Origin of the sequence: Gordonia tangerina, from assembly GCF_021556435.1 — a bacterium.
In the GTDB taxonomy this organism is placed as follows: domain Bacteria; phylum Actinomycetota; class Actinomycetes; order Mycobacteriales; family Mycobacteriaceae; genus Gordonia; species Gordonia tangerina.
In genome coordinates this window covers 1-57,671 of the sequence record NZ_JAKGCU010000007.1, presented here as the reverse complement: position 1 = coordinate 57,671, position 57,671 = coordinate 1, and the positions used below count along the sequence as shown (strand labels likewise).

Annotated in this window: 53 protein-coding genes and 4 tRNA genes; 16 read left to right on the top strand and 41 right to left on the bottom strand. The window is 66.2% G+C overall.

The window, feature by feature from the left end:
- Positions 1–272: 272 nt before the first annotated feature.
- Both L1892_RS10210 and L1892_RS10205 read right to left on the bottom strand, forming a co-directional pair.
- On the bottom strand, positions 273–1,070 hold the full coding sequence (locus L1892_RS10210; RefSeq protein ID WP_235723482.1) for a carbon-nitrogen hydrolase family protein: 798 nt from the start codon (positions 1,068–1,070) through the stop codon (positions 273–275).
- A 5-nt stretch (positions 1,071–1,075) separates the two neighbouring features.
- Positions 1,076–2,737, bottom strand: a complete 1,662-nt coding sequence (locus L1892_RS10205; protein WP_235723591.1) for a flavin monoamine oxidase family protein — start codon at positions 2,735–2,737, stop codon at positions 1,076–1,078.
- A gap of 163 nt (positions 2,738–2,900) precedes the next feature.
- On the opposite strand from L1892_RS10205, the gene L1892_RS10200 reads away from it, so the two are divergent.
- From L1892_RS10200 to L1892_RS10185, 4 genes are all read left to right on the top strand, one after another.
- Complete coding sequence (locus tag L1892_RS10200) at positions 2,901–3,275, top strand: VOC family protein (protein ID WP_235723481.1); 375 nt, start codon at positions 2,901–2,903, stop codon at positions 3,273–3,275.
- A gap of 64 nt (positions 3,276–3,339) precedes the next feature.
- Positions 3,340–4,677 (top strand): type I glutamate--ammonia ligase, encoded by a 1,338-nt coding sequence (locus L1892_RS10195; protein ID WP_235723480.1) that lies wholly within the window; start codon positions 3,340–3,342, stop codon positions 4,675–4,677.
- A gap of 4 nt (positions 4,678–4,681) precedes the next feature.
- Positions 4,682–5,824, top strand: a complete 1,143-nt coding sequence (locus L1892_RS10190) for an amidohydrolase family protein (RefSeq protein ID WP_235723479.1) — start codon at positions 4,682–4,684, stop codon at positions 5,822–5,824.
- Positions 5,825–5,850: 26 nt separating this feature from the next.
- Positions 5,851–6,741 (top strand): ATP-binding protein, encoded by an 891-nt coding sequence (locus tag L1892_RS10185; RefSeq protein ID WP_235723478.1) that lies wholly within the window; start codon positions 5,851–5,853, stop codon positions 6,739–6,741.
- Between the two features lie 55 nt (positions 6,742–6,796).
- Here the strand turns inward: L1892_RS10185 and L1892_RS10180 are convergent, their stop codons facing one another.
- Positions 6,797–8,260 carry an MFS transporter gene (locus L1892_RS10180; protein WP_235723477.1) on the bottom strand — a complete coding sequence of 488 codons (1,464 nt, stop codon included), beginning with the start codon at positions 8,258–8,260 and terminating at the stop codon, positions 6,797–6,799.
- A 110-nt stretch (positions 8,261–8,370) separates the two neighbouring features.
- On the opposite strand from L1892_RS10180, the gene L1892_RS10175 reads away from it, so the two are divergent.
- Positions 8,371–9,063, top strand: a complete 693-nt coding sequence (locus L1892_RS10175) for a TetR/AcrR family transcriptional regulator (RefSeq protein WP_235723476.1) — start codon at positions 8,371–8,373, stop codon at positions 9,061–9,063.
- Between the two features lie 438 nt (positions 9,064–9,501).
- On the opposite strand, the gene L1892_RS10170 is transcribed toward L1892_RS10175, so the two are convergent.
- From L1892_RS10170 to rplJ, 15 genes are all read right to left on the bottom strand, one after another.
- A complete protein-coding gene (locus L1892_RS10170; protein ID WP_235723475.1) occupies positions 9,502–13,458 on the bottom strand; it encodes a DNA-directed RNA polymerase subunit beta' in 3,957 nt (1,318 codons plus the stop codon).
- 43 nt (positions 13,459–13,501) lie between these two features.
- Positions 13,502–16,990, bottom strand: a complete 3,489-nt coding sequence (gene rpoB, locus L1892_RS10165) for a DNA-directed RNA polymerase subunit beta (protein ID WP_235723474.1) — start codon at positions 16,988–16,990, stop codon at positions 13,502–13,504.
- A gap of 473 nt (positions 16,991–17,463) precedes the next feature.
- Positions 17,464–18,438: a hypothetical protein gene (locus L1892_RS10160; RefSeq protein ID WP_235723473.1), complete on the bottom strand. Its 975-nt coding sequence runs from the start codon at positions 18,436–18,438 to the stop codon at positions 17,464–17,466.
- On the bottom strand, positions 18,438–19,106 hold the full coding sequence (locus tag L1892_RS10155) for a conjugal transfer protein (protein WP_235723472.1): 669 nt from the start codon (positions 19,104–19,106) through the stop codon (positions 18,438–18,440). Before L1892_RS10155 ends, L1892_RS10160 begins: the two co-directional genes overlap by 1 nt.
- Before the next feature lie 43 nt (positions 19,107–19,149).
- Positions 19,150–20,391, bottom strand: coding sequence for an MCE family protein (locus L1892_RS10150; protein ID WP_235723471.1), 1,242 nt, complete (start codon positions 20,389–20,391; stop codon positions 19,150–19,152).
- A gap of 67 nt (positions 20,392–20,458) precedes the next feature.
- The gene (locus tag L1892_RS10145) at positions 20,459–21,814 is read right to left on the bottom strand and encodes an MCE family protein (protein ID WP_372474994.1); all 1,356 of its coding nucleotides are present in this window, start codon (positions 21,812–21,814) and stop codon (positions 20,459–20,461) included.
- Positions 21,815–21,864: 50 nt separating this feature from the next.
- Positions 21,865–23,196 carry an MCE family protein gene (locus tag L1892_RS10140; RefSeq protein WP_235723469.1) on the bottom strand — a complete coding sequence of 444 codons (1,332 nt, stop codon included), beginning with the start codon at positions 23,194–23,196 and terminating at the stop codon, positions 21,865–21,867.
- Positions 23,196–24,356: an MCE family protein gene (locus L1892_RS10135; protein ID WP_235723468.1), complete on the bottom strand. Its 1,161-nt coding sequence runs from the start codon at positions 24,354–24,356 to the stop codon at positions 23,196–23,198. The genes L1892_RS10140 and L1892_RS10135 overlap by 1 nt, the downstream gene beginning before the upstream one ends.
- A 3-nt stretch (positions 24,357–24,359) precedes the next feature.
- Entirely contained in the window at positions 24,360–25,439 is a 1,080-nt protein-coding gene (locus tag L1892_RS10130; protein ID WP_235723467.1) for an MCE family protein, read from the bottom strand.
- Positions 25,436–26,767, bottom strand: a complete 1,332-nt coding sequence (locus L1892_RS10125; protein WP_235723466.1) for an MCE family protein — start codon at positions 26,765–26,767, stop codon at positions 25,436–25,438. Before L1892_RS10125 ends, L1892_RS10130 begins: the two co-directional genes overlap by 4 nt.
- 3 nt (positions 26,768–26,770) lie before the next feature.
- Positions 26,771–27,652: an MlaE family ABC transporter permease gene (locus L1892_RS10120; RefSeq protein ID WP_235723465.1), complete on the bottom strand. Its 882-nt coding sequence runs from the start codon at positions 27,650–27,652 to the stop codon at positions 26,771–26,773.
- Between the two features lie 3 nt (positions 27,653–27,655).
- On the bottom strand, positions 27,656–28,462 hold the full coding sequence (locus L1892_RS10115) for an MlaE family ABC transporter permease (protein ID WP_235723464.1): 807 nt from the start codon (positions 28,460–28,462) through the stop codon (positions 27,656–27,658).
- 2 nt (positions 28,463–28,464) lie between these two features.
- Positions 28,465–29,670 carry an ABC transporter ATP-binding protein gene (locus tag L1892_RS10110; protein ID WP_235723463.1) on the bottom strand — a complete coding sequence of 402 codons (1,206 nt, stop codon included), beginning with the start codon at positions 29,668–29,670 and terminating at the stop codon, positions 28,465–28,467.
- Positions 29,671–30,035: 365 nt separating this feature from the next.
- On the bottom strand, positions 30,036–30,428 hold the full coding sequence (gene rplL / locus L1892_RS10105) for a 50S ribosomal protein L7/L12 (protein WP_235723462.1): 393 nt from the start codon (positions 30,426–30,428) through the stop codon (positions 30,036–30,038).
- An 85-nt stretch (positions 30,429–30,513) separates the two neighbouring features.
- Complete coding sequence (gene rplJ / locus L1892_RS10100) at positions 30,514–31,044, bottom strand: 50S ribosomal protein L10 (protein ID WP_235723461.1); 531 nt, start codon at positions 31,042–31,044, stop codon at positions 30,514–30,516.
- Between the two features lie 295 nt (positions 31,045–31,339).
- Between rplJ and L1892_RS10095 the strand changes: the two genes are divergently transcribed.
- Both L1892_RS10095 and L1892_RS10090 read left to right on the top strand, forming a co-directional pair.
- A complete protein-coding gene (locus L1892_RS10095; RefSeq protein WP_372474993.1) occupies positions 31,340–32,530 on the top strand; it encodes a glycoside hydrolase family 76 protein in 1,191 nt (396 codons plus the stop codon).
- A gap of 173 nt (positions 32,531–32,703) precedes the next feature.
- Positions 32,704–34,722, top strand: a complete 2,019-nt coding sequence (locus L1892_RS10090; RefSeq protein WP_235723460.1) for a CocE/NonD family hydrolase — start codon at positions 32,704–32,706, stop codon at positions 34,720–34,722.
- Positions 34,723–34,758: 36 nt separating this feature from the next.
- Here the strand turns inward: L1892_RS10090 and L1892_RS10085 are convergent, their stop codons facing one another.
- Together L1892_RS10085 and L1892_RS10080 are read right to left on the bottom strand one after the other, a co-directional pair.
- Complete coding sequence (locus tag L1892_RS10085) at positions 34,759–36,393, bottom strand: ABC transporter permease (protein ID WP_235723459.1); 1,635 nt, start codon at positions 36,391–36,393, stop codon at positions 34,759–34,761.
- Positions 36,390–37,325 (bottom strand): ABC transporter ATP-binding protein, encoded by a 936-nt coding sequence (locus tag L1892_RS10080; RefSeq protein WP_235723458.1) that lies wholly within the window; start codon positions 37,323–37,325, stop codon positions 36,390–36,392. Before L1892_RS10080 ends, L1892_RS10085 begins: the two co-directional genes overlap by 4 nt.
- 72 nt (positions 37,326–37,397) lie before the next feature.
- Here L1892_RS10080 and L1892_RS10075 point away from each other — a divergent pair, with 72 nt between their 5' ends.
- Positions 37,398–38,021, top strand: coding sequence for a TetR/AcrR family transcriptional regulator (locus L1892_RS10075; protein ID WP_235723457.1), 624 nt, complete (start codon positions 37,398–37,400; stop codon positions 38,019–38,021).
- Here the strand turns inward: L1892_RS10075 and L1892_RS10070 are convergent.
- Positions 37,985–38,425, bottom strand: coding sequence for a TIGR04338 family metallohydrolase (locus tag L1892_RS10070; RefSeq protein ID WP_235723589.1), 441 nt, complete (start codon positions 38,423–38,425; stop codon positions 37,985–37,987). The genes L1892_RS10075 and L1892_RS10070 overlap by 37 nt on opposite strands.
- Positions 38,426–38,604: 179 nt before the next feature.
- On the opposite strand from L1892_RS10070, the gene L1892_RS10065 reads away from it, so the two are divergent.
- A complete protein-coding gene (locus L1892_RS10065; RefSeq protein ID WP_235723456.1) occupies positions 38,605–39,555 on the top strand; it encodes a YhjD/YihY/BrkB family envelope integrity protein in 951 nt (316 codons plus the stop codon).
- Between the two features lie 5 nt (positions 39,556–39,560).
- On the opposite strand, the gene L1892_RS10060 is transcribed toward L1892_RS10065, so the two are convergent.
- The 10 genes from L1892_RS10060 to L1892_RS10015 form a co-directional block, all read right to left on the bottom strand.
- On the bottom strand, positions 39,561–40,388 hold the full coding sequence (locus L1892_RS10060; RefSeq protein ID WP_235723455.1) for a DUF2786 domain-containing protein: 828 nt from the start codon (positions 40,386–40,388) through the stop codon (positions 39,561–39,563).
- Positions 40,389–40,508: 120 nt separating this feature from the next.
- Entirely contained in the window at positions 40,509–40,961 is a 453-nt protein-coding gene (locus tag L1892_RS10055) for a VOC family protein (protein ID WP_235723454.1), read from the bottom strand.
- Positions 40,958–41,422, bottom strand: a complete 465-nt coding sequence (locus tag L1892_RS10050; RefSeq protein WP_235723453.1) for a helix-turn-helix domain-containing protein — start codon at positions 41,420–41,422, stop codon at positions 40,958–40,960. The genes L1892_RS10055 and L1892_RS10050 overlap by 4 nt, the downstream gene beginning before the upstream one ends.
- 20 nt (positions 41,423–41,442) lie before the next feature.
- Complete coding sequence (locus tag L1892_RS10045; protein WP_235723452.1) at positions 41,443–41,718, bottom strand: excalibur calcium-binding domain-containing protein; 276 nt, start codon at positions 41,716–41,718, stop codon at positions 41,443–41,445.
- Positions 41,719–41,831: 113 nt separating this feature from the next.
- On the bottom strand, positions 41,832–42,785 hold the full coding sequence (locus L1892_RS10040; protein WP_235723451.1) for an L-lactate dehydrogenase: 954 nt from the start codon (positions 42,783–42,785) through the stop codon (positions 41,832–41,834).
- 142 nt (positions 42,786–42,927) lie between these two features.
- Positions 42,928–43,644 carry a 50S ribosomal protein L1 gene (gene rplA, locus L1892_RS10035; RefSeq protein ID WP_235723450.1) on the bottom strand — a complete coding sequence of 239 codons (717 nt, stop codon included), beginning with the start codon at positions 43,642–43,644 and terminating at the stop codon, positions 42,928–42,930.
- A 183-nt stretch (positions 43,645–43,827) separates the two neighbouring features.
- Entirely contained in the window at positions 43,828–44,262 is a 435-nt protein-coding gene (rplK, locus tag L1892_RS10030) for a 50S ribosomal protein L11 (protein WP_235723449.1), read from the bottom strand.
- A gap of 118 nt (positions 44,263–44,380) precedes the next feature.
- Positions 44,381–45,259 (bottom strand): transcription termination/antitermination protein NusG, encoded by an 879-nt coding sequence (nusG, locus tag L1892_RS10025; RefSeq protein WP_235723448.1) that lies wholly within the window; start codon positions 45,257–45,259, stop codon positions 44,381–44,383.
- Positions 45,260–45,325: 66 nt separating this feature from the next.
- Positions 45,326–45,772 (bottom strand): preprotein translocase subunit SecE, encoded by a 447-nt coding sequence (secE, locus tag L1892_RS24870; protein ID WP_235723447.1) that lies wholly within the window; start codon positions 45,770–45,772, stop codon positions 45,326–45,328.
- A 38-nt stretch (positions 45,773–45,810) separates the two neighbouring features.
- Positions 45,811–45,883 (bottom strand) — tRNA-Trp (locus tag L1892_RS10015).
- A gap of 342 nt (positions 45,884–46,225) precedes the next feature.
- Between L1892_RS10015 and L1892_RS10010 the strand changes: the two genes are divergently transcribed.
- Complete coding sequence (locus L1892_RS10010; protein WP_235723446.1) at positions 46,226–47,146, top strand: putative endonuclease domain-containing protein; 921 nt, start codon at positions 46,226–46,228, stop codon at positions 47,144–47,146.
- A 54-nt stretch (positions 47,147–47,200) separates the two neighbouring features.
- Here L1892_RS10010 and L1892_RS10005 read toward each other — a convergent pair whose 3' ends face one another.
- The 5 genes from L1892_RS10005 to L1892_RS09985 form a co-directional block, all read right to left on the bottom strand.
- Entirely contained in the window at positions 47,201–48,283 is a 1,083-nt protein-coding gene (locus L1892_RS10005) for a fused (3R)-hydroxyacyl-ACP dehydratase subunits HadA/HadB (protein WP_235723445.1), read from the bottom strand.
- 176 nt (positions 48,284–48,459) lie between these two features.
- Entirely contained in the window at positions 48,460–48,627 is a 168-nt protein-coding gene (rpmG, locus tag L1892_RS10000; protein WP_003929651.1) for a 50S ribosomal protein L33, read from the bottom strand.
- Positions 48,628–48,709: 82 nt separating this feature from the next.
- Positions 48,710–48,783, bottom strand: a tRNA-Met gene (locus L1892_RS09995).
- A gap of 20 nt (positions 48,784–48,803) precedes the next feature.
- Positions 48,804–48,876, bottom strand: a tRNA-Thr gene (locus L1892_RS09990).
- A gap of 128 nt (positions 48,877–49,004) precedes the next feature.
- Positions 49,005–49,085, bottom strand: a tRNA-Tyr gene (locus L1892_RS09985).
- A 147-nt stretch (positions 49,086–49,232) separates the two neighbouring features.
- Here L1892_RS09985 and L1892_RS09980 point away from each other — a divergent pair.
- A complete protein-coding gene (locus L1892_RS09980; protein WP_160900477.1) occupies positions 49,233–49,724 on the top strand; it encodes a YajQ family cyclic di-GMP-binding protein in 492 nt (163 codons plus the stop codon).
- Between the two features lie 195 nt (positions 49,725–49,919).
- Here L1892_RS09980 and L1892_RS09975 read toward each other — a convergent pair whose 3' ends face one another.
- Positions 49,920–50,582: a hypothetical protein gene (locus L1892_RS09975; RefSeq protein WP_235723444.1), complete on the bottom strand. Its 663-nt coding sequence runs from the start codon at positions 50,580–50,582 to the stop codon at positions 49,920–49,922.
- 96 nt (positions 50,583–50,678) lie between these two features.
- Between L1892_RS09975 and L1892_RS09970 the strand changes: the two genes are divergently transcribed.
- Entirely contained in the window at positions 50,679–51,602 is a 924-nt protein-coding gene (locus L1892_RS09970; RefSeq protein ID WP_235723443.1) for an oxidoreductase, read from the top strand.
- A gap of 56 nt (positions 51,603–51,658) precedes the next feature.
- Here the strand turns inward: L1892_RS09970 and L1892_RS09965 are convergent, their stop codons facing one another.
- Genes L1892_RS09965 through htpX form a run of 3 tightly spaced genes read right to left on the bottom strand, consistent with a single transcriptional unit; the run spans position 51,659 to position 53,204 of the window.
- Positions 51,659–52,087: a TA system VapC family ribonuclease toxin gene (locus L1892_RS09965; protein ID WP_235723442.1), complete on the bottom strand. Its 429-nt coding sequence runs from the start codon at positions 52,085–52,087 to the stop codon at positions 51,659–51,661.
- Positions 52,080–52,310 carry a hypothetical protein gene (locus tag L1892_RS09960; protein ID WP_235723441.1) on the bottom strand — a complete coding sequence of 77 codons (231 nt, stop codon included), beginning with the start codon at positions 52,308–52,310 and terminating at the stop codon, positions 52,080–52,082. Before L1892_RS09960 ends, L1892_RS09965 begins: the two co-directional genes overlap by 8 nt.
- 30 nt (positions 52,311–52,340) lie before the next feature.
- Complete coding sequence (gene htpX, locus L1892_RS09955) at positions 52,341–53,204, bottom strand: zinc metalloprotease HtpX (protein ID WP_235723588.1); 864 nt, start codon at positions 53,202–53,204, stop codon at positions 52,341–52,343.
- 205 nt (positions 53,205–53,409) lie between these two features.
- Between htpX and L1892_RS09950 the strand changes: the two genes are divergently transcribed.
- The 3 genes from L1892_RS09950 to L1892_RS09940 all read left to right on the top strand — a co-directional run bounded on the left by L1892_RS09950 (position 53,410) and on the right by L1892_RS09940 (position 54,938).
- Complete coding sequence (locus L1892_RS09950; RefSeq protein WP_235723440.1) at positions 53,410–53,868, top strand: peroxidase family protein; 459 nt, start codon at positions 53,410–53,412, stop codon at positions 53,866–53,868.
- Complete coding sequence (locus L1892_RS09945; protein ID WP_235723439.1) at positions 53,865–54,023, top strand: hypothetical protein; 159 nt, start codon at positions 53,865–53,867, stop codon at positions 54,021–54,023. The genes L1892_RS09950 and L1892_RS09945 overlap by 4 nt, the downstream gene beginning before the upstream one ends.
- A gap of 72 nt (positions 54,024–54,095) precedes the next feature.
- The gene (locus tag L1892_RS09940; protein WP_235723438.1) at positions 54,096–54,938 is read left to right on the top strand and encodes a peroxidase family protein; all 843 of its coding nucleotides are present in this window, start codon (positions 54,096–54,098) and stop codon (positions 54,936–54,938) included.
- Positions 54,939–55,045: 107 nt separating this feature from the next.
- Here L1892_RS09940 and L1892_RS09935 read toward each other — a convergent pair whose 3' ends face one another.
- Positions 55,046–56,065 carry a polyprenyl synthetase family protein gene (locus tag L1892_RS09935; RefSeq protein WP_308191695.1) on the bottom strand — a complete coding sequence of 340 codons (1,020 nt, stop codon included), beginning with the start codon at positions 56,063–56,065 and terminating at the stop codon, positions 55,046–55,048.
- Between the two features lie 102 nt (positions 56,066–56,167).
- On the opposite strand from L1892_RS09935, the gene L1892_RS09930 reads away from it, so the two are divergent.
- Positions 56,168–57,469, top strand: coding sequence for a geranylgeranyl reductase family protein (locus L1892_RS09930; protein WP_235723436.1), 1,302 nt, complete (start codon positions 56,168–56,170; stop codon positions 57,467–57,469).
- Positions 57,470–57,671: the final 202 nt, after the last annotated feature.

Below are 57,671 nucleotides of genomic sequence, written 5' to 3'. Positions count from 1 at the left end.
CGTCATACCCAGCCCCGACACCAGGAGCATGACGACCCGAACGGCGGTCGACGCGCATAGTGGCGTCGACGTCGAACAATCTCAAACCGCTTGCCGGAGATGACGGAACCCGTCGACCACCGCCGACCGACCCCGCTACCGACCCCCTGCACACCAAACGCTACTGGCCAGTAGGTTCGATGCGTATCGCTACCGTAGGGTACGGACGGCCGACTGTCCAGAGTCAATTTCCCCTCAGGTGTAACGCATTTGACGCCCGGCGCCCACCCCGATCAGCACACGTCCGTCCTCAGATCACGCAGATATGGATACGTCTCGCGCGACTCCTCGAGGGTCGGGCGATCGAGGTCGACGACGAGCAGCTCCGGCTCGAGTCCAGCCTGCGCCAGCACCGCACTCGTCGGGCTCACCACCGTGCTGCGGCCGCCGTAGACCAGATCGCCTTCTGCACCACAGTAATTGGCGTAGGCGAGGAAGACCTGGCTTTCCAGCGCGCGCGCCGGCAGCAACACTTCCTGCACAACGTCGTAGTCGATCATATTCGCAGTGGGCACGCAGATCAGGTCCGCTCCCCGCCGCGCGCAGGACCGGACCAACTCGGGGAACTCGACCTCGTAACAGGTCAGCAGACCCACTCGCCACCCCGCCCACTCGACGACGGGCGGGCGTGACGAGCCCGGGGCCACCATGCGGCGATCGATGTCGCCGAAGAGCTGAGTCTTGTGATGGGTGGCGATCGCGGACCCGAGCCGATCGACGAGACGGATGGCATTGAACCGCCGACCGTCGGGGGCAAGCTCCACGCAGCCGTACAGGATGGCGATGTCGTGGCTGCGCGCGATGTCGCGGACCCGTTGGGCCACTGGGCCGTCCGGGGCATCGGCGAGCCGATCGGCCGCATCGGGACCGATGGCGTAGCCGGTCACCACCATCTCCGGGGCGATCAACAGCTGCGCTCCGCGCGCCGTCGCCACAGCCGCCGTCGCATCGAGGCGGGTCAGGTTGGCTTCGACCTGAAGCGGCCGGGATTCGCACTGCCACAGCGCTATTCGTACATCGATGTCGGCCACGACGCTCACCCGCCGATGTCGATCGGCCCGAGTTCGGCGTAGCGGTCGCCCGGGCCGGGATTGTCGGGATGGCTGCGGCCACCGAAATGATTCAGCACGCCCCAGACCGCGTTGAGCGCGGTCTGCACCGCCCCCTCGACCCAGGCCGGCATGAACGAGACGTCGTCGCCGGCGATGAAGATGCCACGCTCGGCCTCGGGCAGGCGTTCCTGGCCGTAGAAGTGTCCGTACATGCGGGTGTTGTAGCGGTAATGCCCGGGCAATGCTCCCTTGAAAGCGCCCAGGAAATGCGGTTCGTCCTCCCAGGACACGGTGATCGGTCGCCCGACGATGTGCTCGGCGATGTCCACGTCGGGGTAGATCTTGCGCAGGGCATCGAGCATCAACGACACCCGCTTCTCCACCGGATGTGGCAGCACTTTGAGTGCATCGCTCATCCAGCTATAGCTCAGGCAGATCACCCCAGGACGGTCGGGGCCGTTGTCGAACAGGTAGGTACCCCGGGTCAACCGGTCGGTCAGCGTCATGCTCAGCACATCGCGGCCGGTCGCCGGGTCGCGTTCGGTCCAGAACGGTCGGTCCACCATCACGAAGGTCTTCGACGACTGCATGTAGCGCGTCCGATCCAGGGCCATCCACAGGTCCTGGCTGAACAGGCTTTCATCGCAGTCGATCTCGGTGGACAGCAACCACGCCTGACAGGTCGCCACGACGGCCGGGAACTCACGGGCGTCGCCCCAGCGGTCGACGACCTCGATCCGGCCCGGCGCGACACGGCGGATCGCGGACGCACCTGCCCGCGGCACTCCGCTGTGCAGCGACGACAGACTCGTCCCGACCGGCCAGTACCGGATGCGGGCCGGACTGTCCGACCAGAGCCGCCGGGGCACCTGCTCGACCCCGCCGACGATCAGGTGCTGCTCGGTGTCACAGTTGGTGACCACCACGCGCAGGATCTCCAGCATCGAATTGGCGAAGTCGGAATCCCATCCGCCGGTGCCGAATCCGACCTGTCCGAACAGCTCGCGATGCCGGAAGGTCAGCGACCCGAATTCGTCGGAGGTGGCCAGAAAGTCGTAGAAGCTGCGATCATCCCAATCCACCACCAACCGGTTCCACAGGTCCTTGAGCCGACCGGTGTCGCGGTTGCGGATGGCATCCTGCAGCGCTGAGAACCCGGCAACGCGTTCGAGTGCGCTGTCCCAGGCCTTTTCGATCTCGGTGTAGATGGGCGGAAGATCGGCGAGGGTGCGGGCATAGAGCGTCTCGCCGCCCAGGTCGATGACCGTCGAACCGGCCGCCGGCGTCAACGGATTCGGGAACGGCCGCGACCGCAGACCGAAGGTGTCGACGTAGTGGAAGAACGTCGACGACGAGATCGGGAACCTCATGCCGCCGAGTTCGGCGACTTCCGGCTCACCGGGCACGAAGTGCTCGCTGCGCAGGCGACCACCGATGCGTTCGGGTTCGTAGACCACCGGGCGCAGGCCGATCTTCATCAGCTCGTAGGCGGCCACCATCCCCGCCATCCCGGCGCCGATCACGGCGACCTCCGAGCCGAGCGCGTCGGCGGGCACCGACCCGATCCCGGCCGGATGCGTGATCCAGTCGTCGTAGGCGAACGGGAAGTCCGGACCGTAGATGGTCACCGGCCGATCGGGGTGCACAACGCTCAAGGATATTGCGTGGGCGCGGCATGCGTCGGACACCGCCGAAAAGACGCGCCGAAGGGGAATCTTCTCGGCTCGCGCATCGAGGACCGAATATGTCCTCGATGCCGGTCACACTGAACTCACCCACATTCACTGACCACACACGAGAGGCATCGTCATGGACTGGACACTCGAAGTCGCGTTTCTCCCCGTCACCGACGTCGACCGCGCCAAGGACTTCTACACCCGGATCGGATTCCATCCCGACCACGACCAGTCGCCCAGCGACGACATCCGATTCGTGCAGATGACCCCGCCCGGATCCGCCTGTTCCATCGCCTTCGGCAAGGGCATCGTCGAAGACCCCGGACCCAACGTGGGCCAGTTGATGCTGTGCGTGTCCGATATCAACGCGGCACGTACCCAACTCCTGGACGCAGGGGTCGACGCCAGCGAAGTCGATGTGCAGCCGTGGGGACACTTCGTCTACTTCGACGACCCGGACGGAAACCACTGGAACGTACAGTACCTGCCGTATCGCTACGAGAGTTGACCGCCGGCACGCGCGTCCGCCGATTCGGATGCGGCGGACGCGCGCGGGCACGACACTGAGAGGTATGCAATCGGGCGCACCGGACGGCACAAAGGGTACCGATCCGACCGTTCTCCTCGGCACGATCGTCAACCCCGCAGGTCTGATCCTCGCCAAAACCGTGCCACAGGTCCGCGTGCCGGCGTTTGCCTCCCCCGGGCTCGGTGCCAGTCCGACCTGGCACGCGTTCGCCGCCGATCAGGTCGGTATCGCGTTCACCGATGCCATCGGCGTCGTCGGCGATCAGCGCATCCGTGTCGACCTCGAAGCGATGCACACTCTCGATGCGACCCTGGTATGGGCGCCCGGCGAGTTCTTCGACCAAGCTGGCGCTCCGGTGCCGCAGTGTGCGCGCGGAACATTGCGCCGGGTCGTCGACAGCCTGGGCCGCACCGGTCTGCGCGCGATGGTGGGGCATGAACTCGAGTTCATGCTGACCGGCCCGGACGGACAGCAACTGCCGGCACACCTGTGGGCCCAGTACGGCGCGGCCGGTGTCCTGGAACACGAACAGTTCGTCCGTGAGGTGTTGGCGGACTGTCATGCGGCGGGCCTCGGCGTCGAGCAATTTCATCCCGAGTACGGCCGCTCGCAGTTCGAACTGTCCATCGAACCCCGCGACCCGGTTGCCGCCGCCGATCAGGTGGTGTTGGCGCGGATCGTTCTCGGTCGCGTCGCCCGACGGCACGGATTGCGCGTCAGCTTCTCACCCAAGCCGTTTGCCGACGGCGCCGGATGCGGAGCACATCAACACATCTCGCTGATGCAGGACGATCAACCGCTGTTCTCCGGCGGGCCCGGGCCAACCGGGCTGAGGGCGCTGGGCGCGAACGCGATCGCCGGGCTCGTCGACGCAATGGTCGACTTGCAGGGCGTATTGAGCGGCTCGGTCGTCTCGGGGCTGCGGATGCTGCCCGGACAATGGGCCGGCGCGTTCGCGTGCTGGGGCGTGGAGAACCGCGAAGCTGCGGTCCGCCTCATCCGTTCCGGTCCGGCCACCCCGCGCGGCGCGAACGTCGAGGTCAAAGCCATCGACCCCTCTGCCAACGTGTACTTCGCGACCGCGGCGATCCTCGGTGCGGCGGCTCTCGGCATCGCACTGGAGATGCCGTTGCCACCGGAGGTCACCGTGGACCCGGCAACGCTGACCGACCAGCAGCGCGCCGAAGCCGACATCGCACCGCTGTCAGCGGATCAACGCGCGATCGTCGACACCTTGGATGCTTCGACAACGGTGCGGGCGATCCTCGGCGACCCGGCGGTCGATGCCCTGGTTGCCGTGCGCCGCTATGAGGTGGACAACTTCCCCGACCACACGGCCGACACTCTGACCGAGCGGTTCCGCCTCGCCTGGAGCGTGTGACCTGATGGTGCCGCCTGGGCCGATCGCCGAACACGTCGCGACGATGCCGCTCATCGATCACCATGTGCACGGCTGCTGGATCGACAGCGTCGACCGCACCCGCTTCGAGAATGCCTTGAATGAGGCGAACACCGAGCCGTTGTCCGCCGACGATGCGCCCTTCGATACGCAGATCGGGTTCGCGCTGCGCCGCTGGTGTGCGCCGATTCTCGGGTTGCCGGTGCACGCACCGGCGGACGTCTACTGGGCTCGGCGCGCAGAGTCGGCGGAGTTCGACGTCGCACATCGGTTCTTGCGTGCCGCCGGTGTGTCCGACTGGGTCGTCGACACCGGGCTGCCGGGCGTGGCAGATGTCGACCTGCTGGCCCGGTGGTCGGGGTCTGCCGCGCACGAGGTGCTCCGGCTCGAATCGATCGCCGAGGATGCGGTCACGCGCGGCGGCAGTTACGCGGATGCCTTCGACGAGATCCTCGCCGAACGAGCCCGAGATGCGGTGGGCACCAAGTCGATCATCGCCTATCGCGGCGGGTTCGACGGGGATCTCACCGACCCGGCGCCGGCGCAGGTCGAGGACGCCGCCCGACGCTGGCGCGAGGTCGGCGGCACCCGACTCACCGATCGCACGCTGCTGCGTTTCGGACTGCATCGCGGGCTACGGCTGGGCAAGCCACTGCAGTTGCACGTGGGACTCGGTGATCGCGATGCCGACCTGCACCGCACCAATCCCCTACTGCTTCTCGACTTTCTGCGCACCAGCGGCACCACGCCGGTCATGCTGCTGCACTGCTATCCGTTCGAACGCGAAGCCGGATATCTGGCCCAGGCGTTCAGCAACGTCTACGTCGACGTCGGGCTCGCGGTGAACCATCTCGGCGCCCGCGCACCCGAACTGATCGCACGTTCGCTCGAGTTGGCACCCTTCCGCAAGGTGCTCTACTCGTCGGATGCGTACGGTCCGGCCGAACTCCACTACCTGGGCGCGCAGCTGTGGCGGCATGGCCTGGCGAAAGTTCTGCAACGATTCGTCGACTCCGACGCGTGGGCACTCGACGACGCGCTACGGGTGGCCGAACTGATCGGGTCCGGGAATGCGCGGCGGGTGTACGGGCTCACTGGCGATGTGCGATTGACCGCATCAGCCCGCTGACCGACCCCTTCGCCATACTGTCTGCTGTGCATGCAGTGAATCTGGCGGCCGTCGGCCCGATTGAATTTGCCGTGCCGGTGTGGGCAACAGCGATAGCGCTGGTCGTGGTACTGATCATCGCCTGGGCGTTCGGCGGCGTGGCCCGCTGGACCCTTCGCGATCGGGCGAAGATGAACGTGACGACCTCCATCGTCTTGTCGATCGTCGGTACCGCCATCGGACTGTTGATCGCCGGCGCGCTGGACTCGAACCTGAAGCTGTGGAGCGGGCTGACCGTGATCCTCGGGCTGGTGGGGTCCATCGCCGCCGTGTTCACCTACACCGCGGTGATCGCACGGGTTCATCCGCCGCGCGCCACTCTGACCGAACTGATGGCCGCAGGCGAGTCCGATCGGCTGGAGTTCAAATCGACCGCGCGGGTCAGCATGCACACCGGCGAGAAGGACGCCCGCATGGAGCATGTGATCGTCAAGACGGTGTCCGGCTTCCTCAACTCCGGCGGGGGCACGTTGCTGATCGGTGTCGACGACGACGGCCGGCCACTGGGCCTCGACCGCGACTACGCGACGATGAAGGTGCCCGACGCCGACCGCTTCGAGTTGTGGCTGCGAGACCTGTTCTCGACGTCGTTCGGGCAGAACGCGGCCGCGGCCATCGGGGTCACGATCGAGGACGTTGCAGCCGACGACGGTCAACGACCGGTGTGCCGGATCATCTGCTCGCCGTCGACGAGACCGGTGTATCTGCGGCCCGGCAAGAAGGCCGATCCCGAGTTCTGGGTGCGCAGCGGCAATTCCACTCGCCAACTCACCATCGACGAGGCTGCCGAATACATCATGAGTCGTTGGCCGCTGGGTGCCGGGTCGGCGATCGCGGCGCAGGTTCGGGCGGCGGTGCGGTTCTCGATCGACCGCTGAGCCTGCCCTGTTCTGTGGATTCGTAGTATGAAGCGGCACGTCGAGCCGCTTCATACTACGAAATCGGTTGCGGCTCTTCGGTGGCATGCGAATTGGTGAGAGTCAGCGCGCCGAATCCGGCGATCAGACCGACGACCACAGCCAGCACCGCGTAGGTGATCCGCTCACCGTGGAAGAACGATGTCACCAGATCGGTGCTCCACACCCCTGCGGGCAACGTCGCCGTCACCAGCACCGCGATCAAGGTGCCGACGACTGCGGTGCCGATGCTGGTCCCCACCTCCTGGGCAGTGTCGTTGAGGGCGGCGCCGATCGAGGTGCGGTTCTCCGGCATCGCATCGACCAGAGCCACCGCACAGATGGTCATCACCGTGCGCAGCCCGATGGTCAGCATCACCATGAAGACGGCGATCGCGAGGTACCCGTGGTCGACGCCCCAGGCGAGACCGGCCAGTGAACCGCCCAGCAGCACCGCACCGACCAGACACGCGATCCGATGCCCGAACCGCTTGGCCAACCCCTCGGAGATCGGCGTCGCAGCGATCATCGTGATGATCATCGGTAGGTTCGCCAGGCCGGCCTTCATCGGGCTCCACCCGTAGGCGTACTGGAAGTGCAGGATGAGACCGAACATCACGCCGGCCATGGCGATCGAGGTGCCGATCTGAGCGATGGCAGCGCCACGCACGGTGCCCGAGGTGAACACGCCGAGATCCAGCATCGGTTGGGCCGTGCGGCGCTCGTGCCAGACAAAGGTTGCCAGGGCGAGCACCGCGCCCAGCCCACACCCGATTGTGATGAGCGAGGCCCATCCGTGTTCCACGCCGCTGGTCAGCATGTAGCAGGCGAGGCCGATGGTGGCGATGCTCAACACGGCCCCGGGCAGGTCGAGCCGGTCGTCGGTGAGGTCCTCGGGACGATCGGCCGGCACACCGAGGCGCACCCCGATCCACGCGATCAGTGCGATCGGCGCGTTCACCACCAGCAGCCACTCCCAGCTGAGGTGGACCAATGCGGTGCCGCCCAGCAGCGGCCCGAGGATGAAGCCGCTCATGCCGACGATGATCATCAGCGTCATCGCACGCATCCTCAGTCTGTCGCTCTCGAAGAGCCGGAATACCAGCGAGTTGGTGATCGGCGCCATCGCGGCCGCCGCAACACCGAGCGCAGCGCGCAGCGCGATCAGCTCACCGGCGGAATGGACGAGGACGACGCCGAGACTGATCAGGCCGAAAGCGAATAGGCCGACAAGCAGCACGCGTCGTCGGCCGAGGCGATCGGCGGCGGAGCCCGCGGTGAGCAACAGTCCGCCGAACGTCAGCGAATAGGCGGCGGTCACCCACTGCAATGCAGTGGTTCCACTGCCGAGATCACGGCCGATCGTCGGCAGGGCGATGGTGAGCAGGGTGTTGTCGACCATCTCCACGAAGAAGGCCAAGCACAGCGCCGCGAGCGGAATCCACGCGGCGCTCAGTGACCCATAGGTGCGGGTCGGGGAAGTTTGGGTAGCGGCGGTCATCGCAGCACCTCCTTTCGTCGAACGTTGTTCGGTTCTCGAACATAGTTCGATACTAGAACGGCGTTCGATCCGTGACAAGACAGCGAGAGGCAATGTGATGGGATAGACGAATGGCACCTGGAGCGCGTGGGACCCGGCGTCGCGTCACGCATTCACTCGAGGCCGTCGTCGAGACGGCGGTGGCACTGCTCGACGAGGCCGGCGAACCGGCCCTCACCTTCCGAGCGCTGGCCGCGCGTCTGGGCGGCGGGGTCGGCAGCATTTACTGGTATGTGTCCAACAAGGACGAATTGCTCGACCGCGCGACTGACCATGTGGTTGCCGGAATGCTGTCGGACACCGAGGATCTCGCCGCCGACGGGGACCCGATCGACAACACCCGGGGTATCGCGGTGGCCGTCTTCACGGCTATCGAGAAGCGGCCCTGGCTGGCCGCATACTTCATGCGCAACACGACCATTCAGTCCAACGCGCTACTGCTCTACGAACGCATCGGCGAACAGGTGATGCGATTGGGCCTTCCGCCCCGGGAGTGTTTTCACGCGGTATCGGCGATTCTCGGTTATGTCATCGGCGTGGCCGCCGACCTCGGACAGGACCCACCGCAGGAGGTCCTCGACGGCACGGTCGCCGCGGAGACCTATCTACACGGCGTCGCCGACAATTGGCGCGCACTCGACCCGGAGCGCTTCCCGTTCATGCACTACATCGTCGACGAGTTCGACGGTCACCGCGACATCGATCAGTTCCGAGCCGGACTGGAGCTGTTGCTGGAGGGGCTCCGGCTACAAGCCGAGGGGTAGGGCCGAGTTCCGGCCGCAGTCGCCGGAGGCCGTTGGCGATGAGGGTTGCGTGATCTCGATACGCCGTCGGCTAGCGCCTCGGACTACTCCGTGGATCGAGTAGCCGCGAACGTAGTGAGTGGCGTATCGAGATCGATCGGCGGGTGAACGCGAACGGCCCCCGCACTCGAAAGTGCGGGGGCCGTTTGCGATTCGGCTTACGTGATCTCGATACGTCCTCGGCTAGCGCCTCGGACTACTCGATCACCAGTGGAAGCTAGCGCCTCGGACTACTCGATCACCAGTGGAAGCGGCGCGGGGACCTCGGCGACCGGACTCGCCGGGGCAGGGCGGGCTAGCGCCTCGGACTACTCCTTGGATCGAGTAGCCGCGAACGTAGCGAGTGGCGTATCCGCTGGATCGAGCTTGTCGAGATCGAGATCGATCGGCGGGTGGAGGCTACCGGTAGTCGTTGGAGAAGCCGTAGTCGTCCAGCGGCACCGCAGCGCCGGCGGGAGCACCGAAGGTGCCGTCCGGGCTGTAGTAGGTGTCGTCGTAGGACGGCACCGCGTAGGCCGCGGCGCGTGCCTCTTCGGTCGGCTGCACCTGGATGTTGCGGTACTGGTTGATGCCGGTACCGGCCGGGATCAGCTTACCGATGATCACATTCTCCTTGAGACCGATCAGCTTGTCGCTGCGGCTGTTGATGGCCGCATCGGTCAGGACACGCGTGGTCTCCTGGAACGACGCCGCCGACAACCACGACTCGGTCGCGAGGCTTGCCTTGGTGATACCCATCAGCACGGGACGTCCGGCGGCGGGCTCGCCACCCTCGGTCACGACGCGACGGTTCTCCGACTCGAACTCGGAACGCTCGGTGAGCGAACCGGGCAGGAACTCGGTGGCACCGGAGTCGATGATCGTCACGCGACGCAGCATCTGACGCACGATGGTCTCGATGTGCTTGTCGTGGATCGACACACCCTGGCTGCGGTAGACCTCCTGGACCTCGTTGACCAGGTGCACCTGCACCTGACGCGGGCCCATCACGCGCAGCACCTCGTGCGGGTTCGCCGAACCCTCCATGAGCTGCTGGCCCACATCGACGTGGTCACCGTCGGCCAGCAGCCGCTCGGAACCGTCATCGTGCTTGAACACGCGCAGACGCTGACGCTTCGAGATCTTGTCGTAGACAACCTCTTCGGAGCCATCATCGGGGATGATGGTGATCTTGTAGAAGCGGTCGTCGTCCTCGAGGCGCACCCGACCGGAGACCTCCGCGATCGGCGCGACACCCTTGGGCACGCGCGCCTCGAAGAGCTCCTGGACGCGGGGCAGACCGCCGGTGATGTCCTCACCGACGCCACCCTGGTGGAACGTACGCATCGTCAGCTGGGTACCGGGCTCACCGATCGACTGAGCCGCGATGATGCCGACGGCCTCGCCGATGTCGACGAGCTTGCCGGTCGCCATCGAACGCCCGTAGCAGTGCGCGCACACCCCGGTGCCGGTGGCACAGGTGAGCACCGACCGCACCTTGACCTGGGTGATACCGGCCGCGAGGAGTGCCTCGATGGCCGGGTCGCCGAGGTCGTGGCCGCGTTCGACGATGACGTTGCCGTTCTCGTCGAGCGCGTCGGTCGCCAACGTGCGTGCGTAGGTGGAGGTCTCCACATGCGCATCGCGGATCAGCGTGCCGTCGGGCATCTTCTCGGCGATGGTCGTGTTGATGCCACGCTCAGTGCCGCAGTCGGTCTCGCGAACGATGACGTCCTGGGACACGTCCACCAGACGACGGGTCAGGTAACCCGAGTCGGCGGTACGCAACGCGGTGTCGGCCAGACCCTTACGGGCACCGTGGGTGTTGATGAAGTACTCGGCCACGGTCAGACCCTCGCGGAACGAGGACTTGATCGGACGCGGGATGAACTCACCCTTCGGGTTGGTCACCAGACCCTTCATGCCCGCCAGCGAGCGGATCTGGGTCATGTTGCCCGCCGCACCCGACTTCACGATCATCGGGATCGGGTTGTCGTCCGGGTAGTGAGCCTCCATGACCTGTCCGACCTCTTCGGTGGCCTGCTTCCAGATCTCGACGAGTGCGTCACGACGCTCTTCCGGAGTCAACGCACCGCGCTGGAACTTGCGCTCCAGACCGTCGGCCCGCTCCTCGTACTTGTCGAGGATCTCCTTCTTCTGCGGCGGCACCAGCACGTCGGCCATCGACACGGTCACACCCGAACGGGTGGCCCAGTAGAAGCCGACGTCCTTGAGCTTGTCGACGGTCTGGGCGACCACGATCATCGGATACCGCTCGGCCAGGTCGTTGATGATGACGGCCTGACGCTTCTTCGGCATCTGCTCGTTGACGAACGGGTACTCCACCGGGAGCAGCTCGTTGAACATGACGCGACCCAGCGTGGTGTCGCAGTACCAAGCCTGACCGTAGGTCCAGCCGTCCGGAAACAGCTCGGCCTCGATCTCGGCCGGCGGACGCTGATCGGTCAGCCGCACCTTGATGCGCGACTGCACGGTCAGTGCACCGAGGTCGACAGCCATGATGGCCTCGGCCGGACTCGAGTAGACGCCGCGCTCGACATCGTCGTTCGATGCCGGGCTGTACTCGCCTGCCGCGCCTTCCTTCAGCGTGGTCAGGTAGTACAGGCCGGTCACCATGTCCAGACGCGGCATGGCGAGCGGACGGCCCGATGCCGGCGACAGGATGTTGTTGCTCGACAGCATCAGGATGCGCGCCTCGGCCTGTGCCTCCGCGGACAGCGGGAGGTGCACGGCCATCTGGTCGCCGTCGAAGTCGGCGTTGAACGCCTCACAGACCAGCGGGTGCAACTGGATGGCCTTGCCTTCCACCAGCTGCGGCTCGAAGGCCTGGATGCCGAGGCGGTGCAGCGTCGGTGCGCGGTTGAGCAGCACCGGGTGCTCGCCGATGACCTCTTCGAGCACGTCCCACACGGCGGGGCGCTGACGCTCCACCATGCGCTTGGCCGACTTGATGTTCTGTGCCTGGTTCAGGTCGACCAGACGCTTCATCACGAACGGCTTGAACAGCTCGAGCGCCATCAGTTTCGGCAGACCGCACTGGTGCAGCTTGAGCTGCGGGCCGACGACGATGACCGAGCGGCCCGAGTAGTCGACGCGCTTGCCGAGCAGGTTCTGACGGAAACGACCCTGCTTGCCCTTGAGCAGATCCGAGAGCGACTTCAGCGGGCGGTTGCCCGGTCCGGTGACCGGACGGCCGCGACGACCGTTGTCGAACAGGGCGTCCACCGACTCCTGCAGCATCCGCTTCTCGTTGTTGACGATGATCTCGGGCGCACCGAGGTCGATCAGTCGCTTGAGGCGGTTGTTGCGGTTGATGACGCGGCGATACAGGTCGTTGAGGTCGGAGGTGGCGAAGCGGCCACCGTCGAGCTGCACCATCGGACGCAGCTCCGGCGGGATCACCGGCACCGCGTCGAGCACCATACCCAGCGGGCTGTTACCCGACTGCTGGAAAGCCGCGACCACCTTCAGTCGCTTGAGCGCACGCAGCTTCTTCTGGCCCTTGCCGTTGCGGATGGTGTCGCGCAGCGAGTCGGCCTCGGCGTCGATGTCGAAGTTCTCCAGGAGCTTCTTGATCGCCTCGGCACCCATCGCGCCGGTGAAGTACTCACCGAAACGCTCGTCGAGCTGACGGTAGAGCTTCTCGTCGATAATCAGCTCGCCCGGGCTCAACTTGGTGAACTTGTCCCAGATCTCCTCGAGCTCGTCGAGCTGCCGCTGGGCCTGATCACGCATGCGCCGCATCTCGCGCTCGGCACCGTCACGCACCTTGCGGCGCACATCGGCCTTGGCGCCCTCGGCCTCGAGTTCAGCCAGGTCGGCCTCGAGCTTCTGCTGACGCTCGTTCAGGTCGACGTCGCGCTGATCGGCGACGGCCTTCTTCTCGACCTCCATCTCGGCCTCACGGGTCGACAGCTCCGCGTGACGCAGCTCGTCGTCGACCGACGTGATGACATAGGCGGCGAAGTAGATGATCTTCTCGAGATCCTTCGGCGCCAGGTCGAGCAGGTAGCCCAGCCGGCTCGGCACACCCTTGAAGTACCAGATGTGGGTGACCGGGGCGGCCAGCTCGATGTGGCCCATCCGCTCACGCCGCACCTTGGCGCGGGTCACCTCGACGCCGCAGCGCTCACAGATGATGCCCTTGAAGCGGACGCGCTTGTACTTGCCGCAGTAGCACTCCCAGTCGCGGGTCGGGCCGAAGATCTTCTCGCAGAAGAGTCCGTCCTTCTCCGGCTTGAGGGTGCGGTAGTTGATGGTCTCGGGCTTCTTGACCTCACCGTACGACCAGTTGTGGATGTCATCGGCCGTGGCGAGACCGATCTTCAGTTCGTCGAAGTAATTGACGTCGAGCACTTGTTACCTTTCGAGAGCTCTTAAGTCTGGTTCGTCGGTGGGGTCAGTTGGCCAGATCGTCAACCGTCGCGGACTCGTTGCGCGACAAGTTGATTCCCAGGTTCGCCGCCGCACGCTCGAGATCCTCGTCGTCGGAGTCCTGCATGGTGATCGCGGCACCGTCGGAGGAGAGCACCTCCACGTTCAGGCACAGCGACTGCAACTCCTTGAGGAGCACCTTGAACGACTCGGGGATACCCGGCTCGGGGATGTTCTCGCCCTTGACGATCGCCTCGTACACCTTCACGCGGCCGACCACGTCGTCGGACTTGATGGTCAGCAGCTCCTGCAGCGTGTAGGCGGCGCCGTAGGCCTGCATGGCCCAGCACTCCATCTCACCGAAGCGCTGACCACCGAACTGCGCCTTACCGCCGAGCGGCTGCTGGGTGATCATCGAGTACGGACCGGTCGAACGCGCGTGGATCTTGTCGTCGACCAGGTGGTGCAGCTTGATGATGTACATGTAGCCAACCGAAACCGGATACGGGAACGGCTCGCCGGAACGACCGTCGAACAGCGTCGCCTTGCCGTCGCTGTTGACCATCACCTCGCCGTCGCGGTTGGGCAGCGTCGAGCCCAGCAGGCCCTGCAGCTCCTCCTCGCGCGCGCCGTCGAACACCGGGGTGGCGGTGTTGGTGTCGGGCTCGGCGGAGTACATCTCCTCGGGCAGCTTCGACGCCCAATCCGGCACACCGGAGGCCACGTTGATGTTCCAGCCGGCCTTGGCCACCCACCCGAGGTGGGTTTCCAGGATCTGGCCGATGTTCATACGACGCGGCACACCGTGGGTGTTCAGGATGATGTCGACGGGCGTGCCGTCAGGCAGGAACGGCATGTCCTCCTGCGGAAGGATCTTGCCGATGACGCCCTTGTTGCCGTGGCGGCCGGCCAACTTGTCGCCGTCCTGGATCTTGCGCTTCTGAGCCACGTACACACGCACGAGCTCATTGACACCGGGAGCCAAATCGTCGTCGTCGTCGCGGCTGAACACGCGCACACCGATGACCTTGCCGGTCTCGCCGTGCGGCACCTTCAGCGAGGTGTCACGCACCTCGCGCGCCTTCTCACCGAAGATCGCACGCAGCAGTCGCTCCTCCGGGGTCAGCTCGGTCTCACCCTTCGGGGTGACCTTGCCGACCAGGATGTCGCCGTCACGGACCTCGGCACCGATACGCACGATGCCGCGCTCGTCGAGATCGGCGAGGACCTCGTCGGAGACGTTCGGGATGTCCCGGGTGATCTCCTCGGCGCCGAGCTTGGTGTCGCGGGCGTCGATCTCGTGCTCCTCGATGTGGATCGAGGTGAGGGTGTCCTCTTCGACGAGACGCTGGCTCAGGATGATCGCGTCCTCGTAGTTGTGGCCCTCCCACGGCATGATCGCGACGAGCAGGTTCTTGCCCAGCGCCATCTCGCCGTCTTCGGTGCACGGACCGTCGGCCAGCACCTGGCCGGTCTCGACACGCTGCCCCTCGTCCACGATCGGGCGCTGGTTGGCGCAGGTGCCGTGGTTGGAGCGGGCGAACTTGCGCATCCGGTAGGTGTCGCGGCTGCCGTCGTCGGCCATCACGGTGATGTAGTCGGCGGAGACCTCTTCGACGACACCGGTCTTGTCGGAGACGATGACGTCGCCGGCGTCGACGGCGGCGCGCAGCTCCATACCGGTACCCACCAGCGGCGACTCGTTACGCACCAGCGGCACGGCCTGACGCTGCATGTTGGCACCCATCAGGGCACGGTTGGCGTCGTCGTGCTCGAGGAACGGGATCATCGCGGTCGCGACCGACACCATCTGGCGCGGCGAGACGTCGAGGTAGTCGACCTGATCCGGGTTGACGAACTCCACCTCGGAGCCCTTCTTGCGGACCAATACACGGCCGTCGGTGATCTGCCCGTTCAGGTCGTAGTTCGTGTTCGCCTGGCCGACGAGGTAGCGGTCCTCTTCGTCGGCGGTCAGGTACTTGACGCTGTCGGTAACCACACCGTTCTCGACCTTGCGGTACGGGGTTTCGATGAAGCCGAACGGGTTCACCCGCGCGTACACCGACAGCGAACCGATCAGACCGATGTTGGGCCCCTCAGGGGTCTCGATCGGGCACATGCGGCCGTAGTGGCTCGGGTGCACGTCGCGCACCTCGAGGCCGGCACGCTCACGACTCAGACCGCCCGGGCCCAGCGCCGACAGACGACGCTTGTGGGTCAGACCCGACAGCGGGTTGTTCTGGTCCATGAACTGCGACAGCTGGCTGGTGCCGAAGAACTCCTTGATCGCCGCCACGACGGGACGGATATTGATCAGGGTCTGCGGGGTGATCGCCTCGACGTCCTGGGTGGTCATGCGCTCACGCACGACACGCTCCATGCGCGACAGACCCACACGGATCTGGTTCTGGATCAGCTCGCCGACGGTACGCAGACGACGGTTGCCGAAGTGGTCGATGTCGTCGACCTCCACCGGAACCTCCACGCCGCCGGGGACGGTCATGTAGGTGGTGGTGTGCGGGTCGGCCTCGTGCAGACGCACCAGGTACTCGACCGTGGCGATGATGTCCTCGCGGGTCAGCACGCCCTCGCCCGACATCGGGTTGTCGGTGAGGCCGAGCTTCTTGTTGATCTTGTAGCGGCCGACGCGGGCGAGGTCGTAGCGCTTCTCCTTGAAGAACAGGTTCTCCAGGAGGTTCTCCGCGGACTCCTTGGTCGGCGGCTCACCCGGACGCAGCTTGCGGTAGACCTCGAGCAGCGCCTCGTCCTGGTTGGCGGTGTTGTCCTTCTCCAGGGTGGACATCATGATCTCGGAGAAACCGAAGCGCTCGGTGATCTCCTCGGTGGTCAGGCCCAGCGCCTTGAGCAGCACGGTGACCGGCTGGCGACGCTTGCGGTCGATGCGAACGCCCACAGTGTCGCGCTTGTCGACGTCGAACTCGAGCCAAGCACCACGGCCCGGGATCACCTTGACGGTGTGCAGGTTCTTCTCGGTGGCCTTGTCGATCGAGGAGTCGAAGTAGACGCCCGGGCTGCGCACCAGCTGGCTCACCACGACACGCTCGGTGCCGTTGATGATGAAGCTGCCCTTGTCGGTCATGATCGGGAAGTCGCCCATGAACACGGTCTGCGACTTGATCTCGCCGGTGTTGTTGTTGATGAACTCCGCGGTGACGAACAGCGGCGCCGCATAGGTCATGTCCTTGTCCTTGCACTCCTCGACGGAGGCCTTGACCTCGTCGAAGTGCGGCTCGGAGAAGGACAGCGACATCGAGCCGGAGAAGTCCTCGATGGGGGACAGTTCGTGCAGGATGTCCTCGAGACCACCGGTGGGGTTGTCGTCACCACGGGCAATGGCCTTGGCACGCCACTCGGGGGTACCCACGAGCCACTCGAAGGAATCGAGCTGGAGGTCGAGGAGTCCGGGGACCTCCAGTGGCTCGTCGATCTTTGCAAAAGATGCGCGCTTGGGCGCGCCGGGGATGGTTGAGGTGGACTGGCGGTCGAGTGCCAAGATGCGTCCTTCCAACACGAAGTGTTCTACCTAGCTCGGTGCTTGGCTTGATGGGCCGTTCGCTGGTGGCACCTGCAACTTCGGCGATCACCACGAGCACACACAGCAAAGGTGGCCAGAGGAAGGATCGGTACATGGACAGGAGGCAGCCAGCGCAACGTCCAACTGTAGCAGAAAATAGACGCACTTTGTCAAGCCACGTCTGGAAGCGAGTTCGCGCGGGTGGCTGCCTGCACGTCATTCGCTGGTGACAGCGTGGCCCGACATCGCCGATACGTCAAGCGCTACGCGCATATTTGGGTCAGAAAACTGGCGCCTTACCTGCGCAGAGCCGGGGCAGGCCGGCATTCCGGGAGCGAAAAACACCTCCGACGGGCACTCGAGTAGATCCGGCAACGACACGGCGGTCGCGGCACGCTTGTAATCGGGCGCATGTCGGGGGTGCTTCTCGGGACCTGGATGCCCGGGGTCGGTCAGAACGCGTCGACCTTGTTGATCAGCCAGGCGTCACCCTGCTTGATCATGCCGAACTGGTATCGCGGCGCGGCACTCTGTCCGGCGATCCCGGCCTGCTGCTGGCTCACGATCATGTTGACGACGACCTGGGCGGTGTCGCCGTCATCGCCACCGCTCAGGTCGGCGACGCCCACCGATTCCACCCGGCAGTCGGCGACCGCCTTGGTCTGATTGAGGATGTCGCGTTGTTGAGGCAGATACTCGTCGAACTCCGTCAACGCCTGGCCGGTCAGGACCGCCCGCGCCTCGCCGGCCCATTTGTCGATGTCGACGGTGTTGACGGTCAGTGCGCAGGCCTTGCTCTGCACCTGCGAGGTCAGTTCCGTGGTGGCCGGCTGGTCGACGAAGGCCTGGTTGGGCCCGATGTCAGCGCCCGGATGCAGGCCGGCGACGAGGGCGAAGATGCCGAGGACCACCGCGAGTGCGGCCAGCACCCCGACCACGGTCCGCAGCCCGGATCGCACGGGACGTCTCCGAGACGGTGTGCTCGATGCCGCCTGCGACGGGCTCGTGGCGGCGCCGTCGCCCGGGCGGAGAGTCGACACACGTGCCACCCGGCGTTTGGCGGCCGGTTTGGGCTGGTCGGCGTCGTCGGTCGAATCAGTCGACGGACTGTCGTCGACGGAATCCGCGGTGCCGTCGGACGCAGCCGAGGCGACCTCGGCCGGATCCGGGTCGTTCTCGGGGACGTCGGAGGTGGTACTTGCCTCGGTGGGACTCGAAGTTCCGTCGGCGGGATTCTGGGTTTCGTCGGCGGGGCTCGAAGTTGCGTCGGCGACATTCGGGGTTCCGTCGGCGACATTCGGGGTTCCGTCGGCGGGATTCTGGGTTCCGTCGGCGGGGTGGCCGGGCGCGGTGCGGCCGGCGACCCGGGGGGTGGACTTGCGCTTGGGTCGTTGTCCCTTGCGCGGTGGGCGTGGGTTGGTCGCCATCAGTTACCCCCTCCCCCGTTCTGGGTGGCTCCCTCGGGCGCGGACCCGTCGGCACCCTGCCCGCCGTCCTGGCCCGCGGCGGTGCCCGGGTCCTGATACTGCAGCGAGTCGAGCGGGACGATGTCGTTGGCCTTCCACGTGTCGCCGTCCTTGGTCATCGACACCGAGAAGCCCATCGTCTGGGTGACGCCGGCCTCGTTCTCCCGCTTGGATGTCGCGGCCACGTAGACCAACACCTTCGCGTTGCCGCCGTCGGCGTCCACCTCGGTCGGTGCGCTGCGCATGAGACGCGAGGTGAGCGATGCTGCCTGCGACCCGGCGTCGGTGATCATCGAGTTCAGGTTGCTGACGTCCTGATTGGTGATCTGTTCGCGCGCCTTGCCGGTCAGCGAGGCATCCACCCGACGCTTCCAGTCGGCGGTGTCGCGCGGGTCCACCGTCGTCACGTTGATGATGGCCTGCTCGGCACCGTTCACGGCGCCGTCGCGGGCCTCCTGAATCGGCTTCTGCACGAAGTACGCCTGATAGCCCTGATAGCCGAACCAGACCGCGCAGCCGGCCGCGACGATCACCGCCACGATGGCGGCAACCAACGCGACGGTCGCGCCGGTGCTGCGCGACCGTGCGCGCCCCGACGTCGGAGAGGTCGATGTGCTACTCGTCGTCATCGGCCGTCACCTAACCATCGGGACCTGAGAGGAACCCAAGCAATCACTGCGGCCGAACTCCCAGCAGTGCCGCCAGCTGTCGCGCCAACGGGTTCAGATTCAACTTGTCCGGATCCTTCTTCGGACTGTCATCCCACGGCTGCGCGAACTCCGGATTGGCATACACCGCCCGCTCGGCACTACGCACACCCGTCGGATTACCCACCGGCACCGTGCACTTGGCATTCGTGTTGAACGGAAAATCGTCATACCGGATGTCGAAGGACGGATCCTCGCGCTTGAGCCGATCCACCATCGCCTGCGTACCCTCATACCCCCGCGTACACGCCGCCGGATTATTCGTCTCCAACACCACACCGAAATGAATCTGACCATCGCCGGGGGCGGGACTGTGACTTCCGGCCGACAGTGCCGAGAGCATCGCGAAGGTGGGTGAGGTGGCAAATGCGGTGGGTTCGATGGTGCGCACAGTGCTCGCCAACTGCTTGACCACCGTCGAGATGTCGCCACCACTGTCCTGCAACAACGTCGAAATCTGCGTCGCCGACGCCGTCCCCGTCGTCAACAACCGCCGCAAATCCGGATCCGCAGCCGCCAACGTCGCCGTCACCACATCCAGATTCCGCGACCACGACAAGATCGCATCGGACTGCTGCGCCTGCGTCGCCAACACCACATCAGAATTCTGGATCAACGAAATCGTCTCATCCAACGAGTCATAACCCGCCCGCGACAACTTCGACAACGAATCGGTCAGCCGCGTCAGATCATTGGCCCGACCATCAAACGCCTTACCCAACTCGGTGATCACCGTATGCAGGTCGTCCACCGGTATCGACGACGTGAAATCGATCGCCGAGGCCACCACGTCCTCGAGCTCCGGCGGCACCGACGTGTCGGTGATCACCGAACCATCCTCCAGATACGGCCCCTGCGACGACGTCGGCTGCAAATCCACATACTGCTCACCGATCGCCGACCGATTGGCCACCACCGCCGCCGACGACGCCGGAATCTCCGGACCACCCGAATCCAACTCCAACGCCACATCCACGCCGTCATCGGTCAACGACAACTGCCCGACCCGACCCACCGGCACACCCCGATACGTCACCTCCGCATTCGTGAAAATGCCACCCGAAGACGGCATCGACGCGGTGACGGTGTACTGCCCGAAACCGGCGAGCCGGTCGAGGCGTGCATACTTGGCGCCGACGTAGACCAGTGCGACCAGCCCCACCACGACGAACACGATGAGCTGGATTCGTGCCATCTTCGACAACATCAGCGCACCCCCATCTGTGCCACGACGCGGACCGCGACGTGAGTAAGGATTCGGGACACTTCTGTCATCACCGCCCCGCTCCGATCATGTCCAGCGGCCCGTCGATGAACCGCTGACCCGGCTGCGCGGGCGGCAGCAGTGTGAAGTCCGCGTTGTCGTCGGATCCGGACCCGGCCTCGGTGCTCGACTCGTCGTCCGACGACGGCGCCCGCGTGGACCCCGACGCCGGGTTCATCGGGTATGTCCCGCCCGACGGCGGGGTGTTGGGCCCCGGCCGCCAGTTCGGTCCCGGCGGCAACAAGGTGATGGTCGGCCAGCCGTAGCGCGGGCCGTTGTCACCGACATACGGGTTGCGGGGATTGACCGGCACATCCACTCGTGCCGGCGGCGAGTACTCCGGTGTCCCCTGTCCCACGCCGAGCGCCTCGAGCTGGTTGAGCAGCCGCAAGTCCAGCGTCATGAACAGGTTGGTCGAGTCGCCGTGCACACCGGGCAACAACCAGTCCGGGAACGGATGCGTCAGCATCAGCGGGGCGGCGGTGATCAGATCGGGCGCCGCCTTCGACAACTCGGTCAGCACCGGACGCAGCGCCTTGAGGTCGGTGATCAGCGAGTCGCGGGATTTGGTGAGCACGTCGGTGCCCACCTCGCCCAAGTCGTCGAGCTTGGTGAGCAGGTCGACGAGCTGCGGCCGCTGCTCCTCGAGCACCGCCACCCCCTCCGGGATCTCGTCCAGGATGCGCTCGATCTGCACCTTCTGGTTCGCGGCCCGCGTGGACAGGCGTGCCAGACCGTCGATGGCGTTGACGATGTCGTCGCGCTGCCGGTTGAGTCCGGTGATCAACCCCTGCGTCTGCTCCAACAGACTCCGGAACACCGGGCAGGTGCGGCCCTTCGGCCCGACTTCGCACGGCTGGTCGACCGACCCTTCCAGGGCCTTGTTCAACTCCGTGACGATCGGCTGCAGCTGGTTGATGCCACCACCGTTGAGCAGCATCGACAACGCTCCGAGCACCTGCTCGATGTCGGTGGCGGTGCGGGTACGACCCAGCGGGATCGGATCGGCCGGATTCTGCCGGGGCAGCTCGGTGGCGTCCTCGGGTTCGGACAGCTCGATGAACTTCTCACCGAGCAACGAGGTCTGCTGCACGGCTGCAGTGGCCTTGTCGGACAGGTCGATCTCGTTCTGCACCTCGACCTTGACCTGCGCATACCACTGGTTGTCGGGCACCTCGACCGCTTCGACACGACCGACCGGGATGCCGTTCATCTTCACCATCGACTGCGGCACCAGGTCGAGGATGTCGTCGAACTGGATCTGATAGGTCCGCGGATTGTCGCCGGTGTCCACGCCGCCGGGCAGCGGGATCGACTGGATGCCGTTGCTGCCGCAGCCGGCCAGGACCATCACCAGCGACGCCATCGCGGCACCGATGACCGCGCGCAGCGGGGTGCGGGACAGGATGTGTCGCATCAGTTCTCACCCGCCTCGGGACGTGCGGTCGACGGTCGGCTGACCGCCGGGCCGGTCGGCGGCGCCGACTCCGCACCGGATTCCAGGTTCGGATCCGGGTTGCCCGGGCCGGTGCCGGGCGCCGGGTACCGCTGCAGCTTGTTGTTGCTCATGATGCCGAACGGCAGGACCGGCAGCAGTGGCTCGAGGACACCACTGGTGATCTGCTTGCCGATGTCCTCGCACTGGCTGATCAGCGGGGCGAGGGTGGTGCTGAACTGTTCGGCGGCGGGGTCTCCGTCGAGCAGCTTGCCGAGGTCGAGCAGACGGCACTGCGCGCCGATCAGGTCCTGCAGATCCGGGATGGTCAGCCGCATGGCCAATGTGCCGGACTCGGCGTCGTAGGCGTTGATCAGGTTGTTGATGGTGACGGGCAGGACGGTCAGGACCTCCTTGAGATGGTCCTTGGTGTCCAGCAACGCCTGGGTGGTGGGCTGCAGGTCCTTGACCGTCTCGCCGAGCAGTTCCCGGTTGTCCTGGACAAACGTCGCGACATCACCGAGGGCCACCGACAGCTTGTTCAGCGCCGCCGAGAGCTGGTTGCGTTCGCCGGCCAGGAATTGGTTGAACGACGCCATCTGGGTGTTGAACTGGCGCACCTGCGCGTCGTTCTCCCGTAGCGCCCCGACGAAGACGTCGAGGTTCTTGACGGTGTCGACGATGTTGCCGCGCGAGTTGCTCAGCGTGGTCGTGGCCTTGGACAGTTCCTCGATGGCCGAGCCGAGCTTCTCGCCGTTGCCCTCGAGGTTGTCGGCGCCGGTGGCGACGAGGTCACTGACCGCGCCGTCCTTGTTGGCGCCTTCGGGACCGAGTGCCTCCGACAGCTTCTGCACGCTGTCATAGATCTGATCCACTTCGACCGGGACCATCGTCTGATCGAGCGACAGCGTGATGTCCTTGGGTGCCTTCTCCCCACCGCTGTAGGCGGGAGTCAGCTGCACATATCGGTCGGCCACCACCGACGGGATGATCTGCACGGCACGCACATCGGCGGGCAGGTCGATGCCGCGGTCGACGGTCATCGTCACCTTGACGGTGTCGCCCTGCGGGGTCACGTCGTCGACCTTGCCGACGGCGACGCCGAGGACCCGGACATCGGAACCCGAGTAGATGCCGACGCTGCGGGCGAAGGTCGCGGTGATCTTGGTGGTGCCGATCATGGAGAACGCCCACCAGAGCACACCGGCGACGATCAGCGCCACGATCAGCCCGAGGACACCCACGACGATGTGGCGTGGAGTGAACCAGCGGCCCGGGCCGGCGGTGCCGGTGAGGTCGGGTGCGGTGCTCATCAGCCGGCCTCCGTTCCGCCGTTGTTCTGCAGTACCTGTTTGTTGGGCGGTCGGGTGGTGTTCTGCTGCGGCAACGCCGGCGGCAGCAGGTTGGTGACCACCGACTCGAACCAGCGACCGTTGCCCAGCACGTTCGCGTAAAGGCGGTAGAACGGCGCCATGTAGGTGATGGTGTCGCGCAGATTCTGGTTCTGCGCGATCAGCAGCTGATTGACCTGTTGCAACGACTCCAGAGCCGGCCCGATCTGCTCCTGGTTGTCGGCCACGATCCCCGACAACGAATCCGACAGCACCGTCGTCGTGGACAGCAGCTTGGAGATCGCCTGCTGCCGGTTGTTGAGTTCGTCGAGCAGCTGCCCGGCGCCGGCGATCAGGCGGACGAACTCCTCGTTGCGGTCGGCGAGGATCTGCGACGTCGACTTGGTCGCTTCGAGCAGCCGCTGCACCTCCTGGTCACGGCTGGCGATGGTCTGCGACAACCGCGTCAGACCGTCCAGCGACGGTCCGATGTCGCCTGCGGTTCCGGAGAACGCGTCGCTCAGCGATTCCATCGACTCGGCGAGCTGGTCGGTGTCGAGCTCCTCGATCTGGTCCGCGGCATCCGAGAACGCCTCGACGACGTCGTAGGGCGACACCGTATCGGTCAGCGCGACATCGGGATCGGCGGGTTCGGTGCCCTGCGGATTCAATGCCAGGTACTTCTGGCCCAGGATCGTCTTGATCTGAATCGACGCCTGCGTCTGGTTGCCGATCCAGGTGTTGGTGACCCGGAACTTCACGTCCACGTGGTCACCGGCGAGCGCGACGCCGTCGACCTCGCCGACCTTGACGCCGGCCACCCGCACCTCGGCGCCCGGCTTGAGCCCGGCCGCCTCGGAGAACTGGGCTGTGTAGCGTGCCGCCGCACCGATCAGCGGCAGCGAGTTCAGGAAGAACGCCGACACCGCGGTCATCAACAGGATGAGGATGCCGATGGCGCCGATGCTGACCGGGGTGCGGCGACCACCGAATCGACGATGCGGGTGCGCATTCTGTTGCGGCTCGGCCTGCTCGGATTGGTTACCGGCGCGGGCGGCAGCGCGAACGTCCTCGGTCGAGAACCGTTCGGTCTGAGCGTCGTCGCCATCCGGCTGCGGCCGGTTCTGCTGATCGTCAGCCACAGGTCAGCCCCCCGGCCTTTCGTCCTTCCAGCAGCGGGTGGCCGCGCTGGTGTAGAGCACGTGGTTGATGTCGGGCAGCGGGATCAGTGGCTGCGTCAGCAGCGTCGACTTCCCGTTGCCGGCCACCACGTCGATGCCGCACAGATAGAACTGGAACCACGAGCCGAAGGTGGCGGCGCGGCCGATCTTCTGCAGTTTCACCGGAAGATTCGTCAACGTCTGCGCGACGTCCTCGTCGCGGGCATTGATCTGGTCGGCCAGCGATTTCAATCCCGCGATGTCACCCTGGATCGCCGGACGGGTGGGCTGCAGGATCGACGCGGTCACCGCGGTCAGGTTCGACACGGAGGTGATCGCCGAGCCCACCGAACCGCGTTGCGCCGCCAGACCGGTCACCAGCTGCTCGGTGTTGTCGAGCAGTGCGGTGAACTGGTCGTCGTTGCGGTTCACGGTGTCGAGCACGGTGGTGAGATTGGTGATCAGTTCGCCGATCACCTTATCCTTGTCGGCCACCGCATTGGTCAGCTCCGACGTGCTGCTGATCAGTTGAGAGATGGTGCCGCTCTCGCCTTGGAACACCTTGATGATCTGCTCGGACAGCGTGTTGACGTCCTCGGCCGATAGTTCGCGGAACAGCGGTTTGAACCCGTTGAACAGCTCGGTCAGATTCACCGCCGGATGGGTGTTGTCCGCGCCGTCGACACCGAAGGTGTAGCCGGTGTCGACCGTCTTGTTCGGGTCGCCGGCGCCCTTCTCCAACGCCAGGTACCGCAGGCCGGTGAGGTTGCGGTAACGGATGTAGAGCTGGGTGCCCTCGGGTAGTTGGTCGCGGTCCACGTTGAACTCGACCATCGCCTTGTTGCGCTCGTACACGTCGACCGAGGTGACCTGGCCGACGCGGACACCGGCGATGCGCACATCGTCGCCGGGGTTGAGCATCGCGGCGTCGGAGAACACCGCCTTGTAGTCGCTGTCGCCGTCGCCGCCGGCGTTGGCGATGGTCAGCGCCAGCAGGCTGGTGGCGATGACCGTGACCACGCCGAAGGTGATCAGCTTGATCAGCGGTCCGGTGATGGATTTCATCGGATGGTGACCTGCGCTCCCTGAAGCGACGTTCCGCCGATCGTGGTGACCCAGGTGGGTACCTTCTCGGGATCGGTGCCGTTGGCGCCGCCGTAGATGACCTTCAACTGCTTCACGTAATCCGGGTCGTCGAACGGGTTGGCGATGTTGCCCGCCGGTGTCGCCGAGAACTGTGGCTGTGGCAGCGTCTGTACGTTGCGCGGACCGGCGTTCCGGGACGGCGGCTGATACGAACCGTCGGCCAAACCACCGCCGGGATACTGCGGGAACGGACGGCCGTCGGTCGCCGGTTCGTAGCAGACGGCGGGCGGATCGGTGTCGAGCAGCCGCGGCTCGTCCTGGTTGGGCAGGTACCGGCCGCGCGGGTTGACGAACTGCAGGTTCACCCGCACACCCGGGTTGTCGGTGCCCTGACCGACGATCTTGCGGGACTCCGGGATCAGGCCGGCGAAGTTGCGGAAGGTGCACACGAAGGTCGGTGACTGCTTGGCCAGACCCACCAGGAACGGTTCCGAGTCGACGGCGAGGTCGATCAGGTCGGTGCGGTTCTGTCGCAGGAACGCCGTGGTGTCGGTCGCGGCGACACCGACGGTGGCGATCAGCGTGCGTAGATCGCCTTGGCGTTCGACGATGGTTCTGTTGGTGGTGCGGAAGTTGTCGAGGGCGTCGATGACGTCGGGCAGCGCCTCGGAGTAGGTCTGCGAGAAGCTCGACAGACCACGCAGGGTGCCCTGTAGCTCCGGCATGTTGTCGTTGAAGCGCCGGAAGATGGTGTCGAGTTCGTCGAAGGTGACACCGAGCTGCTCACCGCGACCGGCCAACGCCTGCGACAACGAGGTCAGCGTGACGTTGAGATCCTGCGGCGGGATCGCATCGAGCACCGGCAGCAGGTCGTCGAACAGCTCCTGCAGTTCCTTCGCGTTGCCGCTCTCATCGGTGTAGATGGTGGAGCCGGAGGACAGGGTGGCCGCCGACGCGTCGTCGGTGGGCACCTGCAGATCCACATAGCGTTCGCCGAACAGCGTTTTCGGCAGGATGCGCGCGGTGGTGTTCTCCGGCAGCTGCGCCGCCATGTCCGGGTCGAGGCCGAGGGTCACCGAGACCGCGTCGTCGTCGGTGGGTTCCACGTCGCGGACCTCGCCGACGATGACGCCGCGCGCCTTGACGTCGGCGTTCGCGGGCAACGCGTTGCCGGTCGAATCGGTCTTGAGGGTGACGTTGGTGAAGGTGGTGAACCCATCGTTGAACTTGGTGATGGTGACCACGAAGAACAACGCGACCACGATGAAGAACACCAGCCCGAGCAGCCGGCGACGCAGCGTCGACATCGATCAGCCTCCCACTCGCACCGTCGTGGTGGTGCCCCAGATCGCCAGGCCCAGGAAGAAGTCGAGGATCGCGATGAGCACCAACGCGGCCCGCACCGCGTGACCGACGGCCACACCGACGCCGGCCGGGCCACCGGTCGCGTAATAGCCGTAGTAGCAGTGCACCAGGATGATCACGAACGCGAACACCAGGACCTTGCCGAACGACCAGAGCACGTCGGCCGGCGGCAGGAACAGATTGAAGTAGTGGTCGTAGGAACCACCGGATTGACCGTTGAACACGGTGGTGATGACACGGGAGGCCAGGTACGCCGACAACAAGCCCAGCACGTAGAGCGGGATGACCGCGATGAACCCGGCGATGACACGCGTGGAGACCAGGAACGGGATCGACGGGACGGCCATCGACTCGAGCGCGTCGATCTCCTCGGAGATACGCATGGCACCGAGCTGGGCGGTGAAACCGCAGCCCACCGTCGCCGACAAGGCGAGTCCCGCCACCAGCGGCGCCACCTCACGGGTGTTGACATACGCCGACAAGAATCCGGTCAGCGCCTGCGAACCCAACTGATCCAGCGCCGCGTATCCCTGCAGACCGACGACCACGCCGGTGAAACCCGACATCAGCACCATCACGCCGACGGTGCCGCCGATCACGGCGAGACCACCGGAACCGAAGGCCACCTCGGCGAGCAACCGCAGTACCTCGCGCGTGTAGTGCACCAGCGTCTTCGGAATCCAGGCGAGGGTGCGTCCGTAGAACGACATCTGCTCGCCGGCGCCGTCGAGCACCTTGAGGGGCTTGCCGAGCTGTTTTCGGGCCTCGTACATGTAGTACTCGGGCCGCGACTTCGCGATTGTCACGCCGCCACCATCACCGGCCATCGCCTAGCCTCCCTTCGGCGGAACGATCTGCAGGTAGACCGCAGTGATGATCAGGTTGGCGAGGAACAGCAGCAGGAACGTGATGACCACACTCTGGTTCACCGCGTCACCGACTCCCTTCGGTCCCCCCTTGGGGTTGAGGCCCTTGTAGGCGGCCACGACGCCGGCGAGCACACCGAAGATCGCGGCCTTGAGGGTGGAGATGTAGAGGTCGGGCAACTGCGCGAGCGCTCCGAAAGACGCCAGGTAGGCGCCGGGCGTACCACCTTGCACGACGACGTTGAAGAAGTAGCCACCACCGATGCCGACCACGGCGACCAGTCCGTTAAGCAGCATCGCCACCAACACCATCGCGAGCACCCGCGGCACCACGAGACGCTGGATCGGGTTGATGCCCAGCACTTCCATCGCGTCGATCTCCTCGCGGATGGTGCGCGAGCCGAGGTCGGCGGCCACCGCCGAACCGGCGGCACCAGCGATCAGCAGCGAGGTCACCAGCGGTGATCCCTGCTGGATCACCACCAGCACGCTGGCCGCACCGGTGTACGACTCGGCACCGAGCTGCTTGATCAACGAGCCGGTCTGCAGCGAGACGATCGCGCCGAACGGAATGGCGATCAGCGCGGTCGGCAAGATCGTGACACTCGCGATGAACCAGGCCTGCTGGATGAACTCCCGCCACTGGAACGGGCGCACGAAGGACTGACGCGCGACATCGACGAAGAGCTGCACGATGTTGCCGGTCTGGGCGAGCGCGCCCGTTCCGGCCTGAGCTATCCGATCAACGCCACGCGTGGTGGCACTGGCCATTCTTATTGACTCCGACCGTCGTTGGGCTGCTGGTGGCGGCCGGTCTCGATGGGCTGGGTCACCGTGGAGTCCGCGGCCGGCGGAGTCGCCCAGCTCTGGGTCGGTGCGTCACTGCCCGGGTAGTCGTCACCACCTGCAGAGGTCCACTCCCCCGACCCCTGTCCCGCACCGACGGCAACGGTCTGCTGCTCGTCGGCGTGCGTGGCCATCTCCTCGCGCATGCGGTCTTCTTCTTCCATGCTGCGGCGGATGGCCTCCTGCGCGTTCGGTGGCAGGGTGTGCAGCAGCTCGTGTACCCGCTCGCGGTGGCGTGCGATCGCCTTGCGCTCGGGCATCCCGGGATTGGGCTGCACCTGCGGGATGATCTCGGAGAAGTCGTCCTTGGTGCCGCCACCACCGATGCCGGCGGCCTGCATCGCCTCTTCCTGCTTCTGCACGGCCTCGTCCTTCTCCTCGGACATGCCGATCGGGCCGAAGCGGTCGCCGGAGAGGAACTGCTTGACCACCGGCTGCTCGGAAGTCAGCAACTGCTCGCGCGGACCGAACATCACCAGCTCTTTGCGGAAGAGCATGCCGATGTTGTCCGGGATGGTGCGGGCGATGTTGATGTTGTGCGTCACGATCAGGATCGTCGCGTCGATCTGCGCGTTGATGTCGATCAGCAGCTGGGAGATGTAGGCGGTACGCACGGGATCCAGGCCCGAGTCGGGCTCGTCGCACAAGATGATCTGCGGATCGAGCACCAGAGCGCGGGCCAGACCGGCGCGCTTGCGCATACCACCGGAGATCTCGCCGGGCAGTTTGTCCTCGGCACCGGCCAGACCAACCAGGTCGATCTTCTCCATCACGATGTCGCGGACTTCGTCTTCCTTCTTCTTGGTGTGCTCACGCAAGGGGAAGGCGATGTTGTCGTAGAGGCTCATCGAACCGAACAGCGCGCCGTCCTGGAAGAGGACGCCGAACAGTTTGCGGATCTCGTAGAGTTCCTTGGCCGAGCACTGGGTGATGTCGGTACCGTCGATGACCACCGACCCCTGCTCGGGGTGGAGTAGACCGATCAGCGTCTTCAGGAACACCGACTTGCCGGTACCCGACGGGCCCAGCAATGCCGACACCTCCCCCTTGGGCAGCGTCAGCGTGACATCACGCCAGATGTTCTGCGATCCGAACGATTTGGTGAGCCCCTCGACACTGACCTCTACACCCACGGCATCCTCCCAGACATTCGCTGCCCCCTCGCTGCGATCGGTGTGACCACACACGTACCGGCGACATTTGTGGTTGGGGTCACTGTAGCGGACGCTGTTGCAGCTCACACCCACGTGCGACACCAACTGGGACGTCCGACCGAAATCCCCCGAAGACGATCGAAGCCCCTTACCCGCCGGTAACTTGGCTCGATCGATGAGCGTAGTCGATACCACCCCGATCGCGAAAGTGCGCCCCCAGTCACACCCGGACACGACAGCGGCCCGTGGGACAAAATGTCCCACGGGCCGCTGTATCCTCTCGATCTGTAGTACCAACCGGCGATTTTTGCGCGGTTGGTACTACGAGATCGGGCAGGGAGGTCTTACTTGACCGAAACCGAAGCGCCGGCCTCTTCGAGCTTGGCCTTGGCAGCGTCGGCGGCTTCCTTGTCGACCTTCTCCAGGAGAGCCTTCGGAGCGCCCTCGACGAGGTCCTTGGCTTCCTTCAGGCCCAGGCCGGAAACGATCTCACGGACCACCTTGATGACCTGGATCTTCTTGTCGCCCGCGCCCTCGAGCACAACGTCGAACTCGTCCTGCTCGGCGGCAGCCTCAGCGGCACCACCGGCAGCCGGGGCACCGGCAGCGGCGACGGCGACCGGAGCCGCAGCGGTGACCTCGAAGACCTCTTCGAACTTCTTCACGAAATCGCTGAGCTCCAGCAGGGTCAGTTCCTTGAACTGATCGATGAGCTCGTCAGCGGTGAGCTTCGCCATGGTGGCGTCCTTCCTGTCAGTCCCCGTACGGGGGTTGGTTCATCCCCGTACGGATCGGGGATTGCTTGTGTGCACCGGGGCCGAACTATTCGGTCTCGCCGGCTTCGTTCTTCTTCTCCTGCAGGGCAGCGGCAAGACGCGCCACCTGCGAGGCCGGCTGGTTGAACAGTCCGGCGGCCTTTGCCAAGTTGCCCTTCATGGCACCGGCGAGCTTGGCCAACAGCACCTCTCGGGTCTCCAGGTCGGCGATCTGTTCGATCTCGCCGATGGACAGCGCACGGCCGTCCATGTACCCGCCCTTGACCACGAGTGCTTTGTTGTCCTTGGCGAAGTTCTTGATCGCCTTTGCGGCCGTCACCGGCTCGCCTTCGATGAAGGCGATGGCGGTCGGACCGCTGAACAGCTCGTCGAGTCCCTCCACGCCCGCTTCGGCAGCGGCACGCTTCACGAGGGTGTTCTTGGCGACGGAGTAGGTTGCGCCCTCACCGAGCGAACGTCGCAGTTCGGTGATCTGACTGACGGACAGACCACGGTATTCCGTGACCACCGCTGCCGATGAGCCCTTGAACTGCTCGGCGATCTCCGCAACAGCGGCGACCTTTTCGGACTTGGCCATACTTCGCCTCCTCTCTCATCACTAGAGTTGGGTTCAGACCCAACCGGAGCCGAAGAGGCGGGAAAGATTGTCGTGCAGATACGACAAACGCCCCGGCACGCAGAGGTCCGGGGCGTGAATCGGCGCACGTTGGCACCGTCATTCCTCGTTCTCCCTGCGTGGGCCGCCGACCCTGTCGCCACCACGGTGACGTGAGCCGGACCTTCGATCGGGAGTACCCGATGACCGACGGTCTCTGGTTGAACCGATACGGCACACGGTTGTGTGCCACACCAAGCGAGTAGGTTACCCGACTGTGGTCGATGCATCCAAATCCAACGGCGCAGGCAGGCCCCACGAGCCGACCGAGGCCACCGCGAATGGCCGGGCGGGCACCGCCGCCGAGGCAATCGGAGCCCGCCACCTGAAACGATTCGCGTGTCTTCCCGGCACCCGGCTGGCTGCGATCGCCTGGCCGTCGTCGATGTTCCCAGGTGCGCTGGGGCGATGGCATTACTGGTGGCAGGCGCACCTCGTCGACCTGCTCGTCGATGCGGCCATCCACCGCCCCACGGCCCTCGCCGACGACGCGCAACGCCTGCTGCGCGGCATCGTCGCGCGAAACTTCGGTCGATGGACCAACAACTACTTCGACGACATGGCCTGGCTCGGCCTCGCACTCGAGCGCGCGGATCGTCATCTGGGAGTGTCTCGCGACGCGGCCCTCGGCACCCTGACGTCGCGCGTGTACGACGCGTGGGTGCCACACCTCGGTGGCGGCATCCCGTGGCGCACGATGGACCTGTTCTTCAATGCCCCGGCCAACGGGCCGGCCGCCATCCTGCTGGCCCGTACGGGACATGTCGACCGGGCCGTCGAGATGGCCGACTGGATGGATGTCAACCTCGTCGACGACACCACCGGGCTGATCCTCGACGGCGTTCACCCCGCACTGGCCGACAGCCCCCGCCGTCTGGTGCCCGACGTCTACACCTATTGCCAGGGCGTGGTGCTGGGTAGCGAACTGGAGCTGCTGCGCCGCACCGGCGACGCGGTGCATCGCGAGCGGCTCGACCGTCTGCTGCATGCCGTCGAGACCCACGTGTGCGACGACGGAGTCATCCCCGGCGCCGGCGGCGGGGACGGCGGACTGTTCGCCGGCATCCTCGCCCGCAATCTCGCGTTGATCGCCACCGATCTGCCGGATTCCGCCGACGGCGGCGCAATCCGCTCACGGGCCGCGGCGATCGTGACCACCAGCGCCGCGGCCGCCTGGACGCACCGCCACGACACCGATCAGGGTCCGGTATTCGGCCCCGACTGGCGTCATCAGGCCCACCCGCCACGCGATGAGGGACGAAAATCGCAGTTCAGCGCCGGATCGGTACGGTCGTCGCAGATTCCGGAACGTGACCTGTCGGTGCAGCTGTCGGGCTGGATGGTCCTCGAGGCGGCGGCAGCGGTGACACTCAACGCATCCGAGCATGATGAAACCGACGCACCCTAGTTAGCGATCCGATATCAGCGCTGAGCTATTCTCGTCCGGCGAGGTGACGAACGCCACACCAGTGGTGTGGGTCTCACCTCGTCGGTCGGCACACAGCAGGTGTCGACGACGAGCAGGCGATGATGCCCGCGGGACATCGGTGGTGCATCACGCCAGAGGCAGGGTGATGCACCATGACGTACCGGTTGGACCAGCCAGAACAGACCGTACAACCGGCGCGGCGCCGGACCGGGCGGCTCGGGGCACCGCATTTCGGTTCCCTTCCGCTCGGCGATCCCACGGGTGGCGCCGACGCCATCCGGTGGCGTGAGCAGGTCGACGGCAAGTCTCTCTATCCGCGGGTGTCCATCCAGCGCGACATCGTGCTCACCATGTCCGACGGGGTCCGGCTGCGGGCAACCGTCGTGCGTCCGGCCAACCGCTTCGGTCAGACCGTGCTGACCCCGTATCCGGCCGTCATCAACATCAACCCCTACAACCGGCTGGCCGTCGACGCCCTCGACCACACGCTGCACGCCCCGCTACTCGGCAAGGCGCTACGCACCGCGTCGGCCTCCATCGATGCCGGTGGCACCGGCCTCGAAGGGCTCACCACCCTCACAAAGACGCTGTCCGGCGGCGTCTTCGACGTCTTCGGCATCAACCGCAACCTGGTGCGTAGCGGCTACGTCCAGGTCATCGTCGACGTCCGTGGCACCGGCGCCAGCCAGGGCAAGTGGCAGATCCTGGGTGAGCGCGAACAACAGGATTCGGTGGAGATCATCGACTGGACATCTGAGCAGGACTGGTGCGACGGCACCGTCGGCCTCGCCGGATGGTCGTACTCGGCGATCAACTCGTTGCAGGCCGCCGACAAACGCCCCGCCGCGTTGAAGGCCGTCTTCGCCGTGGAGGGCTGCGACGACATCGTCCGCGACATCTACATCACCGGCGGCATGCCGTCGGCGTTCATCCCGACCTGGTTGTCGGCGGTGAACCTGCTCAAATGGGTGCCCAATCCATCGAGTCCCATCCACGACCTCCTGCGCGGCGACACCGCGCGATGGGCGCGCGACCGCATCAAGTCACCGGCCACCGAGATCGGATCGCTGCTGTGGGGATTCCTCACCGCCCGCGACGACCGCATCTTCGACGATCCCTACTTCGACGAACGCGATCCGCAGGTCGACCGCATCGAGGTACCCACCTTCACCGTCGGCGCCTGGCACGACCTGTTCGGACGCAGCGCAACCGGGATCTATGAACGGCTACAGATGGAGCCGGGCCGCAAGCAGATGCTGGTCGGCGACGGCTACCACCTCGACGTCGGATCGGGCTATGGCGGCAAGAGCTCGCCACCACGGCTCGACGTCCTCGAACGCGCCTGGTTCGACCGGTGGCTGAAGGGACACCGCAACGGGGTCGAGTACTACGGCCCGGTGACCATGCTGCAGCAGGGCGGTTCGTGGACCTCCGGGCACAGTTTCCCGCGGGCCGGGGTGCGCACGCAGCGTCTCTACCTGCACAACAGTCCGTCGGGCTCGGCCGAGCATGCAGTGCACGACGGCACGCTGAGCCACGAACCCGTCGACCATCTCACGTCGCTGCACGTGCGCGCCGACATCCGTGGCGCGATGTCGCGGGACATGACCCAGGTGACCGCGGGCGCGGCGATGGCGTTGGGACCGACGTTCACCGTCGATGCCCGGTATCAGGAACGCGGCGGGCTCTCGTTCAGCACCGAGCCGGTCGCCGAACCCACCACTATCAGCGGACCGATGAACCTGCGGCTCAACGTGGCCACCACCGCCCACGAGGCGATCTGGGCGGTGACGGTGAACGACGTCGCCCCCGACGGGACATCGACGGTGCTGACCAACGGCGCGTTGTCGGCGTCGAATCGGGCGCTCGACGAATCGAAGTCGACCTACGCCGCCGACGGTAGCCTGCTGTCGGCGCATCACTACCTGTCGTACAAGCGCAAGCTGCCGGTTCCTGCCGACGAACCGGTGCGCATCGATGTCGACCTGGTGCCGACCGACGCCATCCTCGACACCGGCCACCGGCTGCGGGTCGATGTGTACGCGGCCAGCTTCCCCCGGTATCTCACCGTGGTGCCCGACCTGATCAAGGCCCGTGGCCGCCGCCAGCGCCTCGTCCTCGATCCGCGCCACCCGAGCTACCTGACGTTCTGCGCGGGCGGGCAGTTGTAACAACCCGGGTTCACCGACGTCCCGGCGGGCGGCGTGTCACGGATGTGGCACGTCGCGCCGTCGGAAACCGATCACCCCAGCGGCCAGCAGAGCCACGGTGAGCACCGTGAGCACCACGACGGCGGTACCCGACGCATCGGCGGCCGGTACCGCCCCCACCGCGTAGAGCGGCGAGATCCGCAGGAGCCACTCCGGCCAGTCGAGACTGCCGCCGAGAAACCCGATGAAGGTGGCGTACCCGAGCAGCCCCCACACGGCCGGTTGCGCCCGTGGCAGCCAGCCGAACAGTGCCACCGACACCGCGGCGAAGACGGCCACCGCCGGCAGATAGGCGAGCCCGGCCAGCAGGTTGTTGCCGATCTCGCCCGCATCGTCGACCTGCACCGCGACCGCCGCACCGAGCCCCACGCTCGGCACCAGCAGCACCAGCACCAGCCCGACCAGGATCACCGCCAGCTGTGTGCCGATCCACTGCACCCGCGACACCGCCTGGGCCAGCACGACTTCCAACAGCCCGGTGCGCTCGTCGCCGCGCAGGCGACCGATCGCGGTGATCACGTATCCGGCGGCCATCAGCGCGAGGATGAGCATCGTCAACGAGAGGTAGGTGTCGATGCCGTGCGAGTCGTCGTCGGCACCGAAGGCCTGTGCGATCTGCGGATTGCCGGCCACCGCGTCGGCGACTTGCTGGGCCAGACTGCCGAAGATCACCGCCACGGCCAGACCCCCGATGGTCCAGCCGATGATCGCTCCGCGGTGCTCTCCGATCGCCCGCAACGGGATCGACCGCTTGTGCTCGGTGGCTCGCACCGGACCGGGACGCGCGGCCACCAGACCGGAACCGAGGTCCCGGGTGGCCGAACTCCGCACGCCGAACGCGATCAGCACTGCGGCGACCGCCGCGGCCAGCAGCAACGGCCACCATCGCATGTCGTCGGCGAAGGGCCGGGTCTCCTGCTGCCAGGCCAGCGGCGACAACCACTTCCACGCGTTGTCGCCGACGTCGCCGATGGCACGGGCCGCATATGCCAGTCCCAACAGGATCAGACTGACGGTGTAGACACGACGCGCGCGGCGTAACCATTGCGCCGCACACAGTGCGAGCCCGGTCCAGACTGCGCCGAGCCCGAACAGTGACAGCACGTAGAGCAGCCCGCGTTCGGCGGGCACCCCTTCGGCGAGCAGGGTGACGAACATACCGGCCGCCACCAACCCGAAAGCGACGATCGACCCGATGACGGCCGCCACATGCGGTGCCCACGAGGCGACCGATCGGGACCGCATCAGTTCGAGCAGGCCGGACTCCTCCGGGGCGCGGGTGAACCGCACCACGAGGTGCGTCGCCATCAACGGGAAGGCGATCGCGGCGATGAACGCGAACTCGTTGGCGGCCACACCGCCTAGCGTGTCGGCGCCGTACGGGGTCCCGTTGATGGCTGCGATGGCGGCATCATCACCGACCGCGGCACCGTAGGTGGCCAGCAGTTCGGGGGTGCCGTAGAGCCCGTCGATCGCGACGATCGTGGCAGCATATCCCGCGATCAGGCCGGCGACCCACGCGAGATACACCTTCCATCCGGTGCGCGCCTGCAGCCGCAGCATCGCCCCGACGCCGCCGCCCGGGACTCGTGGGGTGGGGGCGTGCGGGCGCGTGTCGAGTGTGGCGGTCATGACGGTGCGTCTGCGGTGTCGCCGGTGGCGCTGTAAGAGCTCAGGAACAGTTCGTCGAGGCTGGGTGGGCGCACCGTGATCGAGGTGACGCCCGCAGCCAGCACCGCATCGAGCGCGGACTCCAGCGAGGCGCTGCCGACGTCGAAGCGAACGTCGATGCCGGCGTCCGCTTGATGACCGCCGGACTCGGTGACCTGCAAGTGCACCACGTCGTCGAGGGTGCCCAGGCCGTCGGGGCGACGCCGCGTCCGCGCCTGCACGTGCGTGCGCGATCCGCGCCGCAGTTCGTCGAGACCCCCCGAGCGCACCGTCTTTCCGTCGCGGATGATGGTGACCTCGTCGCTCAGGGCCTCCACCTCGGCGAGGATGTGGCTCGACAGCAGCACCGTTGCGCCCGCGGTGACCCGCTCACGAACGGCCTCCTGGAACACCTCTTCCATCAGCGGATCCAGACCCGAGGTCGGTTCATCGAAGATGAGGAACTCCGCATCCGACGCGAGCGCGGCGATGAGCGCGACCTTCTGCCGGTTGCCCTTGGAGTATTCGTCGACCTTCTTGCTCTGGTCGAGAGAGAAGCGCTCGACGAAGTCCGCTCGACGGCGTTCGTCCAGACCCGCGCCGCCGGCGGCCAGGATGTCGATGCATTCGCCACCGGTCAGATCCGGCCACAGCGCGACGTCACCGGGGACATAGGCCATCCGGCGGTGCAGCCGCACCGCATCCGACCACGGGTCGGCACCGAACAGCCGCACCCGGCCCGTGTCGGCGCGGATCAGCCCGAGCACGGTCCGGATGGTGGTCGACTTGCCGGCCCCGTTGGGACCGAGAAAGCCGTGCACACGGCCCGGCTGCACGGCCAGATCCAGGCCATCGAGCGCACGCGCGCGCCCGAACGACTTGGTCAACCCCTCGACATCGACGACCAGATCCATCTCCGACCTCCAATTGGCAGTGCCCGCCACTTGGCAGTGACTGTACGGTAGGTGGCAGACAGAAGGAACCCGATGGACCGATCCCCTCAGCACGATCTGCGCTCCCGCAACCGCGTCCGCGCCATGGCGCACATCCAGCGAGTCGCGCTGGACCTGTTCGACGAACGTGGCTACGGCTCGGTCACGATGACCGAGATCGCGCAGGCGGCCGAGGTCGGCGAACGGTCGGTCTACCGGTACTTCGGTAGCAAACAGGGCGTGGTGCTCTACGACGAGATGGATGAGGTGGCGATCGCCGCCTTCGGCGAGCTCGTGCGGTCCCGGCCGGTGCTCGACGCGATCCGGTTGGCGCTGCGCGAGGCCGACGTCGCGGTCGACGACGCGGCGATGCACCTGGCGGTCCGCAAGCTACGCATCATCGACTCCGACCGCGAGCTACGCGCCGCGCTGGCCGAGCTGGTCGCCTCGATCGGCACCGCCCTAGGGGATGCGATCGCGGCCGCCGGCACCGCACCGCTGACCGCCCGCATCCAGGGGCGTTGCGTGGCCGACGCGCTCACCGTCGGCATCGAGCAGTGGTTCCGCGAGGGTGCCGACGGCTCGCTGTGGACCCAGCTCGAGCGCGCCGTCGACGTGCTCGACGCCGGCTTCGGCGAGCGTCACAGCACGTCGCTGTCGGAGAGCACAACGCGATAGACGAGCCCGGCCTCGGGCCCCAGCACGAGTCCGACGAGATCGGTCAGCGTGATCGCGAAACTCCGGCCGTGTGCCGGGGTGGCCGGGTCGTCGAGGTGATGGGCGATCTCGTGCAGGACGACGAGTTCGCGCAACGCCCAGCGTCCCCCGGTCGCCGACGGGATCGCGATCTGGGGCACCTGCCCCGACATCGACTCGTAGTGCGCGGAGCGGTGCCCGCGCCGTTCGCGGACCGTGACCGGTTGGCTCGCCCGATCGAACCGCTCCCGCACCCCGGGCAGGTCGAGGACCCGGATCACGTGGTCGCGCACCGACTCCACCGAGGCGAATCGGGCCTCGGCCGGCAGGGTGAGTTCAGTGCCCGCCAGCTGCACGGTGCGGTTCGATCCCGCCCGGTCGAACATGCCGAGCACGAGCCGCTCCGCGGCGTAGAAACGCGCCCGACCGACGTCGCGGGGGGTGTGCCCCGACTGGCCGGTCACCGCGTCTCCGGTCGGCCCACCGGTCGCCAGCGGCCCCGACGAACTACCATCTGACCGGCGGACCCGATGTCACCCGGCCGCGCGGAACGGAGGTGTGGGCGGTGAGCTCTCCATCGCTGGGCACCCGGGTCCGGGCGCGCACGGCCACCGTCACCGAACGCGCACTCGCCGTCCCCGGCGCAGGCCTGGTGCTGCGGGTTCTGCGCGACCTCGCAGTCAACGACATCACCGACCGCGCGATGACGCTGGCCGCGCAGGCCTTCACCGCGGTGTTGCCGATGGTGATCCTGCTGGCGGCCTTCCCTGACAACGATCTCGTCACCGACGCCCTCGGCGACCTGGGCATCAACACCGATCAGGTCGATGTCGCCGATACGACGGCACCCGACTCGGTGACCGCCTTCGGTTTGCTGGGTGCGTTGATGGTGATCGGTGGCGCGACATCGCTGTCGCGGGCCATGGGCCGGATGTACACGTCGATCTGGCAGGTCACCAAACTGCCGTTGTCCGGCTGGTGGCGCTGGGTGGTAGTGATCCTCCTGCTTCCCGTCGGGGTTGTCGCCCAGGGCTTTTCGGCGAACCTGCACGGCATCAACTTCACCGGGATCACGTTCGGGGCCTACGGTGTCGTCGGCGTGATCCTCGAGGTGGCCGCCACGTTCGTGATCTGGTCGCTCATGTTCACCTTGCTGCCCCGGCTGTTGGTGTCCGGTCAGGTGCCCATGCGTCTGCTCGCCCTCAACGGAGTGGTGACCGGCGCATTCATCACCGTCTTCCTGGTGGGCACCCGCATCGCGCTGCCGACCATCATGAGCGAGACCACCCAGCATTTCGGCACCCTCGGACTGGTGTTCGCCGCGATCAGCTGGCTGTTCTTCTTCGCCGGCATCGTGGTGGTCTGCACCATCGTGACGCACTCGCTGACCTGCGACCAGGGCCCCGTCGGCGCGTGGATTCGTCGCCACTTCGGCGCGCCCCGACCGTACCCACCGCGCCCGGAGGCCCTCGACGACCTGATCGAGGCACAGCCCGGCCCGGCGTCGGACGACTGAGCCACTCACTCCAACGCGCCCCGCGTTCCACCGAATTCGCGGTCGGCGCCGATCCTGGCCCGCCGACCCGCCCGATCTCCCGCTCGACGCGCGGCCTCCGAATAGCCCGCCGAGGCGCTCGACGGTTGCCACGTGCCGCGCGCCTTGGACTCGCTGCGATAGAAATCGGAGACCTCGATCTCCTTGTCCCGCAAAGCCACCGCGGTCGACGACGGCCGGGTCGCCTCGTCGGGATCGGCACTCAGCGCGTCGGCGCGCGCCTGCTCCCGGGCCTCGTTGAGCCGCTCGCCGATCCGTTCGGCGAAAGCGGACTGGAAGTTCAGACGCGCGGTGATCGGTGACAGTGGCTTGGTTTCGATCACCTTGCGACTACGCCACCCGCTGCCCCGGGTGACCACCCGGGAGAACTCCTCCCCCTTGTAAGCACCCGACCGAAGATAGGCGTCGCTGGCCGCCACCATCTGCACCACCAGGGAGGTGTAGAGGGTTTCACAGGTGTCGATGTCGTCAGCGAAACCATAGGCGAGCACGAACGTCGAATTGCCGGCGACGTCGACAGTGACGTCGTTGGCCCGCGCGATGGCCACGAACAGCTGGACATAGGTCCGCAGCCCACGCTTGCCCTTCTCCCCGATCGCGATCTGTCTGGAGACCGGAACGGTGGACTTCCGCCCCGCCGGATCGTGCGACCGGGCCACGGCGAGATCGATCGACGCCGCGGTCGCCAACCGTTGCGCCGCCTGCATGAAGGTCTCGGCCTCATGCGGGTTGTCGGTGCCCTCGGCCTGCCGGAGCAGGGCCGCGATCTTGGTGAGCAGCTTGTCGTCGCGCATATATATGAGACTATCCAGCGCCTCATTCGGTTCCACTTTTTTGTTCGTCCCCCCGAAATCCGCAGTTCCCACGGAAACTTGCGCAGAGTGGCGGAATCAGCTGCCCGGCCTGCTGGACCGTCACGGCGCCCAGCGGGCGATGTCCTCGTCGGTGATGGGTCGCTCCTGCGCAGGAGGCTGCGTCATCCGGAGCTGGTTTCCGAACGGGTCGCGGAACGCGCAGTCGATGCCGTAAGGCTGGTCCATGGGTTCCTGGGTGAACTCGACGCCCTTGGCCGCGAGGTCGGCGTAGGTACCGCGGCAGTCGTCGGTGGACAGGATGGTCACCGGCATCGCACCCAGCGCCACCAGTTCGCGCACCCTGGCCGCGGCCTGTTCCGACAACGCGGGCGGACTCGGCTTCTCCAGTAGGATCAACCGGTCCGGCTGTGCGGGCAGGGCGACGGTCAGCCATCGCATGAAACCCATGTCGACGTCGGTGTCGACGGTGAATCCCAGCGTGCCGACGTAGAAGTCGAGGGCGGCGTCCTGATCGAGGACATAGACGGAATGGATGCTGATGCCGTTGATCATGGCGGTGACACTACGGACGAGGTCGGCGCCGACGCTTCTCCGAAACTGCTCAACGCAGCCGGTCTCGTCCAGGCGCGCACAAAGCAGGCCGGCACCTGCGCCGACGTCACGCCCGCAACTCCGGACCACGCCGACCGGTAGACGCTCGGGCTGCGCCCGATGATCGAGGCGAAGGTCCGACTGAAGGTGCCGAGACTGTCGTAACCGACCGCCAACCCGACGTCGGTGACCGACAGCGATCCCTCCCGAAGGAGGGCACACGCCCGCTCGATCCGACGGCGCTGCAGATACCGGTGCGGCGTCTCGCCGAACACAGTTCGGAACCGTCGGCTGAAATGTGCCGGCGACATCACCGCGATCCGGGCCAGCGTCGGCACGTCGAGCGGCTCGGCGTAGTGACGGTCGATGGCGTCACGGGCCCGCAGCAGTCGACGATTCTCGTCTTCGCGCGGGGTGAACACCGCTCAATTCTGCACGCGAGTCAGTGTTGCTCGCAGGCGATGCCGTCCTTGTCGCGATCGCGCCCGGACTTGTTCGCGTCGTATACCGCTTGATCAATGGCGAAGTCGGTGACCGGCGTACCCGACGTGTGATCGACCGCGCCCGGCTGGCCGACACCGTGCGGATAGTCGACGTTGAGTTCGTCGCAATTGCTGTAGACGGTGACCGCCTGTGCGGGCGCCGCAACCGCCAGCGGCGCGACCGCCATCGCCGCAGCACCGAGCATCCCCGCCACCGTTCTCCGCGAACACCGCATGACCAGACCTCATCTCACCGTCGTCGTCGAACGGCTCGAGGATAGTCACCGCGGTGACCTGATCTCGGCCAATCCGTGCGCGGTTACTCCGAACGGCGTACAGGCGATCGCCGTCAGAGGCCGAACTTCGCCTGCATCCCCCGCAAGGTCTCGGCCGATGCCATCAGCCCCGCACGTTCCTCGTCGGACAGCGGCATCTCGAGGCGTGTCTGCGCCCCGCCGCGATCGACGATGGTCGGTAGCGACAGACACACATCGTCGAGCCCTTCATAACCTTGCGCCACCGTCGACACCGGCAACACCCGGTGCTCGTTGTTCAGCACTGCCTCGACGATGCGGGTCGCCGCGAGTCCGATGGCGTAGTTGGTGGCGCCCTTGCCCTCGATGATCTTGTAGGCGGCGTGCACCACCTCGTGCTGGATGCGCTCGCGGGCCGCCGCGTCGATCGGTTCCCCGCCCGGTAGCGGCTTCCAATGCGTCAGCGGCACACCGCCGATGGTGGCCGAACTCCACAGCGGGATCTCGGTGTCCCCGTGCTCGCCGACGATGTAGGCGTGCACATTCTGCACGGCGACGTCGCAGTGCTGCGCGATGAGGAAGCGCAATCGCGACGAGTCGAGCACCGTGCCGGACCCGAACACCTGGTTGTTCGGTAGGCCGCTGAACTTCAACGCCGCATAGGTGACGATGTCGACCGGGTTGGTGACCATGATGTAGACCGCATTCGGCGCCACCTCGAGCACCCCGGGCATGATCTTCTTGGTCAGCCCGATGGTCGCCTCGGCCAGTTCGAGCCGCGACTGCCCAGGCTTCTGCTTCGCGCCCGCGGTGAAGACGACGACGTCGGCGTCGGCGCACACCGACACGTCGTCGTCGCCGATGATGTCTGCGCGCGGGATGAACTCGAGGCCGTGTGACATGTCGAGCACCTCGGCGGTCACCTTGGAGGTGTTGATGTCCATAAGCGCCACCGTCCGCGCGACGCCGCGGATCAATGACGCATAGGCGACAGCGGTACCGACCGCCCCCGCTCCGATGATCGCCAGCTTTGTCGGTCGTACGTCCATCAAGTCACCGCCTGGTCTCGTGGGTCGTCCTCCCCGCGATTATTCACGCCCCGCCCCCGATCTGCACCGGAGACGACCCAGACAGCACGAAACCCCCGACGAACAGTCGGGGGTTTTGTGGTGACGTCGTGGCGTCGTGGCGTCAGGCCTGCGGCGCCTCGGTGAAGTTACGCGTCACCGCCGGGTCGACCGGGATGCCCGGGCCGGTGTTGGTGGAGACGGTGATCTTCTTGATGTAGCGGCCCTTCGCAGCCGACGGCTTCGCGCGCATGATCTCGTCGAACGCTGCGCCGTAGTTCTCCGCCAGCTTCTCGGTGTCGAACGACGCCTTGCCGATGACGAAGTGCAGGTTCGACGCCTTGTCGACGCGGAAGGTGATCTTGCCGCCCTTGATGTCGTTGACGGCCTTCGTGACGTCAGTGGTCACGGTGCCCGTCTTCGGGTTCGGCATGAGGCCACGCGGTCCGAGGACACGTGCGATGCGGCCGACCTTGGCCATCTGGTCCGGGGTGGCGATCGCGGCGTCGAACTCCAGCCAGCCGCCCTGGATCTTCTCGATCAGGTCCTCGGCGCCCACCTCGTCGGCGCCCGCGGCGGTGGCCTCGGCGGCCTTGTCGCCGGCGGCGAACACGATCACGCGGGCGGTCTTACCGGTGCCGTTGGGCAGGTTGACGGTGCCGCGGACCATCTGGTCGGCCTTGCGCGGGTCGACGCCCAGGCGCATGGCGACCTCGACGGTCGCATCGGTGTTCTTCGACGACGTGTCCTTGGCAAGCTGTGCAGCTTCCAGCGGGCTGTACAGCTTGTCGCGATCGACCTGTTCCGCGGCGGCGCGGTAGGCCTTGCTCTTCTGTGCCATTGCTCTGTTCTTTCTCCGTGAATTGATTCGGGTTGGTGGTTAGTGGGCCGAGCCGGCCCTCCCACGCGGTGTTCTTCTCTGCTGATCGAGTAGAGCGAATCCCTGCCGACCGAGTCGCAAAAATCCCTGCTGATCGAGTAGCTGCGAGCCGCTAGGCGAGCAGCGTATCGAGATCCAGCGAGATCAGCCGTCGACCGTGATGCCCATCGACCGAGCAGTACCGGCGATGATCTTCGCGGCCTGGTCGATGTCGGTGGCGTTGAGGTCTTCCTGCTTGGTCTTGGCGATCTCGCGGATCTGATCCATCGAGACCTTGCCGACCTTCTTGGTGTGCGGCTCGCCCGAGCCCTTCTGCAGACCGGCGGCCTTGAGTAGCAGCTTGGCGGCGGGCGGGGTCTTCAGCTTGAAGTCGAACGAACGGTCTTCGTAGACCGAGATCTCGACCGGGATGACGTTGCCACGCTGCGACTCGGTCGCCGCGTTGTACGCCTTGCAGAACTCCATGATGTTCACGCCGTGCTGACCGAGCGCCGGACCCACGGGCGGAGCCGGGTTGGCCGCACCTGCCTGGATCTGGAGCTTGATGATGCCGGCGAGCTTCTTCTTCTTGGGAGGCATCCTTGTTCCTTGTTTGTTCCTTGCATATCCACGCCCGCTGGAGACGTGGAAGTCTTTCGTTCGGCCCTTCGTGACGCCCGCTCGTTCCTCGCGGGCGCTCCTCAGGGACCGAACCGAGCTAAATCTTCTCGACCTGGTTGAAGCCGAGCTCCACCGGTGTCTCGCGACCGAAGATCGACACGAGCACCTTGACCTTGCGCTGTTCGGCGTTGACCTCGCTGATCGACGCGGGCAGCGTCGCGAACGGGCCGTCCATGACGGTGACCGACTCGCCGACCTCGAAGTCGACCTCGACAACTGCGGTCGCCGCGGCGGCGGCAGCCTCGACACCCTCGGCCGCCGCGCCCTTCTGTGCGGCCGGCTTCTTGGCCTCGACGCGCGGCATCAGGAACTGCAGCACCTCGTTGAGCGACAACGGCGACGGCTTGGAGGTCATTCCCACGAATCCGGTCACACCGGGGGTGTTGCGCACCGCGCCCCACGACTCGTCGTTGAGGTCCATGCGCACCAGGATGTAGCCCGGCAGCACCTTGCGGTTGACCTTCTTCGGCTGGCCGTTCTTGATCTCGGTGACCTCTTCGGTCGGCACCTCGACCTGGAAGATGTAGTCGCCCACGTCGAGGTTCTGCACGCGGGTCTCAAGGTTGGCCTTCACCTTGTTCTCGTAACCGGCGTAGCTGTGGATGACGTACCAGTCGCCGGGCGCGCGACGCAGTTGCTTGCGCAGTTCCTCGACCGGGTCGGCTTCTTCGGCGGGGGCCTCTTCGGCTGCGACCTCGTCGGCCACCTCGGCTTCGTCGGCGACGGCGTCCTCGACTGCCTCGGCCTCTTCCACGGCGACCTCGCCGCCGTCGACAGCTGCCTCATCGTCTGCGGCAGCCTCGACCTGAGCCTCGACACCCGGGTCGTTGGTCTCGTCGACAGCATCGACCGCCGACGCATCGACGGCGTCGGCCGACTCAGTGGTCGATTCGATCTCGTTCTCCGGGGTGCTCACTGCAGCCCACGCTCCTCTTTCGTTTCCGGTCGTCCTGGCTCGGCCGCGGTCCGCTTGCGTGGATCGTCAGCCGAAGAGCCAGAGGACTCCCCTGGCGAAGACCAGGTCGAGACCGGAGATGAATGCGGTCATGATGATCACGAAAACCAGCACGACGATCGTGTAGGTGATCATCTCCCGGCGGGTGGGCCAGATGACCTTCTTCAGTTCGGCGACGACCTGCTGCAGAAAGACCCAGATCCGAACGAACGGGTTGCGGCTCTGGCCTGCATCGGCCTTCTTCTTGCGTTCTTTGACCGCGACCGCGGAACCGCTGCCGGTCTCCGCGTCGCCGCCGGTGCTGGAGGCACTCGTCGACGAACGACGGCGCGACGAGCGCTTGCCCGAAGGACGGAGTTCACTCGACTCCGCGCCGGTCTCCTCGACGTCCTCGCGACCTTCGAGCCCCTCTACCGATTCGGCAGCGGTGTCGTCCGCACCTTTGGCGCGGGCAGCTCGATCTCGCTTGCTCACTTTCGAGGTCCTCTCGTCAACGTGTGCCCTCACCAGGGCAGGGGCGACAGGACTTGAACCTGCAACCTGCGGTTTTGGAGACCGCTGCTCTGCCAGTTGAGCTACGCCCCTTTGCGACTGTGCCGCGGCTCTCGCCACGTTACAGCTGCCATCTGACCCGACCCTGAGAGGAAAGCTCCTCACACAACCAACGCGCCACCCTATGGGCAGCGCGCAAGTCTCAAGTCAAACCAGACACCTCAGTGTAGATCACGTGCGCCCTGGAACCCAAAACGGGTCCGAACGCCCGCCGCGCCGATGCCGCGTGTCCGCGAGCATCACCGCTGGGCCTCACCGACCGGATAATCCAGTCGAGCGAGCTCAGTGGTGATCCCGGCGGACACTCCACAGGCCTTCGGAGATCTGTGGACACCGAAATCGAAGCTCGTCCGATCCGCACCACAATCTACCGGCATGCACGATTTCGGCGTTTACACCCGGCGGGAACTACGCAGCAGGAACGTCACCGATTCCGATCTGCGACGCGACGTCCGTCGCGAGATCTACACCCCTGAGGGCAACGGTTGGTACTCCATCCCATCGGCCGATCCCACCGCGCTGGCGGCGGTCCGCAAGCACGTCGCACTGAGCTGCGTGACCGCCCTCGAACACTATGGGGTCTGGCTCCCGCCGCAGGTCGACAAGGTTCATCTGCGCGGGAACTCGCAGGCCAACCGCGATCACCCGGGACGCTATCGCCGCCACTTCGGCCGCCCATTGCCGGTGACCACCATCCTCGACGACCCGCACACCGCGCTGCGCCATGCCTTACGTTGCCTCGATCCGGAGGGCATCACCGTGGTGTGCGATTCGCTGCTCAACATGTCACTGCGGATGCGCAGCGGGCTGCTCGCAGCCGAGGTCCTGACGCCCGGCGAGGTGGAATCCGCATTCGACGGCGCGCCGGAGCACATCGTGGCGTGCTTCAACAGGTGCGACGAGCGCGCAGCGTCGGGCACCGAGACGATGGGCAGGGTGCGGCTGCGCGGCCTCGGCCTGAAGGTTGAGGTGCAGGCGTACGTCCCCGGACTCGGACACGTGGACCTCAAGGTGGGCGATCGGCTACTGATCGAGATCGACAGCTTGGCCCATCACACCGGGGTCCACAACTACGACGAGGATCATCGGCGCGATCAGGTCGCCACCAGCCTGGGATTGCTTCGGATGCCCCTGACGTACAAGAACGTCGTCTACGAGTGGCCGACAACCGTGGAGAAAGTGCTCGATGCGGTCCGCGGCGGCCACCACCTGTCCCCGCGCCACCGAAAGATGTCCGCCGACATCACCGCACAGCGGTGCGAGCTGGATAATCCGCGCGAGTGCCCTGAGTCGTGATGTCCGCGGACACGTTCGGGGTCGGCGGGCCACCGATTACGCGGACGGCAGCACTCAGTTGAATTGCACGTGCGCCAGCGCGCGACCGAAGATCTTGCGGTCGCCCTGCTTTGCGACGATCGCGATCACGCCGCGCCGGGTCTCCGGATCCAGCGACTTGATCTTGCCGGTGAAGTCGACCTGGGCGTAACCCTCGGCCGGGACGTACACCGGGCTGGTGAAGCGCACGTTGTACTCGTAGATCGCGGCCGGATCTCCGACGAAGCTGCTGACGAAACTGGCGCCCAGTCCCATCGACTGCATGCCGTGCGCCACGACGGTTTCCAGCCCGATGACCTTGGCGACCTCGTCGGAGAAGTGGATGGGGTTGGGATCGCCGGCCACCCCGGCGTAGTTCACCAGGTTGCCGCGGGTGAGTGTCTTGGTCATCGCCGGCAGTTCCTGACCGACGGTCAGGTCGTCGAAGTCGATCGCCGAATACGGCTTGGGATCGACCTGCGGGTCGGGCAGCGAGTACCGCTCGAACGGACCGTGCACCGTCTTGGGCATGACGGCTTCCCGGTCGACCTTCATCATCACGTGCTCGAGCTTGTCGAGGACGTCGGGATCGGCCTCCACGGCCGGGCGGGCCACCAGGCTGGTCCAGGTGGTCATCACCGGTTCGTCATGCTGGTTCCAGATGATGTTCTTGGTCACCATCACGTCGGTGCCGGCCATCTGACGGAAGGACTCGAGCGAGACGTCACAGATCAGCTGATCGCCGACCTTGACCGGCTGGTGGAACACCAGACGCTGGTCGGTCTGCATGATCTGCCACAGGTCGTAGCCGGTGACGACGTCTTCGAACAGGCGGCGCTGAGCGATGATGCCGAGCACGGAGACGAAGGTGGGTGCGGCGATCAGGGTGTCGTGACCAAGCTCGGCGGCGGCCTGCTCGTTCCAGTGGACGGGGTGGTCGTCCTGGACGGCACGGGCGTGCTTGCGGACCTCTTCGCGACCGACCTCGTAGTAGTCGTCGACGGTGTAGTTGTAGCCCACCATCGCCTGAGTGTGGGCGGCGATCTCCTCCGGCGTCAGCTTGACGCCGTTCTTCAGTGCCTCGATCCGCTGCTGGATCTCCGCTTCGGTCACTGACATCGGATACCGCTCCTTCACTTCGCCAACCCGTGGCGCCGTTCCCCGTGCGCTGCTAGCTGTCGCCGTCAGCATGGCCGGTCGGCTCCGACCGGGTTTCGCCCTACGGCTGCGGGCTGCCTCTTGGATCAAGAGGCAGCCCGCTTTAGTCGTTCATACCGGAATCGCCGGTGATGCGCTCAGCGCGATTCCTTATGTGCCTGATGCTTGCCGCAGTTCGGGCAGAACTTCTTGATCTCGAGGCGGTCGGGATCGTTGCGGCGGTTCTTCTTGGTGATGTAGTTACGGTGCTTGCACACCTCGCACGCCAAGGTGATCTTGGGGCGAACATCTGTTGAGGAGGCCACTTCGTTGCCTTCTTTCGGTGGTACGTGGCGGGCTCGGCTGCCCTATTGCGTGTTCGGCTCCGAGCTGGTCGGCACCGATGTGTAGCGGTGGAGGGACTCGATCCCTCGACCTCACGATTATGAGTCGTGCGCTCTAACCAGCTGAGCTACACCGCCATGTGGACTGGGGTCCAGCGAGCCCCCTGACGGAATCGAACCGTCGACCTTTTCCTTACCATGGAAACGCTCTGCCGACTGAGCTAAGGGGGCGTGCCCGATCAGACCCAGATCGGATCTGCTCGAGAGCCTTAACGAGGTTACACACTGAAGCAGGCGCTCACCAAATCGCTGGTCGCGACCGGTGGCGAGCGCCGAATCATCAGCGATTTACCACGTCGTGGCAGGTATAGGATTCGAACCTATGTAGCTTGCGCGACGGATTTACAGTCCGCTCCCTTTGGCCGCTCGGGCAACCTGCCGTGCCGCTCCGCCAACCGCTCACACGGCTGTAAGAACAACGCCGTGAAGAATACAACGAGCATCCCGCATCCACGCAAATCGGCTGTTCAGAGGCTCATCGCGGGTTCGGTCCGGAGTCGGCGCAGCACGACGATAGGCTGTCGGTCATGGCTGATTCATCGTTCGACGTGGTGAGCAAGGTCGACCGCCAGGAGGTCGACAACGCCCTCAATCAGGCGGCGAAGGAACTGTCGCAGCGCTACGACTTCCGCGGCACCAACACCGGTATCGAGTGGTCCGGCGAGGAGACCATCGTGATCACCTCCGACGCCGAGGAGCGCGCGCAGGCCGGGCTCGAGGTGTTCAAGGAGAAGTTGATCCGCCGCGACATCTCACTCAAGGCGTTCGACGCCGGCGAACCCGCGGCGTCGGGCAAGACGTTCAAGATCTCCGGGAAGATCGTCGAGGGCATCGACTCCGAGCACGCCAAGAAGATCTCCAAGAAGATCCGTGACGAGGGCCCCAAGGGCGTCAAGGCGCAGATCCAGGGCGAGGAACTGCGCGTGTCGAGCAAGAAGCGCGACGACCTCCAGGCCGTCATCGCACTACTCAAGGGTGAGGACTTCGGGATCGCGCTGCAGTTCGTGAACTACCGCTAGACAACCGCTGATCGAGTAACCACCGGCCCACCCGACACGACGCCCCAACCGCTGATCGAGTAACCACCGGCCCACCCGACACGACGCCCCAACCGCTGATCGAGTAACCACCGGCCCACCCGACACGACGCCCCAACCGCTGATCGAGTAGCCGCCGAGGCGCCAGCCGAGGCAGCGTATCGAGATCAGGTTCGCCTAGACGATCCCGATCTCACGCGCCCGCACGCCGGCCTGAAACCGCGATCGCGCGCCGAGTGCATCCATCAGCTCGGCCACGCGCCGACGATACGTCCGCACCCCGAGCCCGAGGCTGCGTGCGGCGGTCTCGTCCTTGACCCCCTGCCCCAGCAGGTCGAGGACCTGCGGGGCCAGCGCGCGGATGTCGGCGATGCCCGCGTCGTAGGCGGCGAGGTCGGTCGCCGAGCGCCAGGCGGCCTCGAACAGCGACGACACCCCGTGCACCGCGTCCGGCTGGGTGATGACGCTGTAGCTGCGCTGCCCTCCCGTGCGGTCGCCGGCCAGGATCACGATTCGGCGATCGAGGATGATGGTTTCGTTGATTTCGTCGGCGGTCACCCGGATGTCGGCGCCGTACTGATCGCGCCGCACTGCCAGATGGTGTGCAGCGACCGGGTCGAGGAGGGTCGCCGCCCGGTAGATCTTGCGGACACGCACGGGACCGCGATGCTGTGTCCCGACCACCCTCTCCGGGGTATCCAACGTTCCGTGCTGCCACGCGAACGTCCACAGGTCGTTGGCCGCGCACGACACCTCGGTCGCGGTCGCGAACAGATGCTCGGTGCGGCGGAACAATTCCTCTTCGCTGCGCACGACGGTGACGGAGTCGGTGTCGGTCATGACCTCCAGTGTGCGCCCGCAGAGCGATTCACGGACGGTGTGGCAGCTTGTTGCCAGAGCACAACACCGCGGCCGCGGACTCGCCACAGTGGTCCTATGACCATTGATCACCACCTCCACACCCCGACCCCGACCGCCGACGCTGCGGGCACCTGGCGACTCGGCGACCGCACCGTCAACCGTCTGGGCCTGGGCGCGATGCGCCTGGGCGGTATGCCCTGGGAGCCACCCCGTAACCGCGACGACGCACTCGCCGTGCTGCGCCGGGCCGTCGAACTCGGCGTCGACCACATCGACACGGCCGCGTTCTACTTCACGCCGACCCGGCTGGCCAACGAGCTGATCAGCACCGCGCTGCAGCCCTTCCCCGATGATCTGACGCTGGTCACCAAGGTCGGACCCAGCCGGTCGCGTGACGGCGAGTTCGAGCCGATGGCGCGTCCCGAGCAGCTGCGCGGGCAGGTCGAGGAGAATCTGCGGCAACTCGGGATCGACACGATCGACGTGGTGAATCTGCGCTGCGGCACCAGCATGGACAAGACCGATGCGTCGATCGCCGAACATCTCGGCGCGCTCGCCGAACTGCGCGACGCCGGGCTGCTGCGTCACATCGGCATCTCCAACGTGACGGCCGACCAGCTGGCCGAGGCACTGACGGTGACGCCGGTCGTCAGCGTGCAGAACCGCTACGGCCTCACCGACCGCGGCGACGACGATCTGCTGGAACTGTGCGGCGCGAAGGGCATCGCCTTCGTCCCGTTCTTCGCGGTCGCCACCGCCAGCGGCGCCTCCCCCGATGGCCCGGACACGACCGGACAGGCGCAGATCAGTTCGATCGCCGAGAAGTACGACGCGTCGCCGGCCCAAATCCGACTCGCGTGGACGCTGCATCGGGGCCCGCATGTGCTCGCCATCCCCGGCACCGGCAACCCGGCACATGTCGAGCAGAACATCGCGAGCGCATCACTGCGACTCGACGACGCCGACCTCGCAACGCTCGACGCCATCGCGGCCGGCTGATCCGACGAGTCGCCGAGGACCCCGATCTGCGTGGTCAGCATGCGGTGGTGCTGCCCTCATCCCAACGTGTGAATGCGCTGCTGGTCGTCGGGGGCCAGCACCGGTGCGATCTTCGTGTCGAAGGTGACCAGGCGCGCAGAATTCTGTGCGGCCAGATTTACCAGGTGTAGGTCGGTGACCTGACGGAAGCCGACGAGACCGGTGAGGCCGATACTTGCGTGAGCCAGGGACGAATCGTCCGGCAGGAATACCGAACGCTCATGCGCCCGCAGTGAGCGCAGCGTGGTCAACGCCGTCTCCGCCTCCACCACTCGGCCCATGACCGACCGGTTGAGCGCCGTCCTCAGCAGGCCGGCCTCCGTGATCGGCGTCGTCGCGAATCGTCCGGTGGCGGCGAACCATTCCTGCGCAGATCGGTGATGGACGTGGGAGGGCGCAAGGAGCGCCACCAGCACATTGACGTCGGGCAGGTCGAGGTCACTCATCGTCGAGCATGGCACGGGCGACCATCTCGTCGGTCACCACGTGGCCCGGTTCAGAGGGCAGCAGCACGAGCCCTTCCGGTTCGGCCGGTCGCGGATTCTCAGAGGACAGACCTGCCATCGCGAGTTCGGAGACCGCTTGGCCGATGCTCGCGTTGCGTCCGTCGTTCACGCGAGCACGCGCAGCGGCCAGCACTCGTGGGTCGATGTCCAGCGTGGTGCGCATGCCTCAGGGTAGCGCATCACGCATCACGCATCACCGTCCCGCGTGCGGTCCCCGCCTCGCCATCTCGTGGAGCCGTGCAATCCGGTCCTCGGTCGGCGGGTGACTGGAGAACAGCTTCGCCACCCCGCCGCCACGGAACGGGTTGGCGATCATCAGGTGCGACTGCGACTCGATCTTCGGGTCCTCCGGCAACGGCGCGCGGTCGATGCCGCCACTGATCTTGGCCAGCGCCGAGGCCAGTGCGAGCGGGTCGCCGGTGAGCTCGGCACCGGACTGGTCGGCCTGGTACTCCCGCGACCGCGACACCGACATCTTGATCACCGACGCCGCGAGCGGACCGAGCAGGGTGATCATCAGCACGCCCAGGATTCCCGGGCCGTTGCCATTGCGGCCGCCACCGAAGAAGAACGCGAAGTTCGCCAGGCCGGTGATGATGGACGCCATCGCGCCGGCGATCGACGAGATCAGGATGTCGCGGTTGTAGACGTGCGACAGTTCGTGGCCCAGCACCGCCCGCAGCTCTCGTTCGTCGAGTATTCGCATGATGCCTGCGGTGCAGCAGACCGCGGCGTTCTTCGGGTTGCGGCCGGTCGCGAACGCGTTCGGCGACTCGGTGGGGCTGATGTAGAGGGCCGGCATCGGCTGGCGCGCACTGGTCGCCAATTCCCGCACGATGCGGTAGAGCACCGGCGCCTGCACCTCGGTGACGGGCTGTGCATGCATCGACCGCAACGCCAGCTTGGCGGAGTTGAAGTACACGTAGGCGTTGGTGCCGATCGCGATCACCACCGCGAACAGCAGGATCGTCGGGCTCTGGAACATCGCCCCGATACCGACGATGATCGCCGACATCAGGCCCATCAACGCAGCGGTCTTCAGACCATTGAAGTGCATCATCCCTCGTTCTCGCGCATCACCCGACGTACGTCGTCAGGGTGCTTTCACTCTTCCAAACGTCCGAGGCGTCGGCAGAGTTTCCACACCGCACCCGCGCGGGTCGTCCCGCCACCCCGATATGAGGTAGCGAACTACTCATGACCTGGGGTTCTGCGCTCCGTAGCGTCAGATTTCCCCCCCGACGACGATCACGAGGCCCCTGATGTTCACCAAGTTCAGCCATACCGGCGAAGTCGCGACCCAAGACGAACTCCTGTTCACCACACCCTTCGGCTACATGTTCGACGACGCCGCGCACTCTGCGTCGTGCCTGTTGCCGCGGTCCTGCGAGACGATCACCGCCCTCAAACAACTCGGCGACGCGATGGCGACCGATCAGACCGGGCTGCCGAACGACTCGACGACGCTGCCGGCGATCCTCACCTACCTCGGCCAGTTCATCGATCACGACCTCACCGCGCGCACGGATCGCGAGTCTGCGGTGTCCACGATCGGCCGGGGTGAACCGGTGACGCCACGCGATCCCGACGAGGTGGTGGCGAATCTGCACAACGGGCGACGCCCGCAACTCGATCTCGACAGCGTGTTCGGGGACGGGCCGTCGCTGGTCGGCGTATCGGAGACCACGTCTCAAGTGCTGTACGCCAACGATCTGAAATGACGGTCTTCCAACCGTCGTCGACTCGGCGCGACGTCCCGCGCGATCCGGCGACCCGCGTCGCGATCATCGCCGACGCCCGCAACGACGAGAACCCCAACATCTCGGCGCTGCACTGCGCGTTCCTGTTGTTCTACAACAAGATCTACGACGCGTAGGTTGCCGGGACGCCCGCGTGCAAGCACATTCGCGCACGCCAGCTGACCCGTTGGGCCTACCAGTACATCGTCGTGAAGGACTATCTGGCCCGCGTGTGTGACCTCGGTGTCGTCATCGACACGCTCGCCAACGGGCCACGCTATTACGGTGTGTCCGCCGGACACGGCCAGACGTTCATGCCGCTCGAGTTCTCCACGGCGGCGTTCCGCTTCGGGCACACGATGATCCGGCCGGAGTATCGGCTTCGCGGTGGCCAGAGCCCGATCGCGGTGATGGACATCCTCGCGCCGAGCCGCCCCGATGCGGCCGGCAACCCGAACGCCACCTTCTTCGACACCGGCGACGCGACCCCGCATCAACTGCGGTCCTCGGCGATCCTCGACTTCACCTTTTTCGCCGGCAGCGGCCCGAACGTCCAGAAGGCCCGCAAGATCGACTCGAACATCTCCGCCGGGTTGGGCTCGCTGCCACTCGGGCCGCGCACCGGCGATCCGATCCTCGGCCACCTGGCCAAGTCGAACCTGGTGCGCGGCTACAGCTTGTCGATACCCACCGCGCAAGCATGCTGCGAGACGATGGGCGTCAAACCGATGACGATCATGCAGATGGGCGGTGCCGGTGAATCCGCGAACGTCAAGAACATCCTGGAGACCACCGCTCTCGGCCAGCGCACCCCGCTCTGGTATTACATCCTCCGCGAGGCCGCAGTGCAGCAGAACGGTGAACGGCTCGGCGAACTCGGCAGCCGCATCGTCTGCGAGACCATCATCGGTTCGCTGAAGTCCGATCCGAACAGCTACCTCAACGCCAACGACCTCGCCGTGACACCGCTGGGAGTCGACGTCGGCACCGCTGTGATTCGCACCCTCACCGACCTCCTCAACCACGCCGGCGTCGGCCCGGTCGGTCCCTGACGGTTCTGGCCGCAGCGCCCGATTCCGGGTTGGAGACGAAACTGCGGCCAGACACTGCGGGTGCGGCCAGAACTTTCGGCCAACCCCGCGCGACCAACCTCGTGCGGCTAGCCCGTGCGGTCGATGGTGTAGCGGACCAGGGAGCTGAGGGCGCCATGGGCGGGGCTGTCGGGAAGTTGCGCGAGCACCGCCTCGGCTTCGTCGGCGTAGGCCCGCAACCGCTCGTGCGCGGCCGTCATCCCCGACGACGCATTGAGCACCTCGATGGCCTCGGCCACCTCGGCGTCGTCGGTGACCGGACGCGCCTTGCCGGTCTGCGGGTCGAGCAGCAGCTCCCGCAGCCGCTGCGACGCCGCATCGTCGCTGCGCAACGCGTACAGCACCGGCAGCGTGTGCACGCCCTCGCGTAGGTCGGTGCCGGGCGTCTTCCCGGAGTCGCCGCTGACCGAGCTGATGTCGATGATGTCGTCGGACACCTGGAAGGCCGTGCCGATAATGTCGCCGAGCCTGGACAACCGCTCGACGTCGTCGGTGGTGGCGTCGGCGGCCATCGCACCGAACCGGCCCGACGCGGCGATCAGCGACCCGGTCTTCTCCCACACCACCTTCAGGTAGTGCTCGATAGGATCGCCGCCGTCGGCCACGCCCACGGTCTCCCGCATCTGACCGGTCACCAGTTCGGCAAAGGTCTCCGCGATGATGCGCACCGCATCCGGGCCCAGCGTCGACACCAGCCGCGACGCCCGAGCAAACAGGAAGTCGCCGGACAGTATCGCCACCGAGTTGGTCCACCTCGAGTTGGCGCTCGGGGCACCACGCCGCAGCTGCGCCTCGTCCATCACGTCGTCGTGATACAGCGTGGCCAGGTGGATCATCTCCACCACGGTGGCCGAGGTGATGACCTCCGACGCGTCCGGCCGCCCGCCGAACTGCGCGGCGAGGATCGCGAACATCGGGCGAAAGCGCTTGCCGCCGGCCTTGGCCAGGTGCGTCGCCGCCTCGGTCATGATCTCGTCACCCGATGAGAGTTCGGCCAGCAACAGATCCTCGACCTGCGCCAACGACGTCCGGACCGTCTCGGCGAACTCGTCGGTGCCCAGGTCCAGCCCGGCGAATGTGGACTTCACTGCGCTAGCCGCTCCATCTCGTCGTCTTCTACAACCGACCACCATCGGTCGGCTGCCGTGCTGCCGAGCCTAGTCGTTGTGGCGGCCCGACATACTGGTCGGGTGAGTAGCGACGACTCCCCACCGCTCGATGCCCGGCACACGGTTCCCGAGCGCACCGACGTCCTCGTCGTCGGCGCAGGTCCGGGCGGTTCCGCGGCCGCAGCGTATGCCGCGGCCGCCGGTCGCGACGTGGTGCTGCTTGATGCTGCGACGTTCCCGCGCGACAAGACCTGCGGCGACGGTCTCACCCCGCGCGCGGTGGCCGAACTCGGTCACCTCGGTCTTGGAGATTTCCTCACCCATCGCCCGCGTATCGACGGACTCGCGCTGCACGGGTGGGGCGCCCACCAGTTGGTCCGATGGCCCTCGGGCCGGTTCCCCGCCTACGGCAGTGCCGTGTCGCGGATGGAGCTCGACGACGCCATCCGCGCTCTCGCGGTATCCCGCGGAGCGCGAATGGTGCAGGGCGCCAAGGCCGTCGATGTGACAATGACCGGTGACCGGATCGCCGAGGTCGTCGTCGAGGGCGAGTCCGGCCGGACGCCGATCACGGTGGATGAGGTGATCGTCGCCGACGGGGTGCGGTCGGGCTTGGGCAAGAAACTCGGCCGTGAGTGGCATCGGGAGACCGCCTACGGCGTCGCCGCCCGCGCGTATGTGCCGTCGAGTCGCGCCGACGATCACTGGATGGGTTCGCACCTGGAACTACGCGGTCCCGACGGCGATCTGCTCCCCGGCTACGGCTGGGTGTTCCCGCTCGGCGACGTCGCGCCCGGCCCGCTGCCGCTGTCGGGCGGGCTGCTCAACGTCGGTGTCGGCGCGCTGGCCACCGCGAAGCGTCCGGCACACATGGCGCTGCGCCCGATCCTGGAGCACTACGCGGCGATGGTCGGCGACGAGTGGGCCATCACCGGCACCCCGCAGTTACTCACCTCCGCGTTGCTGCCGATGGGCGGAGCCGTCACCGGCATTGCCGGACCGAACTGGATGCTCATCGGAGACGCCGCGGCCTGCGTGAACCCGCTCAACGGGGAAGGCATCGATTACGCGCTGGAGACCGGCCGGCTGGCCGTCGAGCTCCTCGCCGACTCCACCGACCACACCACCCGATGGCGCGACCTGTTGGTGGAGCACTACGGTCTGGCCTTCTCCGCCGCCCGCCGCCTGGCCGGGCTGCTCACCATGCCGCAGACCGTGCCGGCCCTCGGCCGCCCCGGCATCCGGTCGGCCCGGCTGATGTCGATGGTCGTGCGGGTGATGGGCAACCTCATCACCCCCGACGACGCCGACCTCGTCGCGCGCGCCTGGCGCACCGCCGGCCGGGTCTCCACCCGCATCGACGACCGCCCGCCGTTCAGCTGAGCCGGTCCCGTCTCCGTCCCCACCGCCAACCGAGCAGACGACAACCACACCGAGAAACCACACCACCCGCTGATCGAGCACACGACAACCACACCGAGAAACCACACCACCCGCTGATCGAGCACACGACAACCACACCGAGAAACCACACCACCCGCTGATCGAGCACACGACAACCACACCGAGAAACCACACCACCCGC

Coding starts and splice junctions, on each gene's coding strand:
- L1892_RS10200 (WP_235723481.1), top strand. CDS start 2,901: ATGGACTGGACACTCGAAGTCGCGTTTCTCCCCGTCACCGACGTCGAC.
- L1892_RS10195 (WP_235723480.1), top strand. CDS start 3,340: ATGCAATCGGGCGCACCGGACGGCACAAAGGGTACCGATCCGACCGTT.
- L1892_RS10190 (WP_235723479.1), top strand. CDS start 4,682: ATGGTGCCGCCTGGGCCGATCGCCGAACACGTCGCGACGATGCCGCTC.
- L1892_RS10180 (WP_235723477.1), bottom strand. CDS start 8,260: ATGACCGCCGCTACCCAAACTTCCCCGACCCGCACCTATGGGTCACTG.
- L1892_RS10175 (WP_235723476.1), top strand. CDS start 8,371: ATGGCACCTGGAGCGCGTGGGACCCGGCGTCGCGTCACGCATTCACTC.
- L1892_RS10160 (WP_235723473.1), bottom strand. CDS start 18,438: ATGGCGACCAACCCACGCCCACCGCGCAAGGGACAACGACCCAAGCGC.
- L1892_RS10155 (WP_235723472.1), bottom strand. CDS start 19,106: ATGACGACGAGTAGCACATCGACCTCTCCGACGTCGGGGCGCGCACGG.
- L1892_RS10150 (WP_235723471.1), bottom strand. CDS start 20,391: ATGTTGTCGAAGATGGCACGAATCCAGCTCATCGTGTTCGTCGTGGTG.
- L1892_RS10145 (WP_372474994.1), bottom strand. CDS start 21,814: ATGGCGTCGCTGGTGATGGTCCTGGCCGGCTGCGGCAGCAACGGCATC.
- L1892_RS10140 (WP_235723469.1), bottom strand. CDS start 23,196: ATGAGCACCGCACCCGACCTCACCGGCACCGCCGGCCCGGGCCGCTGG.
- L1892_RS10130 (WP_235723467.1), bottom strand. CDS start 25,439: ATGAAATCCATCACCGGACCGCTGATCAAGCTGATCACCTTCGGCGTG.
- L1892_RS10125 (WP_235723466.1), bottom strand. CDS start 26,767: ATGTCGACGCTGCGTCGCCGGCTGCTCGGGCTGGTGTTCTTCATCGTG.
- L1892_RS10120 (WP_235723465.1), bottom strand. CDS start 27,652: ATGGCCGGTGATGGTGGCGGCGTGACAATCGCGAAGTCGCGGCCCGAG.
- L1892_RS10115 (WP_235723464.1), bottom strand. CDS start 28,462: ATGGCCAGTGCCACCACGCGTGGCGTTGATCGGATAGCTCAGGCCGGA.
- rplL (WP_235723462.1), bottom strand. CDS start 30,428: ATGGCGAAGCTCACCGCTGACGAGCTCATCGATCAGTTCAAGGAACTG.
- rplJ (WP_235723461.1), bottom strand. CDS start 31,044: ATGGCCAAGTCCGAAAAGGTCGCCGCTGTTGCGGAGATCGCCGAGCAG.
- L1892_RS10090 (WP_235723460.1), top strand. CDS start 32,704: ATGACGTACCGGTTGGACCAGCCAGAACAGACCGTACAACCGGCGCGG.
- L1892_RS10085 (WP_235723459.1), bottom strand. CDS start 36,393: ATGACCGCCACACTCGACACGCGCCCGCACGCCCCCACCCCACGAGTC.
- L1892_RS10080 (WP_235723458.1), bottom strand. CDS start 37,325: ATGGATCTGGTCGTCGATGTCGAGGGGTTGACCAAGTCGTTCGGGCGC.
- L1892_RS10075 (WP_235723457.1), top strand. CDS start 37,398: ATGGACCGATCCCCTCAGCACGATCTGCGCTCCCGCAACCGCGTCCGC.
- L1892_RS10070 (WP_235723589.1), bottom strand. CDS start 38,425: ATGTTCGACCGGGCGGGATCGAACCGCACCGTGCAGCTGGCGGGCACT.
- L1892_RS10060 (WP_235723455.1), bottom strand. CDS start 40,388: ATGCGCGACGACAAGCTGCTCACCAAGATCGCGGCCCTGCTCCGGCAG.
- L1892_RS10055 (WP_235723454.1), bottom strand. CDS start 40,961: ATGATCAACGGCATCAGCATCCATTCCGTCTATGTCCTCGATCAGGAC.
- L1892_RS10045 (WP_235723452.1), bottom strand. CDS start 41,718: ATGCGGTGTTCGCGGAGAACGGTGGCGGGGATGCTCGGTGCTGCGGCG.
- L1892_RS10040 (WP_235723451.1), bottom strand. CDS start 42,785: ATGGACGTACGACCGACAAAGCTGGCGATCATCGGAGCGGGGGCGGTC.
- rplA (WP_235723450.1), bottom strand. CDS start 43,644: ATGGCACAGAAGAGCAAGGCCTACCGCGCCGCCGCGGAACAGGTCGAT.
- rplK (WP_235723449.1), bottom strand. CDS start 44,262: ATGCCTCCCAAGAAGAAGAAGCTCGCCGGCATCATCAAGCTCCAGATC.
- L1892_RS10010 (WP_235723446.1), top strand. CDS start 46,226: ATGCACGATTTCGGCGTTTACACCCGGCGGGAACTACGCAGCAGGAAC.
- L1892_RS10005 (WP_235723445.1), bottom strand. CDS start 48,283: ATGTCAGTGACCGAAGCGGAGATCCAGCAGCGGATCGAGGCACTGAAG.
- L1892_RS09980 (WP_160900477.1), top strand. CDS start 49,233: ATGGCTGATTCATCGTTCGACGTGGTGAGCAAGGTCGACCGCCAGGAG.
- L1892_RS09975 (WP_235723444.1), bottom strand. CDS start 50,582: ATGACCGACACCGACTCCGTCACCGTCGTGCGCAGCGAAGAGGAATTG.
- L1892_RS09970 (WP_235723443.1), top strand. CDS start 50,679: ATGACCATTGATCACCACCTCCACACCCCGACCCCGACCGCCGACGCT.
- L1892_RS09965 (WP_235723442.1), bottom strand. CDS start 52,087: ATGAGTGACCTCGACCTGCCCGACGTCAATGTGCTGGTGGCGCTCCTT.
- L1892_RS09960 (WP_235723441.1), bottom strand. CDS start 52,310: ATGCGCACCACGCTGGACATCGACCCACGAGTGCTGGCCGCTGCGCGT.
- htpX (WP_235723588.1), bottom strand. CDS start 53,204: ATGCACTTCAATGGTCTGAAGACCGCTGCGTTGATGGGCCTGATGTCG.
- L1892_RS09950 (WP_235723440.1), top strand. CDS start 53,410: ATGTTCACCAAGTTCAGCCATACCGGCGAAGTCGCGACCCAAGACGAA.
- L1892_RS09945 (WP_235723439.1), top strand. CDS start 53,865: ATGACGGTCTTCCAACCGTCGTCGACTCGGCGCGACGTCCCGCGCGAT.